The following is a 44,119-nucleotide window of genomic DNA, read 5'->3' on the forward strand; positions in this document are numbered from 1 at the left end:
TCCGGGGGTTCGCGGCCAGCCAGGCGCGGATCTCGGGTCGCTTGTGTGCGGCGTAGTTGTCCATCACCAGGTGCAGTTCCTCGTCCGGGTAGGCCTTGGCGACCTGCTTGAGGAAGCCCAGGAACTCCTGGTGCCGATGCCGCGGCCTGACCGCGGCAGTCACCTTCCCGGTGGCGACCTCCAGCGCCGCGAACAGGGCCGTGGTGCCGTGCCGGACGTAGTCATGCGTGCGCCGCTCGGGAAAGCCGGGCTGCATCGGCAGCATCTTCTGCGTCCGGTCCAAAGCCTGAATCTGCGACTTCTCATCGACACAGAGCACGATCGCGTTCTCCGGCGGCGCCAAATACAGCCCGACCACGTCGGTCACCTTCGCGACCAGTTCCGGGTCGGTGGAAAACTTGAACGTCTCCGCCCGCCAGGGCTGCACCCCATAGTCACGCCAGGCCCGGGCCACCGTCGCGTTACCAACTCCCAGCCTCGCGGCCAGCAGCCGGCTCGACCAGTGCGACACCCCCAGCCGCTTCGGCGGCGGCCTCAACGTCGCCGCCACGATCGCTCGATGATCCACCAGACGCGGCCGACCCGAACGCGGCTCGTCCTCCAGCCCCGCCAGCCCACCCTCCTCGTAGCGGCCACGCCAACCGACCACCGTCTGCCGGGTGACGCCGACCTTGTCCGCGATCGCGGTGTTCGACACCCCGTCCGCAGCCAGCAACACAATCCGCGCCCGCTGCGCCAGACCCGCCCGCACACTCGAACTCCTCGTCAGCGACACCAACCGCTCCCGGTCACCATCACGCAAACCCAACGCCGCCGCAGCACGATTCGCCATGCCCCATTCTCGCCCAGACCTATACGCCTAGAAACTAATGACACGCCGCACTAGAACGGGCACCTCGGATCGACAGTCGGGTTCTGCCGGAACGGGCGCCTAACCCTCGCGGCGGCGTGGCAGGTGCCGGGTGTCGATCAGCTCTTGCGCGATGTCGCGTAGCTTGGTGTTGGTGTGTTGGGAGTAGCGCTTCAGTACGGCGAACGCCCGGTCTTCGTCGATGCCGTACCGCTCCATCAGAATTCCGATCGCCTGGCCGACCATCGTCCGGGCATCGACTGCCTGGGCGAGATTCCGCTCGTTGCGGACGGTCACGATGGCGACCGACGCATGCATGGCCAGCAGATGAGCGATGGCCTCGTCGTCAGGCCCGAATGCGTCCGGCGTGACGCTGTACAAGCCGAGCACGCCAACCGTCTCCCCGGCGGTGGTCAGCGGCACGTCCAGCACGCTACGCACCCCCGCGGCGCTGACCTTCGCCGCCCACTCCGACCATCGTTGCTCAGTCGCAGTGTCGGCCACCAGCACGGTGGCACGGCTACGCAGGGACTCCACTAGCGGCCCCTCGGCCGCGGTCCACTGAGACCGGAAGACGTCAGCAACAATCGGACTGGTGACGGCCGGTATCTCCGGCTGATGTCCCTTGACGGCCAGTGCGACGCCCGCATGAGAACAGTGCAGAGCCTGCAACGCGAAGTGCACCACCGTCTCGGCCGTCTCCTCGATGCCCTCGGAGCGATGCAACTCGAGCGCCAACTGAGCGAAACGAACCGCAATCTCGTCGTCAGCTCCCGGCGCGCGTTCGGGAGCCCCCGACTCCGTGCCGCGACCAGGCGGCACATCCCCGTGATCCATGCCTCCCATCCCGTCCGCCTCTGCCACTGTGCCACCGACACTCAGAAGCCGGTGACGAGCATGTCGTCGATGTCGTAGGTCAGATTGCTGTGAACAGCCGTGACGCCGGCGACACGGGAGGCCGCAAAGACGGCGTGTTCCACCTGACTTCGGTACGTCAGCGCTCCCTCCAGCGTGACGGCCCCGGCCTCAACCTGAACTGCGAGGTCTGCCGGTTCCCGCGCAGGGCGGACCCGATCGCGCTGCACGGCGGCCTGGACTTCAGCGGCGAGTTCGTCATCGGACCGCCGGTAGATTGACAGCAGGTCGCGCCGCGCCAGTAGGCCGGCGAGGCGTCCGGTGCTGTCAATCACACACAGAGCCGGAAAGCCCGGGATGATCAGCCGGCGCACTGCTTCGCTCAGGCCCGCTGAGCAGGCAATAGTCGGCGCCGGCGAACTCATCAGCTCAGCAGCTGTCGCAGCGTTGGCCTTGCGGCGTCGTCGGCGGCCGGCGCTACCGAGAATCAGCGGGGCCGGATCGACACCACCGTGAAACTCGAGGTTCACCAGTACGTCGTACTCGGTGATCACGCCGAGCGGCACCCCGCCGTGGACCACGGGTACGACGCCCGCGTCGGAGGCGAGTAAGGCACATGCAACCTGCTTGAACGACAGCTCTTGGGTCACGACGACCGGAGACCGGCTCATGACCGTGGCGACGATGGGCTCCGGCATCGCTCCCACCTCGTTTCGGGCTTGCTAAGATTAGCAAGTCTGCAACCTCGATGGAATCAGGGAGAGGAGCCGTCCCGTGCGTAGGCCCCTCTACGAAGTCAAGGCGGAGTTCTTCAAGACGCTCGGCCATCCCGCCCGGATCCGCGTCCTGGAGCTGCTCAGCCAGCGCGACCATTCGGTCGCCGAGATGCTGCCCGACATCGGCATCGAAGCGGCCAATCTCTCCCAGCACCTCGCTGTGCTGCGCCGAGCCGGTCTGGTCACGTCGCGCAAGGAGGGTGCGGCCGTGATCTACTCCACGACCACTCCGTACGTGGCAGAACTGCTCGGCGTCGCCCGGCGGATACTGACCGGGCTCATCACCGATCAGATCGAACTCCTCGACGACCTGCGTGAACCCGCCGGGACAGTCGCAGGAAGCGGGCGCCGGTCACCCTGAGCCGCAGTCGCCCATCCACCGACCGTCGGCGCCCGGAGCCGCCGGACGACCTCGCTGCCGTTTCCAGCAGATCCCAGGCACAGGCGAGAATACGGCCATGAGGATTCTGCTGCGGGTCAGACCGGGCGCCTCCCGAACGGCCGTCGGTGGCCGGTACGACGGTGTAGCCGGCCCGGCCCTGGTGGTCGCGGTGACAGCCCGCGCAGTGGACGGCCGGGCGACGAAGGCTGTCCTGGAGGCGGTCGCAGCTGCGTTCGACGTGCGACGCTCGGCGGTAACGCTGATACGCGGCGCAACCAGCCGCGACAAACTGGTCGACATCCAGGGAGCGGAGAGCAACATCCGCCTGAAGCTCGAAGGACTGCTCGACTGAAGCACGCGGCTTCCGCCGCGAGGCAGCACTTGACTGACTCCAGTGGTCAGAAGATGGCGAAGCCGGTGATGGCGGTGGGGAGGAGGCCGAGGAGCAGCCAGGGTGAGAGGGGTGTGCGCTGGAAGATGAGGCGTACGCCGGCGACGGTGAGCAGACCGATGACGCCGGACATAATCCACAGGCCGACTCCCCGAGCGTGGTCGGTGTCGGCGACGCCGATGCTGTAGACGGCGAGTGAGACAGCGGGGACGCTCCCGACGTGGATCAGGATGACGGAGGCGACCCAGCGCTGGACCGTTTCGATCTTCATCGGCTTTGGCTGTCGACGTCTCACAGGTCATTCCCGGCGTAGGAGAGGTTGAAGCTCTTGTTGGTGAGGGGGAAGTCGGGAACGATCGTGTCGGCGAGGGCGACCGGGAGGGCCGGCCAGTTGAAGAACGACGGATCGACGATCTTGAGCCGGGACACGGTGTTGTCGGGGCCGATCTCGACCCGGTGAGCGATGGTGCCGCGCCAGCCTTCGACGAGGCCGACGCCGGATGTCCGGCCGGCGGCGAGCCAAGTGGGCTTGGCCGTCTCGGCGCTCAGAGGCGGCCGAGTTGCCAGTAGGTGGGTGATCAGGGCTACCGAGCTGTGGATTTCGTCGACCCGTGTGAGGAGTCTGGCCAACACATCGCCGGCGGTCTGGGCAGCCGCGGCGACTCCGGTTGTCAGCGCGGTGAAGGGATGATCGCGGCGGGCGTCGTGATCACTCCCGCTGGCGCGGGCGACGTACCCGAGCGTGCCGATGTCGCGGGCCTGGTCGAGCGTCAGTACGGCCGTGCCGGTCATCCGATCCAGTACGACGCTGTTGTCGAGGGCGATGTCGACGACCTGCTGGAGGTCGGCGGCAATCGCGCTGAGCACTCCAGGGTCGGGCAGAGCGCGGACATGGGCCGCGCCTGGCGTGATCGCGCCGCGGAGAAGGCGGTGACCACTGACGTGCTTGTTCAGGCGGAGCAGTTGTTCGCGGATGCGCTGGGCATGGGCGTTGGCGATGCCGTAGCCGACGTCGTTGCACAAGGCACCGATGTCGGTGACGTGGTTGTAGAGGCGCTCGAGCTCCAGCAGGATCGCTCGCAGTACCTGCGCCTGCGGTGGAACCGGCCAGTCCCGGGCTTCTTCGACCGCGAGGCAGAAGGCCAGGGTGTGCCCGACCGTCGTGTCTCCGGACACCCGCTCGGCCAACGGCAGAGCATCCGCGATGACCTTGCCTTCGGCAAGTTTCTCGAGGCCTTTGTGGACGAACCACAGTCTGGCCTTGAGCTTCAGGATGGTCTCCCCGACGACCGAGAACCGGAAGTGTCCGGGCTCGATCAGTCCCGCGTGGATCGGTCCGACCGGAATCTCGTACACCCCGGTCCCGCCGACAGTGATGAACGGGTACGGCTCATCGGTGTCCGCGAAGGTCGGCGGTGGCCCGGCGTCGCGGCGCATCGGGTACCAGTCGTCCGGCCAGTGCTGGTGCAAGACCAGCCGCCGCGGTAGGGGATGGTCCGTCACCTCGATGCCGAAGAGGTCGTGCAACTCGCGTTCGAATCTTCCGGCCGGGAAGGACAGCGCGGCCAGGCTGGGGATCCGAGGTGCTGATCGGCTGGTGGTCAGGACCAGCTCGACGCGGCGGTCTGGCTCGGCGGCGATGAAGAGGTAGACCACACGGAACGTTTCTGGATCGTCGTGGGCGGCGATGAGAGCGAGTCGATAGCCGTCGTCGAGCAGCGCCGTCGTGCGAGCTGCCAGAGTCGCGGCGGTGACGGCCGTCTGACGGCGGTTCGGGTAGGTTCTCGGGTCCGGGCTCATCGGGAGCCCACGATCAGGCCGGCGGTGTCCAGGAGCGGGCCGAGTGGCCAGTCGGCGAGCCCCAGTACGCCGAGTATCACGAGCGCCGCGACCAGCGGTGCGGCGGTGGACGGTCGCAGAGCAGCGCTCGGTGTTCCGGTGGACTCGGGGCCGAACAGGATGCCCGCTGCCTTGGCGGTGACGGCTACGAAGACGCCGAGCAGAAGCACCAGTACGGCGGCCATCACCCAGTCCAACCCTGCGCCGATCCCGGCCCGGATCAGGCCCAACTCGCTGGCGAAGAGGCTGAACGGCGGAAACCCGAGCAGCGCGGCCAGTCCGACCGCGAACACGCCGGCCAGCACCGGCGCGCGGAGGAACAACCCGCGGACCCGGTCGATCCGGGTGGTGCCCTCGCGGGCGAGGATCTCCCCCGCGCCGCAGAACAACACCGCCTTGCCGAGACCATGCCCGACGATGTGGAGCAGAGTCGCCGCGATCGCCAGCGGCGTACCGATCGCGACGCCGATCGCGGCCAGCGCCATGTGCTCGATACTCGAGTAGGCGAGCAGCCTCTTGTAGTCACGCTGCGCCAGGAGCAGCCCGGTGGCCAGCAGCAGCGAGCCGAGTGCGACGGCCAGCAGGAGGCCTCGGACGAAGCCGGGGTCGACGCTCGCGACGGCGATCACCCGGTACCGGGCCAGGGCGTAAATCGCAACCGGGAGCAGAACTCCGGACATCAGCGCGGACACTGGCGCAGGTGCCTGGCTGTGCGCGTCGGGCAGCCAGCTGTGCAGTGGGACCAGACCCGCCTTCGTGCCGAACCCCAGCACCAGCAGAGCGAACGCGAGCCGCATGACTCCCGGGTCGAGGTCACCGGCGTGGGCGGCAAGCACGGTCCAGTCGAGGGTTCCATGACCGGCGATCCCCGCCTGCTTGGCGGCGTAGTTGACGAGCACAGTCCCCAAGTAGGCCAGTGCAATGCCGACCGAACAGATGATCACGTACTTCCACGTCGCCTCGACCGACTTCCTGGAGCGACGATGACCGACCAGGAACGCGGTGACGATCGTGGTCGCCTCGACCGCGGCCCACAGCAACCCCAGGTTGTTCGCCAGGACCGCAAGCACCATCGCGGCAAGGAACAACGACACAAGTACGCCGTACCGTCGAGCGCCGGTCGCGTCGGTGTGTCCCGCACGGAGCTCGTCTTCCATGTAGCCAAGGCCGGACCACGCGGCGATGATGCCGACGCCGCCGATGACGATGAGCATCAGGCCGGACAGCGCGTCGATCCGCAGCCAGTTGCCAGCAGCAACGACGCCGGCGTCGGCGGTCCAGAATGCAGTACCAGCGCCGACCACGAGAATCACCGCGGCCGCCGAGATCGTCGCGATGGCGACCGAACGCCGCCAGCCCATCAGGACCGTGGCGCCGGCCGCGGCCACCGGCGCCACGATCGGCGCGGCAACCAGCAGTACGGCGGCGCCACCGGTGAGATCGGCGCTCATCGGCTCTCCCCCTCAACGAGTCGTGCGGCCATCAGTCGTGCAGCTCCCGGAGCTCGTCGATGTCGGTCCCGCCGAAGGTCACCTTCAGCCGGGCCGTCAGGACCTGCAACACCAGAACGACGAGCAGCACGTCGAGCGAGACCGCGAGTTCGACGATGCCCGGCACACCGCCGGTGATCAGGAAGGCCGTGGTCGCGATGCCGTTGTCGAGCAGGAGGAACCCGACGATCTGCGACAGCGCGCGCCGCCGGGTCACCAGGACGAAGAACCCGAGGAGCACCATCGCGAGCCCCACCGGAACCGCCTGGGTCTCGGCCGAGGGTGCCAACCGCACGATCGGGCGGCTGGCGGCGTACGCAAGCAGGATGAGCAGGGCCGCCGCGACGATCGAGGCGGTCACATTGATCAACGGCTCGGTCTCTCGTGCCTCGCCGCTGTCCCGCAGCACCCGGCGAAGAATCCCCGGTACTACGACCGCCTTCAGGACCAGGACGCCAAGACCAACCACCGCCAGCTCGAGGCTGTCCAGCCGGACGGCGAGGATTCCAGCCAGCACTCCGAGCAGAATGCCCTGCACGGCCAGCAGGCGGACGATCGCCGCCAGCTCACGTCGCCAGAGCACCATCACCGACGACAGGAGCAAGCCGCCGCAGGTCAGGTAGAGCCATTGAGTTGTCACGATCACGCCAGGAAGAAGGAGGACGAGACAGCCAGGACACCGAACAGGAACGAACCCGCGAGCAGCTCGGGCACGCGAAACAGCCGCAACTTGGCCATGAACACCTCGCCGGTCGCCAACGCCATACCCAGCACCGCGACCTTCATCACGAAAGCGGCGACACCGATCAGCAACGCCACCGGCGAGTCCGTCGTGGCAACGCCCCACGGCAGGAACAGGTTCGCCCACAATCCCAGCAACACCGTCAGCCGCAGCGCCGCAGCGAACTCGACCAAAGCGAGGTCGCGCCCGGAGTACTCCAGCACCATCGCCTCGTGAATCATCGTCAACTCGAGGTGCGTCGACGGATTGTCGACCGGCAACCGACCGGCCTCCGCCACCACGACCACCGCTAACGCGACCGCGGCGAGCAAGGTCGCCGGCGACAGCACGCTGGCCGGCGACTGCTGTCCACGTTCCACGATCGCCGACAAATTGGTCGACCCGACCCGGGCGGACAACGCGAAGCCGGCGAGCAGGACCGTCGGTTCAGCCAGTGCCGCCACAGTGATCTCACGGCTGGCGCCCATCCCGCCGAACGCCGTACCCGTGTCGAGTCCGGCCAGCGCGAGCGCGACCGTACCGAGCAACAGCAACGCGACCACGGCAAAGAGATCCGCGACACTGTCCAGCGGCGAGACCGTGGAGACGAATGGCGCCACCAAAGCGATCACCAGGGTCGTCGCCACCAGCACCGCCGGCGCGGCGGTGAACACCCAACTCGATCCCGCCGGCGAAATCGGCTCCTTGCGGAACTGCTTGCGCAGATCGCGCCACGGCTGCCCGGCACCGGCACCCGCGCGCCCCTCGAGCCTCGCGCGGACCTGCCGCATCAGGCCGACCAGGTACGGCGCCACGACGATCAGCAGGACTAGTTGCACGACAACAGCGACGGCGCTCATGTCGTCAGCCCCACCACGACGAGGACCGCGATCAAGCCGGCCAGCCCGAGCGCGAGGTACCTGTGGACGCTGCCGTTCTGCAGCCGGCTCAGGACACCACCGGCTCTCGTCGCGGCGGCCACGATCGGTGGGTACAGCGATGCTTCGAGCCGATCATCGACGCGTTGCCGGTACTGCACGCTCTCGATCAGGTACTGCGACTCCGCATGGTGCGTGACGTCGACGTCGGACTCCGGTCGCAATACGTCGTCGAAGACCCGGGTCAGCGGCTCGGCGAACGATGTCGCGGTGTACTCCATCCGCGGGTCCAACCGGGTACCACCGCACCCCCACACCAGCGACCGGCGCCGCGGCAGGCCGCGCTGGATCACCACGACGCCCAGCAGCGCCGCCAGCACGAGGCCGACCAGAATCAACAGCGGTGACATCGCGCCCTCGACACCTGTCAGGCGCAGCGTCACGCCACCTTCCATCGGGTCGCCGTCGTGGACCGAAGGCAGTGTCCCGAGAACCTTGGTCAATGCCGGTCCGATCGACGCCGGGGCGATGGCCAGCGATGCGCAGGCGGCTGCTGCGACAAGCATCGCCACGCGCATGATCCTCGGCGCTTCCTGCGCGGCCGCCGCCGGCTCGGACCGTGGGCGAGCCAAGAAGCCCACCCCGAACGCCTTCACGAAGGTCGCCACTCCCAGCCCCGCAGTCAATGCAACGACGCCGACCGCCAGCGGCATCGCAACGGCCACAACCGTGTCCGCGCCAGGCAGGCCATGGATCAGTCCCTGCAGCAGCATCCACTCCGAGACGAACCCGTTGCCCGGCGGGAGTGCGGCCGCTGCCAGCGCTCCGATGCCGAACAGTGCGGTCGTTGCCGGCATCCGCGACACCAGCCCACCGAGGCCGTCGAGATCGCGTACGCCGGTCGATCGCACGACCGATCCGGCGCCGAGGAAGAGCAACGTCTTGAAGCCCGCATGGTTCAGCGCATGCAGCAGCGCTGCCGCGATCAGTAAGCTCGCCAGCGTGCGATTGCGGTCGGCCGCGAACATCCCGCCCGCGCCGACGCCGATCAGGATCAGTCCCATGTTCTCGGTCGTCGAGTAGCCCAGGAGTCTCTTCAGATCCACCGCGACGCTGGCCTGCAGTACGCCGTACACGGCGGACAAGCCGCCCAGAATCAGCACCAGCAGCCACCACCAGCGGGGGCCACCGCCGAGGAGGTCGAGACCCACCCGCAGGATGCCGTAGATGCCGAGCGTCACCATGGCAGCCGACATCAACGCCGACACCTGACTCGGTGCCTCCGGATGGGCTCGTGGCAACCAGACGTGCAACGGCGCCATTCCGGCCTTCGAGCCGAATCCCACCAGGACCAGCACGAAGATCACCGATCGGGTCGTGGCCGGCACCTGAGCGGATCGGAGCGCGTCGAACGACTCGCCTCCTGCCTCAGCGGCGAAGAGCACGAGACCGAGCAGGATCGCAACCAGGCCGGCGTGCGTCATCGCGCCGTACCAGACGCCTGCGTCACGCACCGCCGGTCGCAGCCGGTGCTCGGCGAACACCAACGCCAGCGAGGTCAACGCCATCAGTTCCCACAGCAGCAGGAACGTCGTCACGTTCCCAGCCACCGGCACCAGGATCATCGCCGCCACGAACAGCGGCAACAAGGCCTGCGCCGTCCGCGAGCCCACACCGGTCTCCCCCGCGTGATCCGTGTAGCCGATGCTGTACAGCCCAGCGACGACGGCGACACCACCGATCAGCACACAGAACACGCCGGACAGCGCGTCCACGGCGACCACTGCCTCGCTCAACGGAATCAACTGTGGCACCGTCGCCGTGTAGGTCGCACCGCTGAGCGCGAGGACGCCGGCCAGCACACCGAGAGCCCCGGTCGCGGCCGTGGACAGACCCGCCGCAACGGCCCGTGGACGCGAATCGGTGACAACTGCGCTCAGCGCTCCCAGCCCGGCGACCACCAGTACGCCGAGCAGCGCCCAACCAATCGTCATCGGCCGGTCAGATCCCGCAGCGCCTCGATGATCTCCGGTGGTTCCGGCGGGCATCCGCGCACCACGACGTCGACAGGGATCACGTCGGCAACCGCGCCCTCGACCCCGTAGCCACCGGCAAACACACCGCAGTTGTGAGCACAGTCCCCGACCGCGACAACGCGTTTGGGTGCCGGCGTCGCGTCGTACGCCTTCCGCAGCGGCTCGGCCATGTTGCGCGTCACGGGGCCCGTCACCAGCAACACGTCCGCATGACGCGGTGACGCGACCAACCGGGCGCCGTACCGCTCGGCGTCGTACACAGGTCCGAAGGCCGAGCCGATCTCCACCTCGCACCCGTTACACGACCCGGCATCCACATGCCGCACCTGCACCGATCCACGCAGTACGGCGTCTCCCTCACCCGATCGCCGTGGCGCCGGCTCCGCCACCCGGCCGGTCTCGCGGATCTTTCGCAGCAGCGCTCTCACCGCGCAGCCCGCCGCACCCGGGCCCGACCGGACGCCAGCGCATCGGCGCGAAGACCGTCCAGCAACTCCGCCTGTTCCGAGAGCACCGAGGTCAGGATCACGCGCGCCACAGCCAGCAACTCGGCCACGTGTGGGCTGGTCAACGAGTAGTAGACCTGCACGCCGTCCTTGCGCGTCGTGACGAGACCGGCCCGGCGAAGAACCGCCAACTGCTGCGACAGGTTCGAGGCCTCCAGGCGGAGCTCGGGCAAGAGTTCAGCGACTGCCATCTCCCGCTCGCTCAACAGCTCCAGCACCCGGATCCGGGCGGGATGCCCCAGTGTCTTGAAGAACTCCGCCTTCAGCTGGTGCAGCGGTGTGGTCATGCCTCCGCCTTCCATCACTACACATCTTGCGCAATGCATGCGATCATGAATTGAAGAATTCTGCAACTCTTGTGTACGGTGAGGGCACAGGTCACAGCCGGACGGGAGACCATGGACGCGTTCACCGAGGAACTGCGACAGCGAATCACCGCCGCCCGGAGGGAGCTTCGCGCCGCTCAGGAAACCGGGGATCTCGACGCCGAGCGCGTCTACTCCGGCGAACTCGACAGCCTCCTCCGGCTGGCCCTGGAAAACGGGGTGACCGTCCCTGCCGGCGAAGAAGTCTGAACAAGCCGAATCCGGCCCAGCGGACGATGAAAAGAGCGACCGCCTTGCTCTACGAAGTGACCTTCACCTCCCGCGAGCCCGACGCACCCACGCGCACCGTGACGGATGCGGCGGGAGTCAGCGAACTCGTTCGCCAAGCCGCGGCGACCGGCTCCCGGGTTCACATCCGCCCGCTACCCGACGACTCGGGCACGGCAACTTCACAGTGAGCCGGCCAGCCAGGACCAGGCAACTTCGAACTTCTTCTCCAGCCTGACCCGGACCGCCTCCGCCACGATCTGCTCCAGTCCCTTACCCACCACTGGCAGCGACGCGGTGACGTGCAACTCGAAGGCCTGGGTCGTACCGCGCCCCTCGGGGACGATTCGTGTCCTGCCGGTAAGCCTCACCGGCGCACCCGCGACCTCGCCGTCGACCTCCGCCTCACGCGCGCCGTCGACGTCCGGCCGGTGCCAGAGCTTGTTCTGCGCCAGGACCAGCGAGTGACCGACGAGCCTTCGTGCGACGACCGGCACGTCGACCGGTTGCGTCTGCCAATGAACTCGGACGGCCCGGTCGTCACCGGAATCCCCTACCTCGACGTCGTACGACCGCGCCCTCATGCGCTCGAACACCTGCTCCTGGAAGGTGACATCGGTGATCATCGCGAACACCTCCTCCGGCGAGGCGTCGTACGACGTGACGAGAGTCAGATCCATGGTCCATGTTTACACCTGGTTCAACTGTGCGTGAGTGATAGGTTTTCAGCTGTGGAACGTCGGCGTCGGAGAGTTGACGCCCCTGCGGCCGAGCCGGAGGTGCGTCGGGTGAGCCGACCTCTGTATCAAGTGAAGGCCGAGTTCTTCAAGACGCTCGGGCATCCCGCGCGCATCCGGGTGCTGGAACTGTTGAGCGAACGGGATCACTCGGTTGCCGAGATACTGTCCGACGTCGGCATCGAGGCGACCAGCCTGTCCCAGCAATTGGCCGTCCTGCGCCGATCCGGATTGGTAACGACCCGCAAGCAGGGTTCGACAGTGATCTACTCACTGACGAGCCCAGACGTCACGGAACTGCTCAGAGTCGCCCGCACGATCCTCACCGGAATGCTGTCCGGTCAGGTCGAACTGCTGGAGGATCTCCAGGAGCCACTGCCCGCACCCCAGCCCGATCGTTGACCTGCGCAACAACCCGGCCTGGCAGCTGAAACCCGCGGGATTACTGGTCGCGAAGGACGGTGGCGAGTTCGCGGCCCCGGATCACGATCCGGGGCCGCAGCGCTTTACGTACGAGCGGTCAGGCGCAACTGCGGATGCGGCCAGCGGGTGCGGAGCCAGCGGTCGTGCGTCGCCAGAACCGTAGCGCCAAGAGTGGTTCCGAGTACCTGTTCCAGTTCATCGGCCAGGAGCGGGGACAGGTGGTTCGTCGGCTCGTCGAGGAGGAGAAGCTCAGGCGGGTCGGCGATCAGCAGAGCCAGCGCCAGGCGGCGGCGTTGGCCCACAGACAGGCGACCCACGGCTGTGTCCAGGCGTGGACTTGCCGACGCCGTTGGGGCCTGAGACGAGCAAGTGATCGCCGGGCCGCACCTCGAGACGATCCAGAGTGAGCCGACCAGGGATGTGGATGTCGCGGAGGGAGATGAGGGGCTCGGTCTGCTCTGCGACCGGTCTCGTGAGGGGTGGGTGGAAGCGGAGTGAGTCGGGTGGTTCGGGGACCTGGTTGCGTTCCAGCGTGTCCAGGGCCGGCCAACAGCCGCAACAGCGTGGTCTTCCCGACCCCGTTCTCCCCGATCAGACCGATCCGGTGCCCGGGTGACGCGGTGAGCGATACGCCGTCGAGCACTCGGCGCGTACCGAACGTACGGACCAGATCCCGGGCGATCAGAGCCGGCGCGCGACCATCCGCCCGTACGTCAGCCACGGGGGTCCTGAGCGCCCGTCTCCTGCAATCTCTGCTCGTCGAGTCGGAGCCACCTGGACACCTTGATCTCGGCGAGGAACCGCGCGTCGTGGCTGACGACCACGAAGGCACCTTCGTAGGCATCAAGGGCGCTTTCGAGCTGGCTCACGCTGAGGAGGTCGAGGTTGTTGGTGGGCTCGTCCAGGAGGAGTAGCTGAGGGGCGGGTTCGGAGTAGAGGACGCAGGCGAGGGTGGCGCGGAGGCGTTCGCCGCCGGACAGGACGCGGACCGGAAGGTGGATGCGCGAGCCGCGGAAGAGGAAGCGGGCCAGGAGATTCATCCGCTGTGCCTCGGGCATGGCGGGGGCGAAGGCGGCCAGGTTCTCGGCGATGCTGCGGTCGAGATCGAGCAGGTCCAGGCGTTGGGACAGGTAGGCGATCCGGCCGTCTGCTCGTTTGATCTGGCCCGCATCGGCTTCGAGGTCGCCGTGGATGAGCCTGAGCAGGGTCGACTTCCCCGCGCCGTTCGGACCAGTGAGGGCGATGCGCTCCGGGCCGCGGATGGAGAGGTCGGCGCCGGAGAAGATCTCGCGTCCGCCCAGCTCCACTCCAAGACCCTCGCCGTGGAAGACGGTGCGCCCCGCCGGCACGTTCGTCGCGGGCAGTTGCAGAGCGATCTTCTGCTCGTCGCGGACTGCCCGGCCGGCCTCGTCGAGCCGGGCCTTGGCGTCGTTGACCCGCGCGGTGTGCGTCTCGTTGGCCTTGCCGGCCGACTCCTGCGCGTTGCGCTTCATCGTCCCGGCGAAGATCTTCGGCAGGCCCGCGTTGCCGAGGTTCTTGCTCGCGTTGCTGGCCCGCCGCGCGGCGCGTTCCCGGGCCTGCTGGAGTTCACGCTTCTCGCGCTTGACCTCCTGCTCGGCGTTCCGCACGTTCTTCTCAGCGACGTCCCGGGCCGCCCGCACGGCTTCCTCGTACGCCGTGAAGTTGCCGCCGTACGAGCGGAGTTCGCCGCGATCCAGCTCCGCGATCCGGTCCATCCGGTCGAGGAGGGCGCGATCGTGGCTGATCACGAGGAGGCAGCCGTTCCAGTCCTCGAGGACGTCGTACAGCTTGCCCCGGGCAACGAGGTCGAGGTTGTTGGTCGGCTCGTCGAGCAGCAGGACGTCCGGCCGCTTGAGCAGCTGCGCCGCCAGGCCGAGTGAGATGACCTGACCTCCGCTGAGCGTGCTGAGATTCCGCGCGAGGTCCAGGTCGCCGAGACCGAGCCGGTCGAGCTGAGCGACGGTGCGCTCCTCGATGTCCCAGTCGTCCCCGACCGTGGTGAAGTGTTCCTCGGCGACGTCACCGGACTCGATCGCGTTCAAGGCGTGGATCACCGGTGCGACGCCGAGCACCTCCGCGACGGTCAGGTCGCCAACCAGTGGCAAGGTCTGCGGCAGGTAGCCGATCACCCCTTCGGCAGCGACGCTGCCCGCGGTGGGTCGGAGCTCTCCGGCGATCAGTCTCAGCAGAGTGCTCTTCCCGGCACCGTTCGGAGCCACCAGACCGGTGCGGCCGGCACCGACCGCGAACGACAGCCCGTCGAAGACAGGCGTGTCGTCGGGCCAGGAGAAGGACAGGTGGGAAACGACAAGAAACGCATCAGACATGCGGACAAACCTCGAGGTGAGATGCCGAGCGCGCAGCTCAGCGGGAGACAGGAAGACGGAACGACGAAAAGGCCACGGCTACCTGAGCCAGCGGCCTGTCACCTCGGGACTCACCCGGAGATGTCGTCGACACCCACCACGTCTGATCTCCTCCAGAAAACTCGCTGCCCACGGTAGCAAACGACGCGAGCCGCCGGCTCCACCGAGCGTCAGTCGTCGAGGATCAGCTCGGCAGCGCGTTCGGCAATGGCGTAAGCGGTGGCGTTGGCCGACCGGGTGGCAGCACGAGACATCGTCGCCACAGGAACGCAAGAACGACAGCGCCTGCCGGTCGGCGCCGGTGCGGGAACGGCTTACGGACTCGCTCGCGAGGTCTTTCGGCCCTGCCCTGCCTTCGTTCCATCCAAAACCATGAAGTCATGGCCGATGACAGTCCGAGGCGCCGCGGTGACGCATCCCTCGGCAAACGCGAGTCGCAGGTCGAGAGATGGGCCTCGACCCGGCGGCCGTACCTGGACAACCTCAAGGTCGTCCTGATCGCCGCGATCATCGTCATCCACGCCGTCCTCGGCTACGCCTCGATCGAGGTGTGGACCTCTACCGAATTTCGCGAGGTCACCTTGACGACGGCGACCCAGGTCGTGCTGTTCGCGCTGGTGAGCCCGTTCGCATTCTTCCTGATCGCCCTGCTGTTTCTGGTCGCCGGTCTCCTCACCCCGTCATCACTCCAGCGCAAGGGCACAGCCCGCTTTCTCGGTGACCGGTCTCCTCGACGCTGTCGCCGACGCGGCGGGCGGTTGGCACTGGCCTGCGGTCGCTTTCGCTGCCGTCGACGCCGTACTCACTGTCTTCGGGTCGGTATGGCTGCTGAGCGTCGCACAGCATCGGCTGGAGCGGAGGTATCGATGGGGCCCAGTCCTGAGCCGTAGCGCATATGGCGCGTTCATGCTGCAAGCCCTGTTCCTGCTCGGGTTCGCGGTCGTCCTTCGCCCCATCGGGCTTCCCGCGGAAGGCAAGGCGCTGGTCGTGGCGATCGCCGGTGTCACCTGCTCGTTCGCCGCCGCCTGGCTCCTGATCAGCCGCGTGCCCGGGTTCGCCCGGATTCTGTGAGTCAGGCCAAGGCGAGGAAGAGCTTCTCCATCTTGGCCACGTCGACATCGCTGCTGTCATCGGTGAGGCAGTGTTGCAGGCCGGTGCTCACGATGGCGTACCCGGCGCGTGAGAGCGCCTTGTTGACGGCTGCGAGTTGGGTGAGGACGGACTCGCAGTCCGATCCTTCCTCCATCATCCGGATCACGCTGCCGAGGTGCCCGTGGGCACGCTTCATCCGCGTGACGATCGGCTTGATCTCGGTGGGTTCGAGGTCCATCAAAAGCCCTTCTTCCAGGTTCAGGGTGGCCAGTCTATATCCCCCCGGGGGGATGTGTTACGGTCGAGGGTATATCCCCCCAGGGGGATCCAGATCCGATGCGGGCACCCTCTGCCCAGGAAAGACACTCGCAAGTGAGAGCACGATGAGCGACTACAGCAACCTTGCATCGACCGAATCGCAAGGCCCGGAGTTGCCCGGCGTCAGCCTGACCATCCGGGCCATCGACACCCCGTCGCTGGGCGACCGCAGCTACCTCGTCCACGACTGCGAGGTCGCGTTCGTCGTCGATCCGCAGCGCGACATCGACCGCATTCTGGAGATGCTGCGGGCCGACGGCGTTCGGCTGACGCATGTCTTCGAGACCCACATCCACAACGACTACGTCACCGGTGGTCTCGCATTGGCCCAGGCCACCGGGGCGACGTACCTGATCAACGCCGACGACAAGGTCTCCTTCGACCGCACGCCGATCCACGAGGGCGAGATCGTCGAGATCGGTGACCGGATGCGGGTCCGCGCGATCCACACGCCGGGGCACACCTTCACCCACCTGTCGTATGCCCTGACCGCCGCCGACGAGCCGATCGCGGTCTTCACCGGCGGGTCCCTGCTGTACGGCGCGACCGGGCGGCCCGACCTGCTGGGTCCGGACCACACCGACGCCCTGGCGCGCCACCAGCACGCCTCGGCCCACAAGCTCGCCCGCACGTTGCCCGACCAGACCGAGATCTATCCCACTCACGGGTTCGGCTCCTTCTGCTCCGCAACCCAGTCCGAGGCGACCGAGTCGACCATCGGGCAGGAGAGAGGTGCGAATCCGGTGCTGACCCAGGACGAGGAGGACTACGTCCGCGAGCTGCTCGACGGCCTGGGTGCCTGGCCGGCGTACTACGCGCACATCGCACCCGCGAATTCTGCCGGGCCGAGCGCTCCCGATCTGTCCCTTCCCGGAAAGGCCGACGCCGCCGAACTGCGGCGCCGCATCGAAGCAGGCGAATGGGTCGTCGATCTGCGCAACCGCACCGCGTTCGCGGCCGGCCACGCCCCCGGCACCCTGAACTTCGGCCTCGACGGGGCGTTCTCGACCTACGTCGGTTGGCTGATCGCCTGGGGAACGCCGGTGACCTTGCTGGGGCAGACGGCAGAGGATGTGGCCCAGGCGCAGCGCGAGCTCGTGCGGATCGGGATCGACCGTCCGGCGGCACAGGCCACCGGAGGGCCGGAGAACTGGAGCCTCGACGCGCCTGTGTCGTTCCCGACCGCCACCTTCGGCGATCTCGAGCAGGTCCGGCACCATCGCAAGGTCGTCGTCCTGGACGTCCGCCGCGCGGAAGAACACGACTCCGCGCGGATCCAGGGCGCTGTCAACATCCCGATCCACGAACTCCCGCAGCGGATAGCGGAGGTCCCACCAGGTGAGGTGTGGGTGCACTGCGCCGGGGGGTACCGCGCCTCGATCGCCGCGTCGTTCCTCGACGCCGCCGGACGCAGACCCGTCGCGGTCGACGACCAGTTCGAGAACGCGGCGAAGGCCGGGCTCGACCTCGTCGGACCGCAGGCGTGACCTACCAGGCCGATCGTCCTCGCCATCGTCGCCGGGGCTCTGATCGGGCTCTCACCCTCCTCTGACAGCACCAAGTCCGCACGACCACTACCGAAGGAGAATCACCATGTGCCGACCCGCTACCTGCAAGACCTGCGCCAAAACCACCTGGGCGGGCTGCGGCCAGCACGTCGCCCAAGTGAAGGCGATGGTCCCCGCCGACCAGTGGTGCCCCGGCCACCCCAAGGCCGAGCGCCAAGGCACCTGGCTCGACAAGCTGCTGGGACGCTGACAGCCGGGAACCCGAGCGTCGGCGCGGGCGCCGGTGACCTCTGGCCACCCGACTCGGGGCCACTCGACTCTCCTGAGGTGGGCACCCCGGCCGGCAGACCAGAACCACGGATGCCGATCGTCCACTGAAGGTCGGGGCTTTCGTCCCTGAAGTCCGGAGCGCTTGAGCGGGAGCGTGGAGTTATGGATGAGGTGTTCACTACACGAGTGCCGGCCCTCCGCGGCGATGCTGTGGTGGCGTCGGGGCTGGTCAAGGACTTCGGGGCGACCAGAGCGCTTGATCAGCTGGATCTGACTGTTCATGCCGGCGAGGTGCACGGCTTCCTCGGCCCGAATGGCGCCGGGAAGACGACCACGATTCGCATTCTGCTCGGCCTGCTGCGCGCGTCCGGCGGTCGCGTCACACTGTTGGGCGGCGACCCATGGCGCGAGACCGCGGCGCTGCATCGCCGCCTGGCCTATGTGCCCGGTGAGGTGAACCTGTGGCCGAACCTCACCGGTGGTGAGGTGATCGATCTGCTCGGGGCTCTACGGGGCGGGCTGGTCACGTCCCGTCGGGCGGAACTGCTGGACCGGTTCGAGCTCGACCCGACCAAGCAGGTCCGGGCCTACTCCAAGGGCAATCGCCAGAAGGTCGCCCTGGTGGCGGCGTTCGCCTCCGACGTCGAGCTGTACCTGCTGGACGAGCCGACCTCGGGTCTCGACCCGCTCATGGAGACGGTGTTCCAGGACGTCGTCCAAGGCGTGCGCGACCGTGGACACACGGTCCTGCTGTCCAGCCACATTCTGTCCGAGGTCGAGGCCCTGTGTGATCGGGTCACGATCATCCGGAACGGGCGCGCCGCGGAGTCGGGCACCTTCGCCGAACTGCGGCATCTCACCCGCACGACAGTGGCGGTCGAGACCGTCCTGCCACCCACCGGCCTGGGCTCGCTGACCGAGCTGCACGACCTGATCATCGAGGGCAGCAAGGCGCGGTTCAGCGTCGACGCCGGCGACCTCAACACCATGCTCGAGCGGCTTGTGCAGTACGACGTACGTTCCCTGACGAGCTCCCCTCCGACATTGGAGGAGCTATTCCTGCGGCATTACGGCGACCAGCTCGACCGGCCGTCGGAGCTCGAGGCGGTGTGAGCTATGGGCACCGTTACGGCAGCCGACTTCAGCGGCACCTGGCGCCTGACCCGCCTGGCCGTACGCCGCGACCGTTACACCCTGACCGCGTGGTGCGCAGGATTGGGCCTGTTCGTGGCGGCGACGACGGCGATGTTCGATCAGAGCCTCGCCGCGCGCGATGACCTCGTGCGTGAGACCCGGATGGTGGCTGTCAACGCCGGCATGCGCCTGCTCGGGCTCACCTCCGGGCCCAGCGTGGGTGGGTACATGCTGCACCGCGAGTACGTGACCCTCGCCGTACTGGCTGCATTGATGAGCACGTTCGCGGTGATCCGGCATACCCGTCAGAACGAGGAGCTCGGTCGCGCCGAGTTGCTCGGCTCCACCGTGGTCGGCCGGTACGCCGGCCTGGCCGCGGGAGTCCTCGTGGCAATGGCCGCCGACGTCGTCCTGGCCTTGGTGCTCGCTGCCGGCATCGCGGTCAGCGGGCAGCCCCTCGAGGGCGCCCTGCTGGCCGGCGCGTCTGTCGCCGCAGTCGGGTTGGTGTGGGTGGGCGTCGCCGCGGTGACCTGCCAGCTGTCCTCGACGACCCGCGCTGCGGCCGGTATCGCGGCCGGCGCCCTTGGACTCGCCTTCGCGATCAGCGGCATCGGCAACATGCTCGGCACCGTCGACCAGGCCGGCCTGCGCGTGACCAGCGCGTGGCCCGCGTGGCTGTCTCCCATCGGGTGGGGGCAGCAGACACGACCCTTCGGTGGTGCCGCCTGGTGGCCGCTGCTCATCGCCGTCGCCGCCCTCGGCATCCTGCTCGGCATCGCGGTCACGCTCGCCTCCCGTCGCGATGTCGGACGCGGTTTGTGGCCAGAACGACGCGGCCGTGCCCAGGCGAGACAAACGTTGCTGAGTCCGACCGGACTGGTGTGGCGCCTACAACGGAGCGCGTTCACCGGCTGGGCTCTGGCCCTGACCACGTTCGGACTGATCTTCGGCAACCTCACCGAGCAGATCCAAGGCCTCGAGGGCAACGCCAAGGACTGGTGGACCGAGACAGGCGGAACCGACCAGATCATCGACGCCTACAAGGTCTCGATCATTCAGATGGCCGGCATGTTCGTCGCGATCTACCTGGTACAGGTGCTGTTGCGGATGCGAGCCGACGAGACCGGTGGCACGCTGGAGTCCGTACTGGCCTCGGGCGTCACCAGGGCGCGATGGCTGAGGGCTCACCTGGTGAACGCGATCGCCGGCTGCGTCGTCCTCATGGTGCTGTTCGCGGTCAGCATGGGACTGGCCGCCGGACAGGTTCTCGGAGATACCGGCATCCAGGTCCGTGAGCTGGTCTGGGCGGGCATCGTGCAGGTCCCAGGCATCCTGGTGATGGGGGCCGCCGTCGCGGCGGTTCTGTGCGCCGTACCGCGTTGGTCGGTGCCGATCAGCTGGGCCATCCTCCTGTCCGCCCTCGTGGTCGGCCCGATGTTCGGGCCTGGGCTGAACCTGCCGGCATGGGTGCAGAACCTGTCGCCGTTCACCCACAGCCCCAAGGCGCCCGCGGTGGCAGTAACCGCCTCCCCCCTGCTCGCCTTGACCGCCGTCTGCCTCGGCCTCACCGCGGCGGCCCTGATCGCGCTTCGCCGTCGCAACCTGACCCTCCCGGCCTGAGCTGGCTGGGGGCGGGTTCTGGACATGGTCAGGCCGCTTCGCGGCGTACGGTTCGTAGGGCTCCGAGTGCGAGTGGTAGCGCGATCCAGAAGGCGATCGAGACCAGGATCGGGCCGCTGTGGCCGCGCCAATCGGCTTCCAGCACGTACCTGAACGTCTGGGCGGTGTCGAGCCACTTGCCCGCCTTCTCCAGCCAGCCGTAGGAGATCAGCGTCCAGATGGTCGGGAGCACGAAGAACAGCACGATCGCGGCCGGCGTGTTGAGCAGGAGGGCACCGAATGCCATGCCGAGCAGGCTGTTCAGGAGCACGAACGCGACGAAGCCGACGACGTACTTCCACGGCAAGTGCCACGTCACCTGGCGGCCCAGGCCGTCGGACAGTGCAAGCGCCCCGGCCGCCGCGGCGAGAGCGTAGGCCGAGCCGAGCAGTGACAGCGCGATCCCGCTGATCACCTTGGCCGCGACGATGCGTACGCGGCGCGGTTCCTGAGTGAAGGTCACCAGGACGCTTCGCTGTCCCCACTCGCTTGTCAGGGTGAGGATGGAAACGACCGGTAGCAGCAGCGCGAGGACGAGGGCCGTCGGTGCGAGGTAGCCAGGCCAGGCTTGGGTGAACTCGGCGGGCAGCGCCAGCGGCACCGCGGTAGCGCCGGCCACGAGGACGGCGATCACGACGAGCATCCAGCGGGCGGCTCGGGTGTCTGCGCTCTTGCGCCACTCGATCCTGAGCAATCGCAGGAACGGCAGGGTGTTGGTGCGGCTGATGGTGGCGAGAGAGGTGTTCATCGGACTGTCTCCAGGGTCTGCGGAGCCTCGGCGCCGCCGGTGAGTGAGAAGAAGAGTTGCTCCAGGCCGGCACGGTCGCTTCGCCGGAGCTCGACCAGCAGCACCCCGGCTTGCGATGCCAGTCGGGCGATCTGCTCGGCGTCGAGGGTGCCGTTCTGCTCGACCAGTACGGCGCCGTCGTCCTGCAGGTGATGCGTCGCGCCGACCCGGTCGAGGATCGCCCGCAGCGCCGGCATGTTGGTGGAGCGCACGACGACGCCGTTCGAGGTCAACAGCTGGTCGAGGGTTCCGTGCGCGACGACGCGACCCGACGCGATGACGACCAGCCGGTCGACGGTTGCCTGGACCTCACCGAGCAGGTGGCTGGACAACAGCACGGTGCCGCCGTCGGCGGCGAAGTCCTGAAGCAGGGTCCGCATCCAGGCGATGCCGTCCGGGTCGAGCCCGTTGGCCGGCTCGTCCAGGATCAGTACCCGGGGGCGCGCGATCAGCGCCTGACCGATGCCCAAGCGCTGCCGCATACCCAGCGAGTACGCGCCGACCCTGCGTTCGGCAGCTTTGCCGGACAGGCCGATGAGCGCGAGTACCCGGTCGACCTCGCCCGGCGCGACGCCCGCCAGGTCGGCTGCGATGCGCAACGTGGCCCGACCGGTTCGGCCCGAATGCATCGCGGACGCGTCGAGCAGACAGCCGACGACCCGTGACGGGTTGCCGAGTTCGGCGTACGCCCGCCCGTCGATCGTTGCCGCTCCGCTGTCGGGACGAGTGAGGCCGGTGAGCATTCGCAGAGTCGTCGACTTCCCTGCCCCGTTGGGTCCGAGAAATCCTGTGATGGTGCCGGGCTCACAGGCGAACGACACGTTGTGGACGACGGTTGTCCCGCCGTAACGCTTGCAGAGTTCGTGTGCGGTGATCATGGCGTCGAGACTGCGCCCGCGGGCAGGATCACCGCGTCGTCCTGTGGTCAGGAGCTCCTGGTCCTTGCGGACGAGATCACGCCGCGAACGGTACTTCCGTCGTACCGGTCGATGCTCACGAGGAACCTGGCTCGACCAGACCGGACTCGTAGGCCATCACGACGGCCTGGGCGCGATCGCGCAGCCCGAGCTTGCCGAACACGTGGGTGACATGGGTCTTCACGGTGGTCTCGCTGAGGTACAGCTCGGCGGCGATCTCGGTATTCGAGCGACCACGCGCCAAGAGCCGCAGTACGGCGAGCTCCCGCTCGGTGAGCGCATCCAGGGCCACCGGCCGCGTGGCGCCCGGCCGGACGCGCCGGACGTACTGCTGGACGAGACGTCGGGTGATCGCCGGCGCGAGCAGCGTCTCCCCGTCGGCCACGATCCGCACGGCCTCGGCCAGCAGCTCGGGTCGCACGTCCTTGAGCAGGAACCCGCTGGCCCCGGCCCGCAGGGCGTCGTACACGTATTCATCGAGGTCGAAGGTGGTGAGCATCAGCACCCGCGGTGCCTCCCCGCCGGACAGGAGGCGGCGGGTCGCTTCGAGTCCGTCCATGCCCGGCATCCGCACGTCCATCAGTACGACGTCCGGCCGCAGCTCGCGGGCCATCGCGAGCGCCGCACGGCCGTCGGCGGCCTCGCCGACCACCTCGAGGTCGGCCTGCGAGTCCAGGATCAACCGGAAGCCGCCCCGCACGAGTGCCTGGTCGTCGACCACCAGGACGCGGATCACGACATCGCCCGCTCGATCGGAAGGCGAGCACGTACGGCGAACCCGCCGCCGGGCTCCGGGCCTGCGTCCAGCACCCCGCCGTAGACCGCCGCCCGCTCACGCATGCCAGGCAGACCATGACCGCCCCGGTGGGCCGGCTGCTGCTCCTGCCGGCCGTCGTCGCGCACCTCGACGCGCAGCTGGTCGACGCCGTACTCCACGGTGACCCGAACCCGGCTCGCGCCGGCGTGCTTGAGTGTGTTGGTCAGCGCTTCCTGCACGATCCGGTACGCCGCCAGGCCGACGCGAACGGCCAGCGCCGACGCAGCAGCAGCGGCAGCGTGTAGAGCAGGACTGCCGGCAACAGCAGCCACGCCCGCGGAAGGCCGGCCAGCGCGACCTCCAACCCCGCCGCCACCGCGACCACGACCACCAGGAGGTCGAACTGCTGACCCCGCGGCCACCCGAAACTCCTCACCCAGTCACGGTAAATCTCCGACCGCGGTCTGTGGGTCGTACTGCGGTACGAGGCGGCTCAACCTCCGGTCGGAGGGCACCGCGACCGTGCAGGTCGCGGAGGGTGCACGATGAAGTCATGCAGGACACCGCCGGTGTCACCCGGTCCGGTAGCCGGGGCCGGTCGGGACGTAGCCACCCGCTCGGCGACTGGCTGCTGGTCGCGGCGGTGGCGTTGCTCCACCTGCTGAACCCGCGGATCGGTCCCGGCGACCCGGAGCAGGGCACGTCGATCCTGCTGGGCGCGGTCTGGTTCGGTCTCGTACTCGTTCAAAGTGTGCCGTTGCTCTGGCGACGGGGGCGTCCTGCGGTGGTGCTCGTGGTGGTATCGGCCGCGTGGGTCGTGGCCCAGGTCGTGTTCGGGCCGTCGGCACCGTTCGGGCTGTGGGTCGCCCTGTACTCGGCGATCGTCCACGCGACCCGGCGTACGGCCGAGGTCGGCGCGGCCGCCGCGACTGCCGTGGTCGCGGCGCTCGAACTCGCGCAGGCCGGTGGAGACCGTCTGCGCTTGGCGGACGCGCTGCCGATAGTTGTGGTGACCTTGGTGGTCGGGATCGTCGGTTTCGTCGTCGCGGACCGGCGTACCCGGAGCGAGGCGCTGCGGGACCGCGCCGAGTTCCTCGAGCGGGAGCGCGAGGCGCTGTCCCGCCAGGCTGCCGCCGAGGAGCGGCTGCGCATCGCCCGAGAGCTCCACGACCTGGTAGCGCACAGCCTCACCACCATCGCCATTCAGTCGAGCACCGGCAGGCTTGCTCTGCCGCAGCATCCGGACGTGGCCCAGCGTGCGTTGGCGACCATCGAGGCGACCAGCCGCGACGCCAGCCGGGAGATGCGGCAGTTGCTCGGTGTGCTGCGACAGGGCGGCGACACCGCGGCACAGCTGGATCCAACACCAGGGCTGGCGAATCTCAACGATCTCGTCGACACGATCCGTCACGCCGGCGCGGACGTGCAGCTCACCGTCGAAGGCAGCCGCCGACCGCTCTCCCAGAGCCTCGACCTGGTCGCGTACCGGGTGGTGCAGGAAGCGCTCACCAACGTCGTCAAGCACGCCGGGCACCCGGCGGCCGCCGCGGTCCTCGTGCGGTACGACGGCGACCAGCTCATCCTGGAGATCACCGACGACGGAGCCGGGAACGGGAAGTCCTCAGACAGCCAGCCAGGTCTCGGCATCGTCGGGATGCGCGAACGAGTAGCCGCGCTGGGCGGACAGTTCACTGTCGGACCAAGACCGGTGCGGGGGTTCCGTGTGGAGGCTCGCCTGCCGATCCGGGCGGAGGACGAGCTATGACGATCCGCGCCGCGCTGGCCGACGACCAGCCACTCGTCCGCGACGGCTTTCGCGCCCAGATCGCTCTGGTCGACGACATCGACCTCGTCGCCGAGGCCACGACCGGCGCCGAGGCGATCGAGGTCGCACGCAGCTGCCGGCCCGACGTACTGCTGATGGACGTCCGGATGCCCGTGATGGACGGCATCGAGGCCACCCGACGGATCACCTCGGACGAGCGGTGCGGGGGTGTCCGTGTGCTGATACTGACGACGTTCGACCTCGACGAGTACGTGTACGCCGCGCTGCGGGCCGGAGCGAGCGGCTTCCTGCTCAAAGACAGCCTGCCGGAGGATCTGTTCGCCGCGATCCGCCTGATCGCGGCCGGCGACGCGCTGCTGGCTCCCGGCGTGACCCGCCGGCTGATCGCCGAGTTCGTACGGCGCCCCGAGACGCCCCGGGCCCGCCCGGCGGAGCTGGCGCAGCTGACCGACCGCGAACGCGACGTACTCGGTCTGATCGCCCAGGGCCTGTCCAACAGCGAGATCGCGGACGGGCTGGTCGTCAGCCCGGCGACGGTGAAGACCCACGTCAGCCGCATCCTCGCCAAGCTCGCCGCCCGGGATCGCGCTCAGCTGGTGATGCTCGCCTACGAGAGTGGTCTGGTCGTACCGCGCGACGCCTGACGCGTACATCTGCGGATGTAGTCGTGAACCCGGCGGCGTACGGTCAGGATCGGATCCGAGGCCGACGACGCGCGAACCCGCGATCCCTAACTTCGAAGCCATGACCGAGATCGCCCTCAGGGGCCTCACGAAGAAGTACGGCGACGTGATCGCCGTCGACAATCTCAGCGCCGACATCCGCAGTGGCAGGGTCACCGGATTCCTCGGACCCAACGGCGCCGGCAAGACGACCACCCTTCGCATGCTGCTCGGGCTGGCCCGTCCCACCTCCGGCACCGCCACCATCGACCAGGTCGCCTACCGCGACCTGCCCACACCGACTCGTCGTGTCGGCGCGGTCCTCGACACAGGTGTGTTCCACCCGGCCCGCACCGGCCGGAACGCGCTGCGGGTCTACGCGACCGCCGCCGGCCTGGAGACCGCCAGGGTGAGCGCCGTACTCGACACGGTCGAGCTGGGACGCGCCGCCGCGCGACGCGTCGGCGGCTACTCGCTCGGCATGCGACAGCGGCTGGCGCTCGCGGCTGCACTACTCGGCGAGCCCGACGTACTGGTTCTCGACGAGCCAACCAACGGGCTGGACCCGCACGGCGTGCACTGGCTGCGCGGTTTCATCCGCACGTACGCCGCCGACGGCGGAACGGTGCTCGTCTCCAGTCATCTGCTGGCCGAGCTCACCAACACCGTCGACGACGTCCTGATCATCAACCACGGCCGGCTCGTCGAGCATGCACCGCTGGCCGAACTGACCAACGCGACCACCAGCCTCGAGAGTCGTTACCTCGAGCTCACCACTGCGAGACCATCATGACCCAATTGCTCCGGGCCGAACTGATCAAGCATCGCGGGCTCCGCCTGACCTGGGTGATGCTGACCATCGCGATCATCTTGTCCGCGGGCCTCACCGCGGCGATCGCCATCGTGGCAGGCAGCCATGGTTCCGCACCGCTCGGCCGCGACGACCTTCGCGGCGTGCTCGCAGTACCCGGCCTACTCGTCGCGGGCATCGTCTTCGTGCTCGGCGTACTGTCGTCGGCCGGCGAGTACCGTCACCACACGATCACCGCATCGCTGCTCGTCACCCCGCGTCGTGGCCACTTCCTCACCGGCAAGTACGCCGCTGCCGCCGTCGGCGGCGTCGCCTTCGCCGCTGTCACGCTCATCGCGTCGTACGTCGCCACGGCGATCGTGGTGCTCGTCAAGGACCTGCCCGTCGACCTACTGACCGGGGACGCCGTCCTCACCGGGCTCGGAGCCATAAGCGCAGCCGGTCTGTTCGCCTTGGCGGGAGCCGGGCTGGGTGCGCTCGTACGCAGCGAGGCCCTCGCGATCATCGCGGCAGTCGCGTGGTGGTTCGTGATCGAGGGTCTGCTCCCTCGCGCGCTCCGCGAACCCGGGTTGGCGAAGTACCTCCCGGCGGCCGCTTCGAGAGCGCTCATCCAGGCAGGCCTCCCGGTCGTCGACGGAACCGTCGCCGCCGCCACGGGCGGCCTGCTGGTCACGGCATACGTCGCCACCATCGCCGTACCAGCGGTCCTCCTCACCAAGCGACGAGACGTCGCCTGACACGTCACACCAAACCGCGGCCAGAACACACCAGCAAGTGGCTGTGTCCACGCCGGCTCCAACCCGCCTCCCCCGGTCGCCACCTCGGCGACCGGGGCCTGGCAACCCGAACCTAGGTCCTCTTCCATCGGCCGAGCCCAACATGCTCGACGTCCCCGGCGAGGAGATCTGGCGGTTGCTCCGAGGATCTGCCCGCGGGTGAGCTCGAGATTGCCGAGCATCCGGTCGGTGTTCACCCAAGCGTGCGGACGCGACACGGAGCGAGGCAGATGTCGCTGGCTGCGTCCGAGCGGCGGGACGTCCGGCGGGTGTGAACGGTCAGATTGGCGGCAGCGGCGCAAACGTCCCTTGCAGTCGCCAGACTGTGTCACGATGCTCGACGAACTCACCGCCTGCCTGTAGGCCCGTCTTGGCGACAAGGACCTTCAGTTCCGCGTTCACGCCGTAGTCATCCGTCGAGCGCACGTCGATAACGAACGAGTCCAAGCCGGATTCCAGGCGGGCTTGGGCAACCTCCTGCCACAGGGGTTCGTGCGGGAGCCACACGAGACCATCAGGAATGTAGGGCGACCGGGTCGGCTTCAGCTTCATCGTGGCGAGAACGGTCCGGCCAGTACTGGCCTTCCGGCCCGCTGACACACCTACATCAACACTCGGAGCCCCGGGTGGTGTGGGCACCGAAACCCCGAGGTTGACACCCGAACTCTGGTCCCATCCCTCCACCCGAATGACGTCGACGGTCAGGGCGCCGAGGGAGCGAATCAGCCTCTGCGCTTCAGCGACCTTGTGCTCGAACAGGAACCGGTGGAAGTCGGCAACAGGAATGTAGGCAGGTGGATCGATTGGGTGGCCAATATAGACAACATTCTTGCGAGGGTGCCCGACCGGGAATCGCAGTGCTTCCGCATCCGACCAAGACACGGCCACGAGCTCTTCACCCGCTTCCCGCATCTTCTGCCGCGCCTCCACAATCAGTTGCGCTGCAACGCCGGCTACGCCGACTACGCCACCGAGGCCAACGAAAAGCGATGCCTTCGCAACGTCTAGCCACGTAGATTTGCTGGAGGCGGCGACGGCGGGCAACTTGTCAGTCACGACGATGATTCGCCGCTGGTCGTAGGGCAGCTTCAACAACGCACTTCCACTCATGCCCTCTCCGTTGTGACCTTTCTGCGCGAGTTCCTATCAGGCAGCGACTGACACTACTCAGCCCGCTCCTACCGGCTAGATCGCCGAGCCGTACGTTCCGTTACAAACGTGCTCTCACCGATACCCGCGCTCCTGCTCGTATCGCTCGGCGTCAGGTTCGTAGGGGCCATCGTCGTCCGGACACTCGCGGCAGACGTAGGTTGTGGTCGGCCACCGTTCGTCGATCGTCGGCGGAGTAGAGATCCTGAGCCTCTCCCACTCGGGAGGCCGCGCCGGCGGCGGGGTGGACTCCGGGACCTGATCGAGAAGGAACAGTCCTCCGAGTACCAGCAAACTATCCCGACCGCCTTCAAACCCTGCAGCACTTCTAGTCCCCTTGATCACACCCCTCCGCAGGCCAGTCGCGCGGCTGCTAGCTACATCGCCCAGCCTGGCCACTTGTTACAGCGTCCCTGCGCCAGAGATCCGCAACCGCCTTTCAGACTCAAGACTGGGCAACCTGTGCACGATGGAAGTGCCTCTCGGCACCTGGATTCGCTGCCGCTCGATTCGTGGGGCCGGTGCGGTGATGCGCGATGAACACCTGGACTTGGGATACTGCGACCGTGGACTTCACGACCAGTGATGTCGAGTACGACGGGTGCTGAACCGCGCCGCGTCCGAGAGCATGACCACCGCGATCCAGGTCCATGACCTTGACGCTCAGCCAAGACCCCCAGTCCAAAGCTGAGCCCCGGAGCCTGCCCGGGTACGGACGTCCCCCAGACGCCAGTACCCGGGCAGCTCTCGAGTTAGGGATTCACCAGAATCGTGGCACCGACGGCCGCAGAGATGGCCAGAACCGGCGTGTAGACGGCGGCGCAGTTGGCGTCCGCCTGGGTGCCCACGGTCTGCCCCCAGGCATGAACCTTGCCGTTCGAATAGGTACTGAGCACCGGACCGCCCGAATCGCCGCCCACGATGTTTCCTGCAGGCATCTTCACGCAGGTGAGGTCGCGGGTCGACGTTCCGTCGTTGAAACCACGTGTCACGTTGGCGTCGGTGATCTCACCGCAGTGAGTGCCACCGTTCGCACCGCTGAAGCAGACGTCGGCACCGATGTTCTCGTCCGAGTTCACATTGTCCGCGCCGGCCACGACCCGTAGATCACTGGTTTGCGGGCCACCGATCCACGCGGTCGCGGTGACATATCCCACCGTCGGCCTGATCAGTTCGAAATCGGTAGGCCCGAAGTTGGCGAACCAGCGGCCGGCCACATACCCGATCCGCTGACTCGGATCTCCGTTGAAGACGTTGGTGTTGATCGTCCAGCAATGGCCGGCCGAGCTTGCGTAGTTGAGGTTGTCCGACCATCGCTGCCAAGAGAACCCCTGGGTGCAATGGGCCCTGCCCACCTGGCCGATGTCGCCGACCACGTGGGTCAGGGCATTTCCGGCGTCCCACGGCGCCGTGTCGTTGTACCGCCCGGCGCGCGTCATGGGTTGAGAGATGACGAACCGCAACGGCACCTTGAAGCGGGCTGTCGCCCGCCTTTCGAGTTCGGCAGATTTCACTGTGCTGCCGATCGTGACCACCGACTTGGTGGTGTCAGCAGTCACAAGGTTCACCAGGGGCGCCAGGTCGCCTGCCCATGCCTTGAAATCGGAGAGCTGGTCGACGGCCGTGTTCAGGGTCTTGTCCGGGATGGCAGCGAACCGAACCTTGACATCGGGGTTCACCGAAGCGGCGCGGAGCTTTTCACTGACCGTGGCGGTCAGGGCCGACGACTTGGCTTTGGCCGACGCGTCCCCGGTGACGACGACGGTGAGGGATCCATCAGTGGCCGTTTCCAGGTGCTGGTATTGCACGCCGGCCGGCCAGGCCGTGTTCTTCAAAGCCGCGCGCGCTTTGGCTCGAGCGAGATACGCCTCCGAGAGGGGCGCGATATCAGCCTTGCTGACCGAAGGCCGAGTTGCGGGTTGAGCAGCCGAGGCGCCTGCTGCGGTGGCGCCGGCCGAAACCAGGACCAACACGGCGACGAGTGACAGTGATCTGTGCAATGGAGTAACTCCACATCTGCCGAGGGCGGGCGAGCCAGATTCGGCAACAGTCTCTGCGAGATCCCCACCACCACGGAAGGCTTTTGCACCTAGTTGCAATCGGTCGATACCTGTCAAGCGCGCAGGGCGGCGACGCTGCCGAGGAGGCCTGTCGCCCGCTGCTCCCGCACACGCTCGTCGCGGCCTCCAGTTGACAAGTCCATGAAGGACGCCGTCCCACGTCAGCTCGTATCTCGAACCTCCCGGCATGCCGTTTGGGCCCGGGGAGTTGTTCCTCGGCTGGCACCAGTTCCAGGGCTTCCGGCTCGAGGAGATCGGCGCCCGGCTTGGCCACGATATCAGTGTTGCTCTAGGCAAGCTTTCGATCCATCATGCGAGCGTGTCAGGCCGGTTGCGGCGCCGAACTGCTGCCCGCTTCCGGCTGGTCGCGGTCGAGGTGATCGGCGTGGAACCGCGCCTGTTGCATGCATCCCGGGCAATTCCGGTGCATCGATGAAGGCCGAGTCCTAGAGTGCGTGGGGTGAATCTTTCGCAGCTCGGTGCGCCGATCGGGCCGATGATCCGTGTCCACGGCGGGTTCGCCAACCGGATGTACCGGCTCGACACCGACCAGGGGTCGTTCGCGGTGAAGGAGTTGAACCTCGTCGACCGCCGCTGGACCTACCGGATCGAGGACGTGTTCAGGTTCGAGCGGGCGGCCTTCGCCGCCGGCATTCCGATGCCAGAGCCGATCTCGGCCGGCCACCACACGCTCGTCCACCGGTGGGTCGAGGGAGAGAAGGTGCCCGAAGCGCCAGTGTCGGAGGCGTACGCGTTCGAGATCGGTGAGATTCTCGCGCGCATCCACGCGCTGGACGTCGAGTGGACTCACGTGTCGATCGAGGACCCGGCGCCGCGGGACTGGCCCGAGCTCGCCGAGCGGGCGGCCGCGACCGGGCAGCCATGGGCCGACGTACTCGCCTCCCAGGTCGAGACGTTTCTCGCGATTGCCCACTTCGTCGACACCTGCGAACGGCCAGGCCCCGTCGTACTGACCCACAAGGACATCCAACCGTGGAACCTGCTCGCTCGCCACGGTCGGCCGGTAGTGCTCGACTGGGAACTCTCGGGGATGCTCGACCTGGCCGGTGAGCTCGGCTCGACCGCGCTGAGCCTCGCGAAAGGACCTGGCCTCGACAACATCCAGCCCGCCATCTTCGGCTCGGTCCTCGACGGCTACGTCGCCGGGGGCGGAGCGCTGCCGCCGCCGGGACCGAGCTGGTTCGTGTTCATGATCGGCGGCTGGCTAGGGCACACAAGGTGGAACATCCTCCGCTGCCTGGCCGGTGTCGAGGCGGGCACAGGCCCAGACCTCGCGCTGTCGCACGAGTCCGTGCGCAACGGCGTACGCGGCCTCCCCGACCTGTTCGGCCGACTTCCAGAGCTCGAGACGCTGCTCGTGTGATCCCCCGTCAACTCGAACTACTGCTGGTCTGAACTACCGCAACCCAATCCAGACCGCACGCGCCGTCCGGGTTCCCGACACCGCCAGCGCCACTCACGCTCGCGCGGACCGTTCTCGTTGCTCTGGGCAACAGAGTACGCCGGTCGCGGGTAGGCGTTATCCAGAAGGGCCGGGCGCGCCGGTGCGGTGTGACATCAGGGCTGGGCTGTCACATCGCGGGCCGGTGCGCGGACATATTGATGAGTCAACCGGCACGCGGCTGGTTGTCCATCGCACGGAAGAGAACAGATCCATGAGAATTCCCCTGAGCAACTCTTCTCGACGTCACAAAGGGCGAGGGCGCACCCTGGCGTTCCTGCTCACCGCCGCGGCGGTGGCCCTGGCGAGCTTCAACCCGGTGCAGAGTGCTGCCGGCGAACAGCGTGGGGCGAAGCCGACCATCGTGTTGGTGCATGGCTCGTGGGCGGACGCCTCGAGCTGGAACCGGGTCACCGAGCGCCTGCAGGACGACGGGTACACGGTACGCGCGATCCCCAACAACCTGCGCTCGGTAGCGGGCGACGCGGCGTCGGTGCGCGCCTTCCTGCAAACGGTGCCGGGACCGGTGGTGCTGGTCGGCCACTCGTACGGCGGTTTCGTGATCACCAACGCGGCCACCGGGCTTCCGAACGTCAAGGCTCTCGTCTACGTCAACGCCTTCGCACCGGATACCGGCGAGACCCCCTTCCAGCTCGTGGGGCCAGATTCGGCGCTTGCGGCCGACCCGGCGACCGTCTTCGACCTCGTACCTCCCACGCTGCCGCCCTCCCCCACGACGGACGTGTACCTCAAGCGGTCGACCGTCTTCACCTCGTTCGCGACCGGACTGAGTGTCCACGACCAGGACCTCGTCTTCGCGACCCAGCGACCGGGCGCACTGGGAGCACTCAACGAGCCGTCCGCTACCCCGGCCTGGAAGACGATCCCGTCCTGGAGCGCGATCGGCACGAAGGACCAGATCATCCCGGCCAGCGCACAGCGGACCATGTCCAAGCGGGCCGGCGCCACCATCACCGAGTACGACGCCGGGCACCTCGGCCTGATGTCCGCCCCCGGTGTCGTCACCAGGGTGATCGAGCAGGCCGCACGCAGCTGACCCGAGCCAGAACCTGCAACAAAGGAAGGAAAATCTGATGACCAAGCACATTCTGGAGGAGGCGGCGCAGGGGATCGCTGACGCGACCTCGCAACCGCCGTTCCTCTATCAGCTGTCGAAGGAGGAAGCCCGGAAGGTCCTGGACGACATCCAGGCAGCTCCGATCGACGTCGACGACAAGTGGATCACGGTACCGGCCGAGGTCGGTGACGTCCGGGTCCGGATCGTCAAGCCGGTCGGCGCCGAAGGGCTGCTGCCCACGGTCCTATACATCCACGGCGGTGGGTGGATCCTCGGCAACGCAGGCACCCACGACCGGCTGGTCCGCGAGCTGTCTGTCGGCGCCGAGGCCGCGATCGTGTTCGTCGAGTACGACCGCTCGCCGGAGGCGCAGTACCCGGTCGCGATCGAGCAGGCGTATGCCGCCGCCCGCTGGATCACCGCTCACGGCCGCGACGAAGGCCTTGACCCGAGCCGGCTGGCGATCGCGGGCGACTCGGTCGGCGGCAACATGACGGCGGCGGTGACCATCCTGGCCAAGCAGCGTGGGGACGTCACCTTCGTGCACCAGTCGCTGTACTACCCCGTGACCGATGCCGCGCAGAACACTGACAGCTATCGCGAGTTCGCCGACGGACCGTTCCTGACCGCCAAGGGAATGGCCTGGTTCTGGGACGCCTACCTGCCGGACCACACCCGGCGCGGCGAGAGCACCGTGTCGCCGTTGCGGGCCGGGCTCGACGAGCTCGCCGGTCTGCCGGAGGCGTTCGTCATCGTCGACGAGAACGACGTACTGCGCGACGAAGGCGAGGCGTACGCCCGCAGGCTGACCGAGGCCGGCGTCCGCACCACGAGCGTCCGCTACAACGGCACGATTCACGACTTCATGATGCTGAACCCGTTGCGTGAGTCCGCGGCCGTCACCGGCGCGATGGAGCAGGCGATCCACGTGCTCCGCAAGGCACTCGGCGTCAAGTAGGTCAGACCGCCGAGACCGGGCTCGCGGCGTCGATCAGGGTCGGGGTGAGCTGTTTGCGCGACGTGACGGCCAGCTTGGTGAACACCTTGCGGAGATGCCATTCCACGGTGTGATGACTGAGGAACAGCTGGCTGCCGATCTCGGGGTTCGTGAGCCCGCCGGCAGCCAGCTGGGCGATCTGCGCTTCTTGCGCGGTGAGCATGTCACGCGTCTCCACCTGCCGCCGCCGCGCTGTCGCTCCGGTCGCGACGAGCTCTTGGCGAGCGCGCTCGGTGAACGCCTTCGCGCCCATGTCGCCGAAGCTGTCGTAGGCGACGCGCAGGTGGAACCGGGCATCCTGGCGACGCTGCTCACGGCGCAACCATTCGCCGTACACCAGGTGGGCACGGGCCAGGTGTACGGCGACTCGCGTGCGGCCGAGCCGCTCGATCGCCTCTCGGTAGAGGGCGTCGGCCGCGGGCCCCTCGGTCAGCAGTGCCCTCGACCGGGCCAGGACCCCGAGGCCCCAGTCGGTCCCGGCTGGGCCCGCGTGTTGCTCGAGCTGTTGCAGTGCCTCGGCCGCTATCTCATCGGCGTTGCTGCGCGCGGCCGCCTCGACGAGTTCGGCCAGGGACCAACCGAAGAACCCGAGATCCGCCTGCTCGCACGCTCGGCGGGCTGCGTCGAGGGCGGCGTCGTACCGGGACAGACCGTTGTAGAGCACGGCGGTCACGTGCTCGGCCAACGCGAGCGCCCGGCCTTCGCCGCGCTCGGTCGCGTCCTTGACGCCGGCCTCGATCGTCTTCCTGGCCGCGCCCTCCTCGCCACGCCAGGCGGCGAGCATCAGGCGGGAGTACCGCAGCGGCGCCCTGCCGGTTGCTGCGGCGATGGAGTCGGACTCGGAGATCAGGGAAGCCGCCGCAGCGAACTCGCCGGCGTGCACGTGAACGCCCGCCCGGTACGACAGTGCCACCGGGAGGACGCCGAGGGCTCCGAGCCTCCGACCGAACTCGACCGCGCGGGTGGACAGGTCATGCCAGGCGTCGTCGTCCCAGAGCTCGGGCGCGACCGGTTCGGGCGCGGCCGGGCAGGCCAGCCACAGCCAGTGCTCGAGCCTGGCCGCACCGTGAGTGGCGTCCACGCGGAGGGCGTGCAGAGCCTTCCGCAGCGGTTCTACAGCGGCGGCGTACCCGTCGGTGAATCGCGTGGCGACCCCATCAAGGAGGAGGTCCATCGGACCGGCCGGCGCAGGGGCCGGACGAGCCGCGCGCGCAGCCTCGGCCGCTTTCACGACGTCGCCGAGCCGGCCGCCGAAGATGGCGGCACTGAGCGACTCCAGATACGTCTCCCGCGCCAACGGGTCGCCCAGGTCCTCGAGCCGGTTGGCCGCGTCGAGGAGCAAGGGTCCGGCATCGCTGCTGCGCCGGCGGGCGAAGACGATCTGGGCGCGCAGCCGCGCGAGGTGGGCGCTCTGGAGGTCGTCCAGCGGGCCGATCTCCGCGGTGGCGAGCAGGTCGTAGGCGGCGTCCGGTTCGCCGGCCCGGAACTTCGTACCGGCCGCGGCCAGCGCTCGCCCGGCGCGCCGTACCGGATCCGGTGTCAGCTCGGCGGCTCGCTCCAGAAAGGCAGCGGCGGCGGCCAGACCACCGCGCGCCCGGGCCCGCTCGGCGGCGCTCTCCAGTTCGGCGGCCACCGCCTCGTCGAGCCCTACGGCGGCGTGGGCGCGGTGCCAGGCTCGCCGATCAGGATCCACCGCAGCGTCAGTGGCTTCGGCCAAGGCACGGTGCACGCTGCGCCTGTCCGCTTGCGAGGCGTCGCGGTAGACCACGGACCGGATCAGCGGATGTCGGAACCGTACTCGGGCACCGATGTCGATCAGGTCGGCGGACTCCGCCGGTGCGGCTGCCTCAGGACCGATCCCCAGCCGCTCCGCAGCCCGCCAGAGCAGAGCGGCGTCACCGATCGGCTCGGCAGCGGCGGTCAGCAGGAGCAGCTGAGCCTCGGGCGGCAGCGACTGGAGGCGACTCCGGAAGCCTTCCTCGATCCGGCTGGTCAGCGCACGCGCGTCCGGTACGCCGGGGAGCCCGAAGCCACCCGCCAGTTGGCCGGCCGACAGGCTGCGCGGCAACTCCATCAGCGCCAGCGGATTGCCTCGCGTCTCGGCCACGAAGCGGTCCCTGACGCCCTCGTCCATGACACCCCTGAGCGCCAGATCCAGCAGGGCGCGGGCATCGCTGAAGTCCAGACCCGTGACGACGAGTTCGGGCAGACGAGACAGCTCATCGGCGGCGCTCGGGTGACGGACCGCGAAGACGAGCGCAACCCGCTCGGCCAGCAGTCGGCGGGCCACGAATGCGAGGGTCTGAGTGGACTCCCGATCCAGCCACTGAGCGTCGTCGATCAGGCAGATCAGCGGCTCGTCCTCGGCGACCTCGGTCAGCAGGTTCAGCATCGAGACGCCGACCAGGAAGCGGTCGGGGGGATCACCCGGAGTCAAGCCGAACGCGGTGCCGAGGGCGTCGTACCTGGGGGTGGGGAGGCGCGGACGCAGCTGGGAGCACAACTGGTGCAGGCCGCCGTACGCCAGCTCCAGCTCGGACTCGACGCCGGCTGCTCGCACGACGCGGCTCGCGGCGGGGTGCGTCTGCACATAGTCCAGCAGGGCGGTCTTCCCGATCCCGGCTTCGCCGCGGAGCACGAGCGCAGCGCTCTGCCCGGCTCGAAGACTGACTACGAGCCGATCGAGCGTCTCGCACTCGCGTTGCCGGCCTTGCAGCTGGATCGCCATCGACCACCGCCCAATAGCCGAGCCTAAGCGGCGGGCAGTGGGGTGGCAACGACCCTCAGGCTGCCAGATCGGCGGCCAGGACCTCGTCCAGGTCGGCGAACTCGCCGGCCTGGGCGGCGTTGAGGAACGCGTGCAAGAAGGGCTCGTGGGTGGCCGAGTTCGCCACCGTACGTGCTTCGGCGGCGAGATGCGCGCGGGCGCGGGTGACCAGCTGCCTCGCGTTGGCCACTCCGACCTGGAGTCGCTCCGAGATCTGCCGGTACGGGTAGCCGAACGCCTCCCGGAGCACGTAGGCGGCACGCTCACTCGGAGTCAGTCTCGCCATCATCAGCCGTACTGCCTGCTCGACTGCTTCGCGACGTTCGGTCTGGGCCGCCGGGTCGTCGCCGGCATCGCCTGCCTCGGGGGCCCAGCGATCGACCAGGGTCTCGTGCCGCCGTCGGGCAGAGTTGCGCACGTTGATCGCGAGCCGGGTGGTCATCGTCGCCAGCAGAGCCTGCGGGTTCGATACGACCGTGCGGTCCGTCTTCTGCCAGCGCAGCCAAGTCTCCTGGACGACGTCCTCGGCCTCGCTCCTGCTGCCGAGCAGCCGGTACGCGATCGCCATCAGCCGCGGCCGCATCTCAACGAACGTCGCCAGTGCCTCGTCGAGGTCCGATCGTTCTTCCTTCACCCTTCCGGCCTTCCTGCACGCTGGAAATGTCCTCCCTTCACGTTCCGTCGCCGGCGCCGCCATCGCGCCCTGGCAGACCCGTAGCCAACCCCGTGGTCGACGTGATCCGTCCTGGCTACGGAAGTACAAAGCCCAGGCCACCTGGCCTGGGCTTTGTAGGGCGAGCGGCGTCAGGCGGTCGGTACGACGATGTGCTTGACGTCTGCCATGTACTGGTTGGCAGATGCGGCGGCCTGCTCCGGATTGCTGCCGTCTTCGCGGGCGACCATGTAGGCGGCGTACCAGTCCCACCAATCATGTGGTGGTGCGACGGCCTCGAAGGCGCCGTGGTGCAGGCCAGTCTCGTGGAGGAGTTGTGACAGGCTCTCGACGTCCATGACTAGACCCTTCCTGGGATGCGTTCGGTGACCTCCTGGAGGACCCAGCGGTTCTCGTCGGGATCGGTGAAGGACGCCTGGCTCGTGTAGGAGCGGCCCTCCGGATCGCGGCCAGGCTCGGGCGGCTGCCCCAGCGCGCCGTGCCAGATCTCGCTCACGTCGATGCCACGCTGGACGAGCTCGGCGCGCGCCGCTTCGATGTCCTCGACGACCACGATCAGGCGCTGCAGCGGTGCCGCTCCGGCCGGGCCGAACTGGATCGAAGCCGGCGAGCCGGGCGGGGTGAACTGAACGGCGCGCAGCTTGTCGCTGATCCGGACGTCGATGTCGAGGCGCCATCCGAGCTGTTGGTAGAAGGCCTTCGCGCGGTCGAAGTCGGTGACCGGGATCGGCGTGGCCTCGAACCTCATCGGGGTCTTCGCAAGGTCCTGCCCTTCAGGCGGGGACGGGACGGTGAACTGGTTGTTGCTCATGGGTTTCTCCTTCGTGTTGAGTCGGATGGGGTGGTTCATTGCGTGGCGACAGCGATGAGCTCGCCGAGCCGGCGCTCGAGCTCGCTATCCTGTCCGAGGCCGCGGGAGGCGAGGGCCTTCAGCCGGGCCTGCGTTGCCGGACGCGCCGACGAGGCGAAGAACGCGCTCAGGGCCGGCGGCAGTTCGTGGTCGCCGGGCAGGGTGGTCGCGTCGACGAACGCCTTGGTCTCCGCGATCGCCAGCTTGTCGAACGACGCGACGCGTCGCGCGACGCGATCGGTCTCGGCGTCCAGCTGGCCATTGAGTACGACACGGCGCCCGGCTCAAGCGAGCCGTCAGGTCCAGCCAGGGATGCATCCCGGTCGGTCCAGGTGGCATCGAGACGGTCCTGGCGGGATCCCCCTCGGTGTCGTAGTGCGCGAGGAAGAACTCGCGGTTGCTGCTCGTGAACACGACGACGGTGAGGTCCGCGTCACGCTCGATCTCGCCCACCAGCTGCGACAGTTCCTCGACAGTCTGGGCGGTGATCGTGTTGATCGGGCCGTGGTCGAAGGTGACGCGCCAGTACTGCGGCGTGATCCGCTCGACCGCCAGATGTGGGTTGTTGGTCATTGGTCCTCCTCCGATCTGGGTTACAACCACACTCCCGCCGTACCGGCGGGCTGCTCAAGCGGCCGAAGCCGGTCGCGGGATCGCCTTCTTGGGCGATGCGAGCATCACGACCGAAGCAAAGAGTGCCGATCGCGAGGCCCGTGGTGTGGCACGTGGTGACTGCGGGCGCGATCGGGGTCGTGGGCGGCGAGCATCGGTTGCATGACCACTTCAACTGTCCACATCGAGCACGCACCCGTGATCGGGGAGACCGGGCGCGGACGACTGAGCCGGGGCGCCGGGTTCTGGGCGATCGCCGCGAGCATGTCGATCCTGACCGCGTTCTCTACCGCACCGAGCCCGCTGTACGGCCTCTATCGACGACAGGACCATCTGTCGTCGATCACCGTCGCCGTCGTGTACGCCGTCTTCGCCGCCGGGATCGTGGCAAGCCTGCTCCTCGTCGGCCACGTGTCGGACTGGTACGGGCGACGGACCGTACTCATCCCCGCTCTGCTGACCGGTCTGGTGGCTGCACTGATCTTCGCGACGTCCACCTCGCTTCCTGCCCTGCTCGTGGGGCGCGTGCTCACGGGTCTAGCCCTGGGGGCCGCCACGGCCACCGCCGGTGCCTACCTCACAGACCTGGACTCAGGCCCGAATGGTGTCGCGACGCGGAAAGCGCAGATCGTGTCCACGGTCGCGAACGTCGGCGGCCTGGCGGTCGGCCCCCTGGCGGCCGGCCTGCTGGCGACGTACGTACCCAGCCTTCCCCGGCTGATCTACGTCATCCTCGCGGCGCTGTTGGTGCTCGCACTGGCCGTCACCTGGCGGTCTCCCGAGGTCAGACCGCTGCCGACACCCCGGCACCGCTACCGCCCGCAACGGCTGGCCATTCCTGGAACTGCGCGGGCCCAGTTCAGTGCCGCTCTCACCGGTGACTTCCTGGTCTTCACCGTCTACGGCGTGTTCGCGGGATTGGCCTCCGCGTTCCTGTCCGGGCCGCTGCATCGCTCGTCGCCCGCGCTGGCCGGCGTGACCGTCTTCATCGCCTTCGGCGTCGGAGCGCTCACTCAGGTCACGACCGCGACCTGGCCAGTGCGTCGCCTGCTCGCCCTCGGCATTCCCGTGCTGATCGTCGGGCTGGCAGTGGTCGTGACCGCGGCGTGGGTGCACCCGCCGAGCCTGGCCCTGTACCTGACCGGCGCGGCCCTGGTCGGGGTCGGAAGCGGCAGCATCTTCCGAAGCACCCTGTCGGTGGTCCTCACGACCGCGCCGGCCAACGACCGCGCCGCTGCGTTGGCGCTCTTCTTCGTCGTGGGTTACCTCGGCCTCTCGCTCCCTGTCGTCGGCGCTGGGATCGCCCTGCAGTACGTGACCTTCAAGGTCATCCTCCTCATCTTCGCCGTCGTCGTAGCCGCCGGCATTCTGCTCGCCTCACCACTCCTGCTACGCCTCTCCACAAAGACCTCCTCCTGACCGTAATTGCGTCGAGGCGATCTAGGGTGCAAGCCTGAGGTCGTTGTGTGGCGCCTGCCGATGAGAACCGGGCTGGTAGGCCGTTGGGGTGCCCGGATCACGGTGGGGTGGCGATGGCGGATCGTGAACTGCGGGGCCGATCACGGGAGCGCGCCGTACTGGACCGGCTGATCGACTCCGCCAGGCAGGGACATAGCGATTCCCTGGTACTCCGCGGCGAGGCAGGAGTCGGCAAGTCGGCACTGCTGGAGGCCATGGTGGCCCGTCTCGACGGTTGCCAGGTCACGCGCGTCGCCGGGATCGAGTCCGAGATGGAGCTCGCCTACGCCGGACTCCACCAGCTCTGCCAGCCGTTCCTGGACCGGATCGACCGGCTCGCGCGGCCCCAGCACGATGCCCTCTGTACGGCGTTCGGCCTGCTGAGCGGGCCCGCACCGGATCGATTCCTGATCGGACTCGCGGTTCTCAACCTCCTGTCCGACGCGGCCGCCAAGCAGCCGGTACTGTGCGTCGTCGACGACGCACAGTGGCTGGATCTCATGTCCGCGCGGATCCTTGCGTTCGTCGCCAGACGGTTGAAGGCGGAATCCATTGTGATGGTCTTCGCCGTCCGCGACGGCGAGGTCCACGAGCTGGCCGGACTCACCGAGCTCGAGATCCGAGGGCTGGACGACGCCGACGCGCGAGCACTCCTCGATTCCGTGCTGCCGGGTCCGGTCGACCCGCGAGTCCGCGACCGGATCGTGGCCGAGACGCATGGCAACCCGCTCGCCTTGCTCGAACTGCCCCGCGCCTGGACCGCAGCGGAACTCGCGGACGGCTTGAAGACCGGGACGTTGGCCGGTCACATCGAGGACAGCTTCGTACGACGGCTCGAGCCACTCCCGGCCGACACCCGGCTGCTCCTGCTGACCGCCGCGGCCGAACCACTCGGTGACGCCACCCTGCTGTGGCGCGCGGCCGAGCGACTCGGGCTCGGAGCCGACCCCGCGGCCGGAGCGATCGAGTCAGGCTTGATCACCTTCGGGCAGCACATCAGGTTCCTGCATCCGCTGGTGCGGTCGGCGTCGTACCGGATGGCCACCGCCCGAGATCGCCAGGCCGTGCATCAGGCTCTCGCCGACGTGACCGATCCCGACCTCGATCCGGACCGGCGCGCATGGCACCGCGCCCAGGCAACCTCGAGACCCGACGAGGACGTCGCGGCTGAGCTCGAACAGTCCGCGCAGCGGGCTCAGGAGCGCGGCGGCTTCTTCGCGGCCGCAGCGTTCCTCGAGCGCTCCACGGAGCTGACACCCGAGCCGGGCCGCAGGGCCGACCGCACCTTGGCCGCGGCGGCGGCGAAGCGCAGTTCCGGTGCCCTCGATGCGGCGCTGGACCTCCTGAACGGAGTGGCCGCCGGCCCGCCTGACGCGCTCCGGGCCGCGAAGGTCGAGCAGCTGCGCGGTGAGATCGCCTTCGACCAAGGACGCGCACGCTACGCCGCTCGCACCCTGCTGAACGCCGCCAAGCTGCTCGATCCGCACGACCAGGCCAAGGCCCGGGTGACCTATCTGGAGGCCATGTCGGCCGCCATCTGGGCCAGCGGTCCCGATGCGCCGGGAATTCTTGCGTTCGCAGCATCCGAGGCGCCTCCCCCAGCCGCTTCGGACCCGCCGGCCGACCTGCTACTCCAGGCACTCGCGCTGCGCTTCACCCGTGGATACGCAGCGGCCGCACCGCAGCTCCTCAAGGCTCTCGACCAGGCACGCCAAGCCCAGGTCGACGCCGCCAACATCGGAGACTGGCTCTGGCTCGCCGGGAACCGGGCCGGCGGCATCATCGCCATCGAGGTCTGGGACCTCGAGACCGCTCTCGAACTCGCCCTACGGCAGGACCGGATGGCGCGAGAAACCGGCGCGCTTGTGCAACTGCAGTTCGCCCTCAACTTCCGCGCCAACCTCGTCTGCCTGACCGGTGATCTGAAGGCAGTGGCCAACCTGGTCGAGGAAGATCGCGACATCGCGGCAGCGACGGGCAACCCGCAGATCAGGTACGGCGGCCTGCTCCTCGAAGCGTTCCGCGGCGACGAGATCACCGCGACCGAACTGATCCGCGCCGCCACCGCCGAGGCGACCGAACACGAACAGGGCCGGATGGCGGTCTTCGCGACGTACGCGAACGCCGTCCTGCACAACGGGCTCGGCCGCTACGAGGCCGCCCGGGACGCCGCGTTACAGGTGTTCGAGCAAGACGTCCTCGGCTACGGCGTCCTGGCCGTCGGCGAACTGGCCGAGGCCGCCTCCAGGACCGGCGACACCAAACTCGTCGAGACCACCCTCGCCTGGCTGACCGAACGCACCACGGCCACCCCGACCGACTGGGGACGCGGCCTCGAAGCCCGGGCCCGGGCACTGCTCGGAGACGACGAAGACGCCTACCGCCAGTCGATCGAGCATCTCGCCCGGACCAACCTGCGCATCGAACAGGCCCGCGCGCACCTGCTGTACGGCGAATGGCTGCGACGCGAGGGACGTCGAGTCGACGCCCGCGAACACCTCCGCACCGCCCACGACCACCTCGACGAGATGGGACTCCAAGCCTTCGCCGAACGCGCCCGTCACGAACTGCTCGCCACCGGCGAGACCGTCCGGAAACGCACCCCCGACACCCTCAACGACCTCACCGCCCAAGAGGCACAGATCGCCGGGCTGGCCCGCGACGGCCTCACCAACATCGAAATCGCCGCCCAGCTCTACATCAGTCCCCGAACCGTGGAGTGGCACCTCCGCAAGACCTACTCCAAGCTCGGCATCACGTCCCGTCGGCAGCTACGCGCTGCGCTGGCCCGCTCTGCCTGACGTACACCAGTGTGTTTCACGGACGCGACGGCGTACGGCGCGGCAGACCATGGCCTCGTGGACAGCAAACTCGAGGCAATCGTCGTACCCGTATCCGATGTCGACCGGAGCCGGCACTTCTACCGTGCCCTGGGATTCCGGCTGGATCGCGACGACACAGCCGGCGACGTGCGGATCGTTGAACTGACTCCGCCGGGCTCACTGTGCTCGATCATCATCGGCACGGGCATCAACTCGGCCGAGCCTGGGTCGGTTGTCGGCGTACTGCGGGTGCACGATCTTTCGGCCACCGTCGCCGAACTGCAGGCTCGTGGCGCGGTGCCGAGCCCGATCTGCTACCTCCCCGCCGGATCGGATTGCGTGTCCTTCAGCGATCCTGACGGCAACAAGTGGGTGCTGGTCGAGGACGTACTTTCCAGCTGAGGCTTACTGTGGCCAAAGGGGGGTGGGATGCCGGCGATCGACGCGTTGTCGCATGTTTCGCTGACCGTCACTGATCCGGAGCGGAGTGCCGGCTTCTACAACCGTGTGCTCGGCACCGAGACGGTGTTCTCGTCCGACGGCGAGACCGGACGTCTCGTCATCGTCGCCCGGCCCGGGGTCATGATCGCGCTCCGCGACCATCCCGAAACCAGAGACGAACGCTTCGATCCGGCCCGGATCGGGCTGGACCATCTCGCCTTCCACGTCCCGTCACAGCCAGAGCTGGAAGCCTGGCACGTTCGCCTCCTCGCCGAGGGCGTGACCTGCTCGGACATCGAACGGAGTCCGTTCGGGCTGCATCTCAACCTCAAGGATCCCGACAACATCGCGATCGAACTCTTCGTCTCGCAGCCGGCCTGACAGACAAGAGCCGGCCGGAGCATCGTGC

At 68.2% G+C, this 44,119-nt stretch carries 50 protein-coding genes; 22 read left to right on the forward strand and 28 right to left on the reverse strand.

Going from position 1 to position 44,119, the window contains the following annotated elements; genetic code table 11:
- The 3 genes from AB0E63_RS37945 to AB0E63_RS37955 form a co-directional block, all read right to left on the reverse strand.
- Positions 1 to 832: IS630 family transposase (locus AB0E63_RS37945; protein ID WP_360377087.1), on the reverse strand; the 832-nt coding region annotated here is incomplete at its 3' end.
- Positions 833 to 931: 99 nt separating this feature from the next.
- Positions 932 to 1,687, reverse strand: a complete 756-nt coding sequence (locus AB0E63_RS37950; protein ID WP_360377089.1) for a GAF and ANTAR domain-containing protein — start codon at positions 1,685 to 1,687, stop codon at positions 932 to 934.
- A 41-nt stretch (positions 1,688 to 1,728) separates the two neighbouring features.
- Positions 1,729 to 2,403, reverse strand: coding sequence for a CBS domain-containing protein (locus AB0E63_RS37955; protein WP_360377092.1), 675 nt, complete (start codon positions 2,401 to 2,403; stop codon positions 1,729 to 1,731).
- 76 nt (positions 2,404 to 2,479) lie between these two features.
- On the opposite strand from AB0E63_RS37955, the gene AB0E63_RS37960 reads away from it, so the two are divergent.
- Together AB0E63_RS37960 and AB0E63_RS37965 are read left to right on the forward strand one after the other, a co-directional pair.
- A complete protein-coding gene (locus AB0E63_RS37960; RefSeq protein ID WP_360377095.1) occupies positions 2,480 to 2,842 on the forward strand; it encodes a metalloregulator ArsR/SmtB family transcription factor in 363 nt (120 codons plus the stop codon).
- A gap of 97 nt (positions 2,843 to 2,939) precedes the next feature.
- Positions 2,940 to 3,215, forward strand: coding sequence for a DUF167 domain-containing protein (locus AB0E63_RS37965; protein WP_360377098.1), 276 nt, complete (start codon positions 2,940 to 2,942; stop codon positions 3,213 to 3,215).
- 46 nt (positions 3,216 to 3,261) lie between these two features.
- Here the strand turns inward: AB0E63_RS37965 and AB0E63_RS37970 are convergent, their stop codons facing one another.
- From AB0E63_RS37970 to AB0E63_RS38005, 8 genes are read right to left on the reverse strand one after another with little or no spacing between them, the layout of a single operon-like run.
- Positions 3,262 to 3,525 (reverse strand): hypothetical protein, encoded by a 264-nt coding sequence (locus AB0E63_RS37970; protein ID WP_360377101.1) that lies wholly within the window; start codon positions 3,523 to 3,525, stop codon positions 3,262 to 3,264.
- A gap of 20 nt (positions 3,526 to 3,545) precedes the next feature.
- Complete coding sequence (locus AB0E63_RS37975; protein ID WP_360377103.1) at positions 3,546 to 5,054, reverse strand: NADH-quinone oxidoreductase subunit C; 1,509 nt, start codon at positions 5,052 to 5,054, stop codon at positions 3,546 to 3,548.
- The gene (locus AB0E63_RS37980) at positions 5,051 to 6,544 is read right to left on the reverse strand and encodes a proton-conducting transporter membrane subunit (RefSeq protein WP_360377106.1); all 1,494 of its coding nucleotides are present in this window, start codon (positions 6,542 to 6,544) and stop codon (positions 5,051 to 5,053) included. Before AB0E63_RS37980 ends, AB0E63_RS37975 begins: the two co-directional genes overlap by 4 nt.
- 31 nt (positions 6,545 to 6,575) lie before the next feature.
- Entirely contained in the window at positions 6,576 to 7,229 is a 654-nt protein-coding gene (locus tag AB0E63_RS37985) for a hypothetical protein (RefSeq protein WP_360377109.1), read from the reverse strand.
- On the reverse strand, positions 7,226 to 8,164 hold the full coding sequence (locus AB0E63_RS37990; RefSeq protein WP_360377112.1) for an NADH-quinone oxidoreductase subunit H: 939 nt from the start codon (positions 8,162 to 8,164) through the stop codon (positions 7,226 to 7,228). The genes AB0E63_RS37985 and AB0E63_RS37990 overlap by 4 nt, the downstream gene beginning before the upstream one ends.
- A complete protein-coding gene (locus AB0E63_RS37995) occupies positions 8,161 to 10,176 on the reverse strand; it encodes a proton-conducting transporter membrane subunit (RefSeq protein ID WP_360377115.1) in 2,016 nt (671 codons plus the stop codon). Before AB0E63_RS37995 ends, AB0E63_RS37990 begins: the two co-directional genes overlap by 4 nt.
- Positions 10,173 to 10,646 carry an oxidoreductase gene (locus AB0E63_RS38000; protein ID WP_360377118.1) on the reverse strand — a complete coding sequence of 158 codons (474 nt, stop codon included), beginning with the start codon at positions 10,644 to 10,646 and terminating at the stop codon, positions 10,173 to 10,175. The genes AB0E63_RS37995 and AB0E63_RS38000 overlap by 4 nt, the downstream gene beginning before the upstream one ends.
- Complete coding sequence (locus tag AB0E63_RS38005; RefSeq protein ID WP_360377121.1) at positions 10,643 to 11,011, reverse strand: metalloregulator ArsR/SmtB family transcription factor; 369 nt, start codon at positions 11,009 to 11,011, stop codon at positions 10,643 to 10,645. Before AB0E63_RS38005 ends, AB0E63_RS38000 begins: the two co-directional genes overlap by 4 nt.
- A gap of 111 nt (positions 11,012 to 11,122) precedes the next feature.
- On the opposite strand from AB0E63_RS38005, the gene AB0E63_RS38010 reads away from it, so the two are divergent.
- Positions 11,123 to 11,299 (forward strand): hypothetical protein, encoded by a 177-nt coding sequence (locus AB0E63_RS38010; protein ID WP_360377124.1) that lies wholly within the window; start codon positions 11,123 to 11,125, stop codon positions 11,297 to 11,299.
- 200 nt (positions 11,300 to 11,499) lie between these two features.
- On the opposite strand, the gene AB0E63_RS38015 is transcribed toward AB0E63_RS38010, so the two are convergent.
- A complete protein-coding gene (locus AB0E63_RS38015) occupies positions 11,500 to 11,997 on the reverse strand; it encodes a DUF2505 domain-containing protein (protein WP_360377127.1) in 498 nt (165 codons plus the stop codon).
- Positions 11,998 to 12,105: 108 nt separating this feature from the next.
- On the opposite strand from AB0E63_RS38015, the gene AB0E63_RS38020 reads away from it, so the two are divergent.
- Positions 12,106 to 12,456 (forward strand): metalloregulator ArsR/SmtB family transcription factor, encoded by a 351-nt coding sequence (locus tag AB0E63_RS38020; protein WP_360377130.1) that lies wholly within the window; start codon positions 12,106 to 12,108, stop codon positions 12,454 to 12,456.
- 104 nt (positions 12,457 to 12,560) lie between these two features.
- Here AB0E63_RS38020 and AB0E63_RS38025 read toward each other — a convergent pair whose 3' ends face one another.
- From AB0E63_RS38025 to abc-f, 3 genes are read right to left on the reverse strand one after another with little or no spacing between them, the layout of a single operon-like run.
- Positions 12,561 to 12,794 carry an ATP-binding cassette domain-containing protein gene (locus tag AB0E63_RS38025; RefSeq protein WP_360377133.1) on the reverse strand — a complete coding sequence of 78 codons (234 nt, stop codon included), beginning with the start codon at positions 12,792 to 12,794 and terminating at the stop codon, positions 12,561 to 12,563.
- A complete protein-coding gene (locus AB0E63_RS38030) occupies positions 12,743 to 13,309 on the reverse strand; it encodes an ATP-binding cassette domain-containing protein (protein WP_360377236.1) in 567 nt (188 codons plus the stop codon). The genes AB0E63_RS38025 and AB0E63_RS38030 overlap by 52 nt, the downstream gene beginning before the upstream one ends.
- Positions 13,191 to 14,825 carry a ribosomal protection-like ABC-F family protein gene (gene abc-f / locus AB0E63_RS38035; RefSeq protein WP_360377136.1) on the reverse strand — a complete coding sequence of 545 codons (1,635 nt, stop codon included), beginning with the start codon at positions 14,823 to 14,825 and terminating at the stop codon, positions 13,191 to 13,193. Before abc-f ends, AB0E63_RS38030 begins: the two co-directional genes overlap by 119 nt.
- A gap of 419 nt (positions 14,826 to 15,244) precedes the next feature.
- Between abc-f and AB0E63_RS38040 the strand changes: the two genes are divergently transcribed.
- The gene (locus AB0E63_RS38040) at positions 15,245 to 15,754 is read left to right on the forward strand and encodes a hypothetical protein (RefSeq protein ID WP_360377139.1); all 510 of its coding nucleotides are present in this window, start codon (positions 15,245 to 15,247) and stop codon (positions 15,752 to 15,754) included.
- A 16-nt stretch (positions 15,755 to 15,770) separates the two neighbouring features.
- Positions 15,771 to 15,935, forward strand: a complete 165-nt coding sequence (locus AB0E63_RS38045; RefSeq protein WP_360377142.1) for a hypothetical protein — start codon at positions 15,771 to 15,773, stop codon at positions 15,933 to 15,935.
- A gap of 1 nt (position 15,936) precedes the next feature.
- Here AB0E63_RS38045 and AB0E63_RS38050 read toward each other — a convergent pair whose 3' ends face one another.
- Positions 15,937 to 16,194 (reverse strand): metal-sensitive transcriptional regulator, encoded by a 258-nt coding sequence (locus tag AB0E63_RS38050; protein ID WP_360377145.1) that lies wholly within the window; start codon positions 16,192 to 16,194, stop codon positions 15,937 to 15,939.
- A 145-nt stretch (positions 16,195 to 16,339) separates the two neighbouring features.
- Between AB0E63_RS38050 and AB0E63_RS38055 the strand changes: the two genes are divergently transcribed.
- The 4 genes from AB0E63_RS38055 (at position 16,340) to AB0E63_RS38070 (ending at position 20,806) form a co-directional block, all read left to right on the forward strand.
- Positions 16,340 to 17,761, forward strand: a complete 1,422-nt coding sequence (locus tag AB0E63_RS38055; RefSeq protein ID WP_360377148.1) for an MBL fold metallo-hydrolase — start codon at positions 16,340 to 16,342, stop codon at positions 17,759 to 17,761.
- Positions 17,762 to 17,867: 106 nt separating this feature from the next.
- Positions 17,868 to 18,032, forward strand: coding sequence for a hypothetical protein (locus AB0E63_RS38060; protein WP_360377151.1), 165 nt, complete (start codon positions 17,868 to 17,870; stop codon positions 18,030 to 18,032).
- A gap of 182 nt (positions 18,033 to 18,214) precedes the next feature.
- The gene (locus AB0E63_RS38065; RefSeq protein ID WP_360377154.1) at positions 18,215 to 19,165 is read left to right on the forward strand and encodes an ABC transporter ATP-binding protein; all 951 of its coding nucleotides are present in this window, start codon (positions 18,215 to 18,217) and stop codon (positions 19,163 to 19,165) included.
- A 3-nt stretch (positions 19,166 to 19,168) separates the two neighbouring features.
- Entirely contained in the window at positions 19,169 to 20,806 is a 1,638-nt protein-coding gene (locus AB0E63_RS38070; RefSeq protein WP_360377157.1) for an ABC antibiotics transporter, read from the forward strand.
- Between the two features lie 28 nt (positions 20,807 to 20,834).
- On the opposite strand, the gene AB0E63_RS38075 is transcribed toward AB0E63_RS38070, so the two are convergent.
- From AB0E63_RS38075 to AB0E63_RS38095, 5 genes are all read right to left on the reverse strand, one after another.
- On the reverse strand, positions 20,835 to 21,593 hold the full coding sequence (locus AB0E63_RS38075) for a hypothetical protein (RefSeq protein WP_360377160.1): 759 nt from the start codon (positions 21,591 to 21,593) through the stop codon (positions 20,835 to 20,837).
- Positions 21,590 to 22,510, reverse strand: a complete 921-nt coding sequence (locus tag AB0E63_RS38080) for an ATP-binding cassette domain-containing protein (RefSeq protein WP_360377163.1) — start codon at positions 22,508 to 22,510, stop codon at positions 21,590 to 21,592. Before AB0E63_RS38080 ends, AB0E63_RS38075 begins: the two co-directional genes overlap by 4 nt.
- 115 nt (positions 22,511 to 22,625) lie before the next feature.
- Positions 22,626 to 23,285, reverse strand: coding sequence for a response regulator transcription factor (locus AB0E63_RS38085; RefSeq protein ID WP_360377166.1), 660 nt, complete (start codon positions 23,283 to 23,285; stop codon positions 22,626 to 22,628).
- Positions 23,282 to 23,545 carry an ATP-binding protein gene (locus AB0E63_RS38090; protein ID WP_360377169.1) on the reverse strand — a complete coding sequence of 88 codons (264 nt, stop codon included), beginning with the start codon at positions 23,543 to 23,545 and terminating at the stop codon, positions 23,282 to 23,284. Before AB0E63_RS38090 ends, AB0E63_RS38085 begins: the two co-directional genes overlap by 4 nt.
- Positions 23,530 to 23,742 carry a hypothetical protein gene (locus tag AB0E63_RS38095; protein ID WP_360377172.1) on the reverse strand — a complete coding sequence of 71 codons (213 nt, stop codon included), beginning with the start codon at positions 23,740 to 23,742 and terminating at the stop codon, positions 23,530 to 23,532. The genes AB0E63_RS38090 and AB0E63_RS38095 overlap by 16 nt, the downstream gene beginning before the upstream one ends.
- Positions 23,743 to 23,859: 117 nt before the next feature.
- Between AB0E63_RS38095 and AB0E63_RS38100 the strand changes: the two genes are divergently transcribed.
- From AB0E63_RS38100 to AB0E63_RS38115, 4 genes are all read left to right on the forward strand, one after another.
- The gene (locus tag AB0E63_RS38100; RefSeq protein ID WP_360377175.1) at positions 23,860 to 25,071 is read left to right on the forward strand and encodes a sensor histidine kinase; all 1,212 of its coding nucleotides are present in this window, start codon (positions 23,860 to 23,862) and stop codon (positions 25,069 to 25,071) included.
- Positions 25,068 to 25,736 carry a response regulator transcription factor gene (locus AB0E63_RS38105; RefSeq protein WP_360377178.1) on the forward strand — a complete coding sequence of 223 codons (669 nt, stop codon included), beginning with the start codon at positions 25,068 to 25,070 and terminating at the stop codon, positions 25,734 to 25,736. The genes AB0E63_RS38100 and AB0E63_RS38105 overlap by 4 nt, the downstream gene beginning before the upstream one ends.
- 100 nt (positions 25,737 to 25,836) lie before the next feature.
- Positions 25,837 to 26,547, forward strand: coding sequence for an ATP-binding cassette domain-containing protein (locus AB0E63_RS38110; protein WP_360377181.1), 711 nt, complete (start codon positions 25,837 to 25,839; stop codon positions 26,545 to 26,547).
- Entirely contained in the window at positions 26,544 to 27,302 is a 759-nt protein-coding gene (locus AB0E63_RS38115) for a hypothetical protein (protein WP_360377184.1), read from the forward strand. Before AB0E63_RS38110 ends, AB0E63_RS38115 begins: the two co-directional genes overlap by 4 nt.
- A gap of 318 nt (positions 27,303 to 27,620) precedes the next feature.
- Here AB0E63_RS38115 and AB0E63_RS38120 read toward each other — a convergent pair whose 3' ends face one another.
- Together AB0E63_RS38120 and AB0E63_RS38125 are read right to left on the reverse strand one after the other, a co-directional pair.
- Entirely contained in the window at positions 27,621 to 28,451 is an 831-nt protein-coding gene (locus AB0E63_RS38120) for a hypothetical protein (RefSeq protein WP_360377187.1), read from the reverse strand.
- A gap of 791 nt (positions 28,452 to 29,242) precedes the next feature.
- Positions 29,243 to 30,463, reverse strand: coding sequence for a hypothetical protein (locus tag AB0E63_RS38125; RefSeq protein ID WP_360377190.1), 1,221 nt, complete (start codon positions 30,461 to 30,463; stop codon positions 29,243 to 29,245).
- Between the two features lie 274 nt (positions 30,464 to 30,737).
- On the opposite strand from AB0E63_RS38125, the gene AB0E63_RS38130 reads away from it, so the two are divergent.
- The 4 genes from AB0E63_RS38130 to AB0E63_RS38145 all read left to right on the forward strand — a co-directional run bounded on the left by AB0E63_RS38130 (position 30,738) and on the right by AB0E63_RS38145 (position 34,048).
- Positions 30,738 to 30,986 carry a hypothetical protein gene (locus tag AB0E63_RS38130; RefSeq protein ID WP_360377197.1) on the forward strand — a complete coding sequence of 83 codons (249 nt, stop codon included), beginning with the start codon at positions 30,738 to 30,740 and terminating at the stop codon, positions 30,984 to 30,986.
- Between the two features lie 24 nt (positions 30,987 to 31,010).
- Positions 31,011 to 31,934 (forward strand): phosphotransferase, encoded by a 924-nt coding sequence (locus tag AB0E63_RS38135; RefSeq protein ID WP_360377200.1) that lies wholly within the window; start codon positions 31,011 to 31,013, stop codon positions 31,932 to 31,934.
- 292 nt (positions 31,935 to 32,226) lie between these two features.
- Positions 32,227 to 33,069: an alpha/beta hydrolase gene (locus AB0E63_RS38140; RefSeq protein WP_360377203.1), complete on the forward strand. Its 843-nt coding sequence runs from the start codon at positions 32,227 to 32,229 to the stop codon at positions 33,067 to 33,069.
- Positions 33,070 to 33,106: 37 nt separating this feature from the next.
- Complete coding sequence (locus tag AB0E63_RS38145; protein WP_360377206.1) at positions 33,107 to 34,048, forward strand: alpha/beta hydrolase; 942 nt, start codon at positions 33,107 to 33,109, stop codon at positions 34,046 to 34,048.
- Between the two features lies 1 nt (position 34,049).
- Here AB0E63_RS38145 and AB0E63_RS38150 read toward each other — a convergent pair whose 3' ends face one another.
- The 5 genes from AB0E63_RS38150 to AB0E63_RS38170 all read right to left on the reverse strand — a co-directional run bounded on the left by AB0E63_RS38150 (position 34,050) and on the right by AB0E63_RS38170 (position 38,950).
- Positions 34,050 to 36,815, reverse strand: coding sequence for an AAA family ATPase (locus tag AB0E63_RS38150; RefSeq protein ID WP_360377209.1), 2,766 nt, complete (start codon positions 36,813 to 36,815; stop codon positions 34,050 to 34,052).
- A 55-nt stretch (positions 36,816 to 36,870) separates the two neighbouring features.
- Positions 36,871 to 37,488 carry a sigma-70 family RNA polymerase sigma factor gene (locus AB0E63_RS38155; protein WP_360377212.1) on the reverse strand — a complete coding sequence of 206 codons (618 nt, stop codon included), beginning with the start codon at positions 37,486 to 37,488 and terminating at the stop codon, positions 36,871 to 36,873.
- 170 nt (positions 37,489 to 37,658) lie between these two features.
- The gene (locus tag AB0E63_RS38160; protein ID WP_360377215.1) at positions 37,659 to 37,865 is read right to left on the reverse strand and encodes a hypothetical protein; all 207 of its coding nucleotides are present in this window, start codon (positions 37,863 to 37,865) and stop codon (positions 37,659 to 37,661) included.
- Positions 37,866 to 37,867: 2 nt separating this feature from the next.
- On the reverse strand, positions 37,868 to 38,338 hold the full coding sequence (locus AB0E63_RS38165) for a VOC family protein (RefSeq protein WP_360377218.1): 471 nt from the start codon (positions 38,336 to 38,338) through the stop codon (positions 37,868 to 37,870).
- A gap of 84 nt (positions 38,339 to 38,422) precedes the next feature.
- Complete coding sequence (locus AB0E63_RS38170) at positions 38,423 to 38,950, reverse strand: hypothetical protein (protein WP_360377221.1); 528 nt, start codon at positions 38,948 to 38,950, stop codon at positions 38,423 to 38,425.
- Positions 38,951 to 39,151: 201 nt separating this feature from the next.
- On the opposite strand from AB0E63_RS38170, the gene AB0E63_RS38175 reads away from it, so the two are divergent.
- The 4 genes from AB0E63_RS38175 (at position 39,152) to AB0E63_RS38190 (ending at position 44,091) form a co-directional block, all read left to right on the forward strand.
- The gene (locus AB0E63_RS38175; RefSeq protein ID WP_360377224.1) at positions 39,152 to 40,408 is read left to right on the forward strand and encodes an MFS transporter; all 1,257 of its coding nucleotides are present in this window, start codon (positions 39,152 to 39,154) and stop codon (positions 40,406 to 40,408) included.
- A 113-nt stretch (positions 40,409 to 40,521) separates the two neighbouring features.
- The gene (locus AB0E63_RS38180) at positions 40,522 to 43,248 is read left to right on the forward strand and encodes an AAA family ATPase (protein WP_360377227.1); all 2,727 of its coding nucleotides are present in this window, start codon (positions 40,522 to 40,524) and stop codon (positions 43,246 to 43,248) included.
- Positions 43,249 to 43,305: 57 nt separating this feature from the next.
- Complete coding sequence (locus AB0E63_RS38185; protein WP_360377230.1) at positions 43,306 to 43,671, forward strand: VOC family protein; 366 nt, start codon at positions 43,306 to 43,308, stop codon at positions 43,669 to 43,671.
- A 27-nt stretch (positions 43,672 to 43,698) separates the two neighbouring features.
- Positions 43,699 to 44,091, forward strand: coding sequence for a VOC family protein (locus tag AB0E63_RS38190; RefSeq protein WP_360377233.1), 393 nt, complete (start codon positions 43,699 to 43,701; stop codon positions 44,089 to 44,091).
- Positions 44,092 to 44,119: the final 28 nt, after the last annotated feature.

Origin of the sequence: Kribbella sp. NPDC026596, from assembly GCF_040638415.1 — a bacterium.
GTDB lineage: Bacteria > Actinomycetota > Actinomycetes > Propionibacteriales > Kribbellaceae > Kribbella.

Bases quoted from the DNA above. Each gene is read 5' to 3' on its own strand.
- AB0E63_RS37950 (WP_360377089.1), bottom strand. From the start codon at position 1,687: ATGGATCACGGGGATGTGCCGCCTGGTCGCGGCACGGAGTCGGGGGCT.
- AB0E63_RS37955 (WP_360377092.1), bottom strand. From the start codon at position 2,403: ATGCCGGAGCCCATCGTCGCCACGGTCATGAGCCGGTCTCCGGTCGTC.
- AB0E63_RS37965 (WP_360377098.1), top strand. From the start codon at position 2,940: ATGAGGATTCTGCTGCGGGTCAGACCGGGCGCCTCCCGAACGGCCGTC.
- AB0E63_RS37970 (WP_360377101.1), bottom strand. From the start codon at position 3,525: ATGAAGATCGAAACGGTCCAGCGCTGGGTCGCCTCCGTCATCCTGATC.
- AB0E63_RS37975 (WP_360377103.1), bottom strand. From the start codon at position 5,054: ATGAGCCCGGACCCGAGAACCTACCCGAACCGCCGTCAGACGGCCGTC.
- AB0E63_RS37980 (WP_360377106.1), bottom strand. From the start codon at position 6,544: ATGAGCGCCGATCTCACCGGTGGCGCCGCCGTACTGCTGGTTGCCGCG.
- AB0E63_RS37990 (WP_360377112.1), bottom strand. From the start codon at position 8,164: ATGAGCGCCGTCGCTGTTGTCGTGCAACTAGTCCTGCTGATCGTCGTG.
- AB0E63_RS37995 (WP_360377115.1), bottom strand. From the start codon at position 10,176: ATGACGATTGGTTGGGCGCTGCTCGGCGTACTGGTGGTCGCCGGGCTG.
- AB0E63_RS38005 (WP_360377121.1), bottom strand. From the start codon at position 11,011: ATGACCACACCGCTGCACCAGCTGAAGGCGGAGTTCTTCAAGACACTG.
- AB0E63_RS38010 (WP_360377124.1), top strand. From the start codon at position 11,123: ATGGACGCGTTCACCGAGGAACTGCGACAGCGAATCACCGCCGCCCGG.
- AB0E63_RS38015 (WP_360377127.1), bottom strand. From the start codon at position 11,997: ATGGATCTGACTCTCGTCACGTCGTACGACGCCTCGCCGGAGGAGGTG.
- abc-f (WP_360377136.1), bottom strand. From the start codon at position 14,825: ATGTCTGATGCGTTTCTTGTCGTTTCCCACCTGTCCTTCTCCTGGCCC.
- AB0E63_RS38040 (WP_360377139.1), top strand. From the start codon at position 15,245: ATGGCCGATGACAGTCCGAGGCGCCGCGGTGACGCATCCCTCGGCAAA.
- AB0E63_RS38045 (WP_360377142.1), top strand. From the start codon at position 15,771: ATGCTGCAAGCCCTGTTCCTGCTCGGGTTCGCGGTCGTCCTTCGCCCC.
- AB0E63_RS38050 (WP_360377145.1), bottom strand. From the start codon at position 16,194: ATGGACCTCGAACCCACCGAGATCAAGCCGATCGTCACGCGGATGAAG.
- AB0E63_RS38055 (WP_360377148.1), top strand. From the start codon at position 16,340: ATGAGCGACTACAGCAACCTTGCATCGACCGAATCGCAAGGCCCGGAG.
- AB0E63_RS38060 (WP_360377151.1), top strand. From the start codon at position 17,868: ATGTGCCGACCCGCTACCTGCAAGACCTGCGCCAAAACCACCTGGGCG.
- AB0E63_RS38065 (WP_360377154.1), top strand. From the start codon at position 18,215: ATGGATGAGGTGTTCACTACACGAGTGCCGGCCCTCCGCGGCGATGCT.
- AB0E63_RS38070 (WP_360377157.1), top strand. From the start codon at position 19,169: ATGGGCACCGTTACGGCAGCCGACTTCAGCGGCACCTGGCGCCTGACC.
- AB0E63_RS38075 (WP_360377160.1), bottom strand. From the start codon at position 21,593: ATGAACACCTCTCTCGCCACCATCAGCCGCACCAACACCCTGCCGTTC.
- AB0E63_RS38080 (WP_360377163.1), bottom strand. From the start codon at position 22,510: ATGATCACCGCACACGAACTCTGCAAGCGTTACGGCGGGACAACCGTC.
- AB0E63_RS38100 (WP_360377175.1), top strand. From the start codon at position 23,860: ATGCAGGACACCGCCGGTGTCACCCGGTCCGGTAGCCGGGGCCGGTCG.
- AB0E63_RS38105 (WP_360377178.1), top strand. From the start codon at position 25,068: ATGACGATCCGCGCCGCGCTGGCCGACGACCAGCCACTCGTCCGCGAC.
- AB0E63_RS38110 (WP_360377181.1), top strand. From the start codon at position 25,837: ATGACCGAGATCGCCCTCAGGGGCCTCACGAAGAAGTACGGCGACGTG.
- AB0E63_RS38115 (WP_360377184.1), top strand. From the start codon at position 26,544: ATGACCCAATTGCTCCGGGCCGAACTGATCAAGCATCGCGGGCTCCGC.
- AB0E63_RS38120 (WP_360377187.1), bottom strand. From the start codon at position 28,451: ATGAGTGGAAGTGCGTTGTTGAAGCTGCCCTACGACCAGCGGCGAATC.
- AB0E63_RS38130 (WP_360377197.1), top strand. From the start codon at position 30,738: ATGCCGTTTGGGCCCGGGGAGTTGTTCCTCGGCTGGCACCAGTTCCAG.
- AB0E63_RS38140 (WP_360377203.1), top strand. From the start codon at position 32,227: ATGAGAATTCCCCTGAGCAACTCTTCTCGACGTCACAAAGGGCGAGGG.
- AB0E63_RS38145 (WP_360377206.1), top strand. From the start codon at position 33,107: ATGACCAAGCACATTCTGGAGGAGGCGGCGCAGGGGATCGCTGACGCG.
- AB0E63_RS38150 (WP_360377209.1), bottom strand. From the start codon at position 36,815: ATGGCGATCCAGCTGCAAGGCCGGCAACGCGAGTGCGAGACGCTCGAT.
- AB0E63_RS38160 (WP_360377215.1), bottom strand. From the start codon at position 37,865: ATGGACGTCGAGAGCCTGTCACAACTCCTCCACGAGACTGGCCTGCAC.
- AB0E63_RS38165 (WP_360377218.1), bottom strand. From the start codon at position 38,338: ATGAGCAACAACCAGTTCACCGTCCCGTCCCCGCCTGAAGGGCAGGAC.
- AB0E63_RS38170 (WP_360377221.1), bottom strand. From the start codon at position 38,950: ATGACCAACAACCCACATCTGGCGGTCGAGCGGATCACGCCGCAGTAC.
- AB0E63_RS38175 (WP_360377224.1), top strand. From the start codon at position 39,152: ATGACCACTTCAACTGTCCACATCGAGCACGCACCCGTGATCGGGGAG.
- AB0E63_RS38180 (WP_360377227.1), top strand. From the start codon at position 40,522: ATGGCGGATCGTGAACTGCGGGGCCGATCACGGGAGCGCGCCGTACTG.
- AB0E63_RS38190 (WP_360377233.1), top strand. From the start codon at position 43,699: ATGCCGGCGATCGACGCGTTGTCGCATGTTTCGCTGACCGTCACTGAT.